The sequence below is a fragment of the Dactylosporangium maewongense genome (genome assembly GCF_039531485.1).
Taxonomy (GTDB): domain Bacteria; phylum Actinomycetota; class Actinomycetes; order Mycobacteriales; family Micromonosporaceae; genus Dactylosporangium; species Dactylosporangium maewongense.
In genome coordinates this window covers 351,867-407,874 of sequence record NZ_BAAAQD010000001.1, presented here as the reverse complement: position 1 = coordinate 407,874, position 56,008 = coordinate 351,867, and the positions used below count along the sequence as shown (strand labels likewise).

At 72.7% G+C, this 56,008-nt stretch carries 54 protein-coding genes (1 of these 54 running past the window's edge); 27 read left to right on the top strand and 27 right to left on the bottom strand.

Annotated elements, in window-relative coordinates; all coding sequences use genetic code 11:
• The first annotated feature begins 45 nt into the window (after nucleotides 1–45).
• Nucleotides 46–807: a TetR/AcrR family transcriptional regulator gene (locus ABD332_RS01840; RefSeq protein WP_344498779.1), complete on the top strand. Its 762-nt coding sequence runs from the start codon at nucleotides 46–48 to the stop codon at nucleotides 805–807.
• A gap of 20 nt (nucleotides 808–827) precedes the next feature.
• Here ABD332_RS01840 and ABD332_RS01835 read toward each other — a convergent pair whose 3' ends face one another.
• From ABD332_RS01835 to ABD332_RS01800, 8 genes are read right to left on the bottom strand one after another with little or no spacing between them, the layout of a single operon-like run.
• The gene (locus ABD332_RS01835; RefSeq protein ID WP_344498777.1) at nucleotides 828–2,489 is read right to left on the bottom strand and encodes a glucuronyl esterase domain-containing protein; all 1,662 of its coding nucleotides are present in this window, start codon (nucleotides 2,487–2,489) and stop codon (nucleotides 828–830) included.
• A 16-nt stretch (nucleotides 2,490–2,505) separates the two neighbouring features.
• Complete coding sequence (locus ABD332_RS01830; RefSeq protein WP_344498775.1) at nucleotides 2,506–4,428, bottom strand: alpha-glucuronidase; 1,923 nt, start codon at nucleotides 4,426–4,428, stop codon at nucleotides 2,506–2,508.
• Nucleotides 4,425–6,404: a beta-galactosidase gene (locus ABD332_RS01825; RefSeq protein ID WP_344498773.1), complete on the bottom strand. Its 1,980-nt coding sequence runs from the start codon at nucleotides 6,402–6,404 to the stop codon at nucleotides 4,425–4,427. Before ABD332_RS01825 ends, ABD332_RS01830 begins: the two co-directional genes overlap by 4 nt.
• Nucleotides 6,405–6,412: 8 nt before the next feature.
• Nucleotides 6,413–7,051: a hypothetical protein gene (locus ABD332_RS01820; protein WP_344498771.1), complete on the bottom strand. Its 639-nt coding sequence runs from the start codon at nucleotides 7,049–7,051 to the stop codon at nucleotides 6,413–6,415.
• Nucleotides 7,048–8,523, bottom strand: coding sequence for a GH39 family glycosyl hydrolase (locus tag ABD332_RS01815; RefSeq protein ID WP_344498769.1), 1,476 nt, complete (start codon nucleotides 8,521–8,523; stop codon nucleotides 7,048–7,050). Before ABD332_RS01815 ends, ABD332_RS01820 begins: the two co-directional genes overlap by 4 nt.
• The gene (locus ABD332_RS01810) at nucleotides 8,520–10,163 is read right to left on the bottom strand and encodes an ABC transporter substrate-binding protein (RefSeq protein WP_344498767.1); all 1,644 of its coding nucleotides are present in this window, start codon (nucleotides 10,161–10,163) and stop codon (nucleotides 8,520–8,522) included. Before ABD332_RS01810 ends, ABD332_RS01815 begins: the two co-directional genes overlap by 4 nt.
• 46 nt (nucleotides 10,164–10,209) lie before the next feature.
• Complete coding sequence (locus ABD332_RS01805; protein WP_344498765.1) at nucleotides 10,210–11,055, bottom strand: carbohydrate ABC transporter permease; 846 nt, start codon at nucleotides 11,053–11,055, stop codon at nucleotides 10,210–10,212.
• Nucleotides 11,052–11,960, bottom strand: coding sequence for an ABC transporter permease (locus ABD332_RS01800; RefSeq protein WP_344498763.1), 909 nt, complete (start codon nucleotides 11,958–11,960; stop codon nucleotides 11,052–11,054). Before ABD332_RS01800 ends, ABD332_RS01805 begins: the two co-directional genes overlap by 4 nt.
• A 166-nt stretch (nucleotides 11,961–12,126) precedes the next feature.
• Between ABD332_RS01800 and ABD332_RS01795 the strand changes: the two genes are divergently transcribed.
• From ABD332_RS01795 to ABD332_RS01775, 5 genes are read left to right on the top strand one after another with little or no spacing between them, the layout of a single operon-like run.
• Nucleotides 12,127–13,104, top strand: coding sequence for an acetylxylan esterase (locus ABD332_RS01795; protein WP_344498761.1), 978 nt, complete (start codon nucleotides 12,127–12,129; stop codon nucleotides 13,102–13,104).
• 11 nt (nucleotides 13,105–13,115) lie between these two features.
• Complete coding sequence (locus tag ABD332_RS01790) at nucleotides 13,116–14,177, top strand: LacI family DNA-binding transcriptional regulator (RefSeq protein ID WP_344498759.1); 1,062 nt, start codon at nucleotides 13,116–13,118, stop codon at nucleotides 14,175–14,177.
• A 9-nt stretch (nucleotides 14,178–14,186) separates the two neighbouring features.
• A complete protein-coding gene (locus ABD332_RS01785; RefSeq protein ID WP_344498757.1) occupies nucleotides 14,187–15,236 on the top strand; it encodes a LacI family DNA-binding transcriptional regulator in 1,050 nt (349 codons plus the stop codon).
• The gene (locus ABD332_RS01780; protein ID WP_344498755.1) at nucleotides 15,233–16,174 is read left to right on the top strand and encodes a DUF4304 domain-containing protein; all 942 of its coding nucleotides are present in this window, start codon (nucleotides 15,233–15,235) and stop codon (nucleotides 16,172–16,174) included. The genes ABD332_RS01785 and ABD332_RS01780 overlap by 4 nt, the downstream gene beginning before the upstream one ends.
• 31 nt (nucleotides 16,175–16,205) lie before the next feature.
• A complete protein-coding gene (locus tag ABD332_RS01775) occupies nucleotides 16,206–17,558 on the top strand; it encodes a condensation domain-containing protein (protein ID WP_344498753.1) in 1,353 nt (450 codons plus the stop codon).
• On the opposite strand, the gene ABD332_RS01770 is transcribed toward ABD332_RS01775, so the two are convergent.
• Nucleotides 17,512–18,612, bottom strand: coding sequence for a hypothetical protein (locus ABD332_RS01770; RefSeq protein ID WP_344498751.1), 1,101 nt, complete (start codon nucleotides 18,610–18,612; stop codon nucleotides 17,512–17,514). The genes ABD332_RS01775 and ABD332_RS01770 overlap by 47 nt on opposite strands.
• Nucleotides 18,609–19,334, bottom strand: a complete 726-nt coding sequence (locus ABD332_RS01765) for a PIG-L deacetylase family protein (RefSeq protein ID WP_344498749.1) — start codon at nucleotides 19,332–19,334, stop codon at nucleotides 18,609–18,611. The genes ABD332_RS01770 and ABD332_RS01765 overlap by 4 nt, the downstream gene beginning before the upstream one ends.
• Nucleotides 19,335–19,433: 99 nt before the next feature.
• On the opposite strand from ABD332_RS01765, the gene ABD332_RS01760 reads away from it, so the two are divergent.
• From ABD332_RS01760 to soxR, 3 genes are all read left to right on the top strand, one after another.
• Nucleotides 19,434–20,114 carry a response regulator gene (locus tag ABD332_RS01760; protein ID WP_344498747.1) on the top strand — a complete coding sequence of 227 codons (681 nt, stop codon included), beginning with the start codon at nucleotides 19,434–19,436 and terminating at the stop codon, nucleotides 20,112–20,114.
• A 206-nt stretch (nucleotides 20,115–20,320) separates the two neighbouring features.
• Nucleotides 20,321–22,999, top strand: coding sequence for a sensor histidine kinase (locus ABD332_RS01755; protein ID WP_344500674.1), 2,679 nt, complete (start codon nucleotides 20,321–20,323; stop codon nucleotides 22,997–22,999).
• 22 nt (nucleotides 23,000–23,021) lie between these two features.
• Nucleotides 23,022–23,480: a redox-sensitive transcriptional activator SoxR gene (gene soxR / locus ABD332_RS01750; protein ID WP_344498745.1), complete on the top strand. Its 459-nt coding sequence runs from the start codon at nucleotides 23,022–23,024 to the stop codon at nucleotides 23,478–23,480.
• Here soxR and fdxA read toward each other — a convergent pair whose 3' ends face one another.
• A complete protein-coding gene (gene fdxA / locus ABD332_RS01745; protein ID WP_344498743.1) occupies nucleotides 23,481–23,816 on the bottom strand; it encodes a ferredoxin in 336 nt (111 codons plus the stop codon).
• Between the two features lie 57 nt (nucleotides 23,817–23,873).
• Here fdxA and ABD332_RS01740 point away from each other — a divergent pair, with 57 nt between their 5' ends.
• Together ABD332_RS01740 and ABD332_RS01735 are read left to right on the top strand one after the other, a co-directional pair.
• Nucleotides 23,874–24,260 (top strand): VOC family protein, encoded by a 387-nt coding sequence (locus tag ABD332_RS01740; protein WP_344498741.1) that lies wholly within the window; start codon nucleotides 23,874–23,876, stop codon nucleotides 24,258–24,260.
• 13 nt (nucleotides 24,261–24,273) lie between these two features.
• On the top strand, nucleotides 24,274–25,008 hold the full coding sequence (locus ABD332_RS01735; protein WP_344500672.1) for an aminoglycoside adenylyltransferase domain-containing protein: 735 nt from the start codon (nucleotides 24,274–24,276) through the stop codon (nucleotides 25,006–25,008).
• Between the two features lie 4 nt (nucleotides 25,009–25,012).
• Here ABD332_RS01735 and ABD332_RS01730 read toward each other — a convergent pair whose 3' ends face one another.
• Together ABD332_RS01730 and ABD332_RS01725 are read right to left on the bottom strand one after the other, a co-directional pair.
• On the bottom strand, nucleotides 25,013–26,035 hold the full coding sequence (locus ABD332_RS01730) for a hypothetical protein (protein WP_344498740.1): 1,023 nt from the start codon (nucleotides 26,033–26,035) through the stop codon (nucleotides 25,013–25,015).
• Between the two features lie 41 nt (nucleotides 26,036–26,076).
• Complete coding sequence (locus ABD332_RS01725; protein ID WP_344498738.1) at nucleotides 26,077–26,625, bottom strand: hypothetical protein; 549 nt, start codon at nucleotides 26,623–26,625, stop codon at nucleotides 26,077–26,079.
• Nucleotides 26,626–26,781: 156 nt separating this feature from the next.
• Between ABD332_RS01725 and ABD332_RS01720 the strand changes: the two genes are divergently transcribed.
• The 3 genes from ABD332_RS01720 to lepB all read left to right on the top strand — a co-directional run bounded on the left by ABD332_RS01720 (nucleotide 26,782) and on the right by lepB (nucleotide 29,498).
• Nucleotides 26,782–28,107 (top strand): sensor histidine kinase, encoded by a 1,326-nt coding sequence (locus ABD332_RS01720; protein WP_344498736.1) that lies wholly within the window; start codon nucleotides 26,782–26,784, stop codon nucleotides 28,105–28,107.
• 86 nt (nucleotides 28,108–28,193) lie between these two features.
• Complete coding sequence (locus tag ABD332_RS01715; RefSeq protein WP_344498734.1) at nucleotides 28,194–28,853, top strand: response regulator; 660 nt, start codon at nucleotides 28,194–28,196, stop codon at nucleotides 28,851–28,853.
• 129 nt (nucleotides 28,854–28,982) lie between these two features.
• Nucleotides 28,983–29,498 (top strand): signal peptidase I, encoded by a 516-nt coding sequence (gene lepB, locus ABD332_RS01710; protein WP_344498732.1) that lies wholly within the window; start codon nucleotides 28,983–28,985, stop codon nucleotides 29,496–29,498.
• Here lepB and ABD332_RS01705 read toward each other — a convergent pair.
• The 3 genes from ABD332_RS01705 to ABD332_RS01695 all read right to left on the bottom strand — a co-directional run bounded on the left by ABD332_RS01705 (nucleotide 29,495) and on the right by ABD332_RS01695 (nucleotide 33,882).
• Nucleotides 29,495–29,797, bottom strand: a complete 303-nt coding sequence (locus ABD332_RS01705; RefSeq protein WP_344498730.1) for a Dabb family protein — start codon at nucleotides 29,795–29,797, stop codon at nucleotides 29,495–29,497. The two genes, lepB and ABD332_RS01705, sit on opposite strands and share 4 nt — an antisense overlap.
• 61 nt (nucleotides 29,798–29,858) lie before the next feature.
• Nucleotides 29,859–32,510, bottom strand: coding sequence for a fibronectin type III domain-containing protein (locus tag ABD332_RS01700; RefSeq protein WP_344498728.1), 2,652 nt, complete (start codon nucleotides 32,508–32,510; stop codon nucleotides 29,859–29,861).
• 22 nt (nucleotides 32,511–32,532) lie between these two features.
• Entirely contained in the window at nucleotides 32,533–33,882 is a 1,350-nt protein-coding gene (locus tag ABD332_RS01695) for a DUF4832 domain-containing protein (RefSeq protein WP_344498726.1), read from the bottom strand.
• 454 nt (nucleotides 33,883–34,336) lie between these two features.
• Between ABD332_RS01695 and ABD332_RS01690 the strand changes: the two genes are divergently transcribed.
• From ABD332_RS01690 to ABD332_RS01660, 7 genes are all read left to right on the top strand, one after another.
• Entirely contained in the window at nucleotides 34,337–35,065 is a 729-nt protein-coding gene (locus tag ABD332_RS01690; protein ID WP_344498724.1) for a hypothetical protein, read from the top strand.
• Between the two features lie 132 nt (nucleotides 35,066–35,197).
• On the top strand, nucleotides 35,198–35,965 hold the full coding sequence (locus ABD332_RS01685; protein ID WP_344498722.1) for a trypsin-like serine peptidase: 768 nt from the start codon (nucleotides 35,198–35,200) through the stop codon (nucleotides 35,963–35,965).
• A 10-nt stretch (nucleotides 35,966–35,975) separates the two neighbouring features.
• Nucleotides 35,976–36,416: a hypothetical protein gene (locus tag ABD332_RS01680; protein ID WP_344498720.1), complete on the top strand. Its 441-nt coding sequence runs from the start codon at nucleotides 35,976–35,978 to the stop codon at nucleotides 36,414–36,416.
• Nucleotides 36,417–36,492: 76 nt separating this feature from the next.
• Nucleotides 36,493–37,560 carry a hypothetical protein gene (locus ABD332_RS01675; RefSeq protein WP_344498718.1) on the top strand — a complete coding sequence of 356 codons (1,068 nt, stop codon included), beginning with the start codon at nucleotides 36,493–36,495 and terminating at the stop codon, nucleotides 37,558–37,560.
• A 489-nt stretch (nucleotides 37,561–38,049) separates the two neighbouring features.
• Nucleotides 38,050–39,279: a serine hydrolase domain-containing protein gene (locus tag ABD332_RS01670; RefSeq protein WP_344498716.1), complete on the top strand. Its 1,230-nt coding sequence runs from the start codon at nucleotides 38,050–38,052 to the stop codon at nucleotides 39,277–39,279.
• Between the two features lie 94 nt (nucleotides 39,280–39,373).
• A complete protein-coding gene (locus tag ABD332_RS01665) occupies nucleotides 39,374–40,453 on the top strand; it encodes a ricin-type beta-trefoil lectin domain protein (RefSeq protein WP_344498714.1) in 1,080 nt (359 codons plus the stop codon).
• A gap of 58 nt (nucleotides 40,454–40,511) precedes the next feature.
• Nucleotides 40,512–40,790, top strand: a complete 279-nt coding sequence (locus ABD332_RS01660) for a hypothetical protein (RefSeq protein ID WP_344498712.1) — start codon at nucleotides 40,512–40,514, stop codon at nucleotides 40,788–40,790.
• Between the two features lie 15 nt (nucleotides 40,791–40,805).
• On the opposite strand, the gene ABD332_RS01655 is transcribed toward ABD332_RS01660, so the two are convergent.
• The 6 genes from ABD332_RS01655 to ABD332_RS01630 are packed head-to-tail and all read right to left on the bottom strand — an operon-like array spanning nucleotide 40,806 to nucleotide 45,797.
• Nucleotides 40,806–41,615: an IclR family transcriptional regulator domain-containing protein gene (locus ABD332_RS01655; protein WP_344498710.1), complete on the bottom strand. Its 810-nt coding sequence runs from the start codon at nucleotides 41,613–41,615 to the stop codon at nucleotides 40,806–40,808.
• A 59-nt stretch (nucleotides 41,616–41,674) separates the two neighbouring features.
• Nucleotides 41,675–42,634 (bottom strand): quinone oxidoreductase family protein, encoded by a 960-nt coding sequence (locus ABD332_RS01650; protein WP_344498708.1) that lies wholly within the window; start codon nucleotides 42,632–42,634, stop codon nucleotides 41,675–41,677.
• A complete protein-coding gene (locus ABD332_RS01645) occupies nucleotides 42,634–42,996 on the bottom strand; it encodes a hypothetical protein (RefSeq protein ID WP_344498706.1) in 363 nt (120 codons plus the stop codon). Before ABD332_RS01645 ends, ABD332_RS01650 begins: the two co-directional genes overlap by 1 nt.
• Nucleotides 42,993–43,856, bottom strand: a complete 864-nt coding sequence (locus tag ABD332_RS01640) for a DODA-type extradiol aromatic ring-opening family dioxygenase (protein ID WP_344498704.1) — start codon at nucleotides 43,854–43,856, stop codon at nucleotides 42,993–42,995. Before ABD332_RS01640 ends, ABD332_RS01645 begins: the two co-directional genes overlap by 4 nt.
• Before the next feature lie 13 nt (nucleotides 43,857–43,869).
• Nucleotides 43,870–44,649 carry a citryl-CoA lyase gene (locus ABD332_RS01635; RefSeq protein ID WP_344498702.1) on the bottom strand — a complete coding sequence of 260 codons (780 nt, stop codon included), beginning with the start codon at nucleotides 44,647–44,649 and terminating at the stop codon, nucleotides 43,870–43,872.
• Complete coding sequence (locus tag ABD332_RS01630) at nucleotides 44,634–45,797, bottom strand: CaiB/BaiF CoA transferase family protein (protein WP_344498699.1); 1,164 nt, start codon at nucleotides 45,795–45,797, stop codon at nucleotides 44,634–44,636. The genes ABD332_RS01635 and ABD332_RS01630 overlap by 16 nt, the downstream gene beginning before the upstream one ends.
• Before the next feature lie 186 nt (nucleotides 45,798–45,983).
• On the opposite strand from ABD332_RS01630, the gene ABD332_RS01625 reads away from it, so the two are divergent.
• Nucleotides 45,984–47,384, top strand: a complete 1,401-nt coding sequence (locus ABD332_RS01625; protein WP_344498697.1) for an amidohydrolase family protein — start codon at nucleotides 45,984–45,986, stop codon at nucleotides 47,382–47,384.
• Between the two features lie 112 nt (nucleotides 47,385–47,496).
• Nucleotides 47,497–47,985 carry a hypothetical protein gene (locus ABD332_RS01620; RefSeq protein ID WP_344498695.1) on the top strand — a complete coding sequence of 163 codons (489 nt, stop codon included), beginning with the start codon at nucleotides 47,497–47,499 and terminating at the stop codon, nucleotides 47,983–47,985.
• Nucleotides 47,986–48,034: 49 nt separating this feature from the next.
• Here ABD332_RS01620 and ABD332_RS01615 read toward each other — a convergent pair whose 3' ends face one another.
• Complete coding sequence (locus ABD332_RS01615; protein WP_425552106.1) at nucleotides 48,035–49,666, bottom strand: cation:proton antiporter; 1,632 nt, start codon at nucleotides 49,664–49,666, stop codon at nucleotides 48,035–48,037.
• 127 nt (nucleotides 49,667–49,793) lie between these two features.
• Here ABD332_RS01615 and ABD332_RS01610 point away from each other — a divergent pair, with 127 nt between their 5' ends.
• Nucleotides 49,794–50,240 (top strand): pyridoxamine 5'-phosphate oxidase family protein, encoded by a 447-nt coding sequence (locus tag ABD332_RS01610; protein WP_344498691.1) that lies wholly within the window; start codon nucleotides 49,794–49,796, stop codon nucleotides 50,238–50,240.
• 94 nt (nucleotides 50,241–50,334) lie between these two features.
• Nucleotides 50,335–50,574: a hypothetical protein gene (locus ABD332_RS01605; protein WP_344498689.1), complete on the top strand. Its 240-nt coding sequence runs from the start codon at nucleotides 50,335–50,337 to the stop codon at nucleotides 50,572–50,574.
• Between the two features lie 55 nt (nucleotides 50,575–50,629).
• Here ABD332_RS01605 and ABD332_RS01600 read toward each other — a convergent pair whose 3' ends face one another.
• On the bottom strand, nucleotides 50,630–51,265 hold the full coding sequence (locus tag ABD332_RS01600) for an HNH endonuclease family protein (RefSeq protein WP_344498687.1): 636 nt from the start codon (nucleotides 51,263–51,265) through the stop codon (nucleotides 50,630–50,632).
• A 235-nt stretch (nucleotides 51,266–51,500) separates the two neighbouring features.
• Between ABD332_RS01600 and ABD332_RS01595 the strand changes: the two genes are divergently transcribed.
• Nucleotides 51,501–52,022 carry an RICIN domain-containing protein gene (locus ABD332_RS01595; protein ID WP_344498685.1) on the top strand — a complete coding sequence of 174 codons (522 nt, stop codon included), beginning with the start codon at nucleotides 51,501–51,503 and terminating at the stop codon, nucleotides 52,020–52,022.
• A gap of 137 nt (nucleotides 52,023–52,159) precedes the next feature.
• Here the strand turns inward: ABD332_RS01595 and ABD332_RS01590 are convergent, their stop codons facing one another.
• The 3 genes from ABD332_RS01590 to ABD332_RS01580 are packed head-to-tail and all read right to left on the bottom strand — an operon-like array spanning nucleotide 52,160 to nucleotide 55,362.
• The gene (locus tag ABD332_RS01590) at nucleotides 52,160–52,996 is read right to left on the bottom strand and encodes a DUF4437 domain-containing protein (protein ID WP_344498683.1); all 837 of its coding nucleotides are present in this window, start codon (nucleotides 52,994–52,996) and stop codon (nucleotides 52,160–52,162) included.
• Entirely contained in the window at nucleotides 52,993–54,474 is a 1,482-nt protein-coding gene (locus tag ABD332_RS01585; protein ID WP_344498680.1) for a class I adenylate-forming enzyme family protein, read from the bottom strand. The genes ABD332_RS01590 and ABD332_RS01585 overlap by 4 nt, the downstream gene beginning before the upstream one ends.
• 27 nt (nucleotides 54,475–54,501) lie before the next feature.
• A complete protein-coding gene (locus ABD332_RS01580) occupies nucleotides 54,502–55,362 on the bottom strand; it encodes a hydroxymethylglutaryl-CoA lyase (protein ID WP_344498678.1) in 861 nt (286 codons plus the stop codon).
• A gap of 61 nt (nucleotides 55,363–55,423) precedes the next feature.
• Here ABD332_RS01580 and ABD332_RS01575 point away from each other — a divergent pair, with 61 nt between their 5' ends.
• On the top strand, nucleotides 55,424–56,008 hold the beginning of the coding sequence (locus ABD332_RS01575) for a CaiB/BaiF CoA transferase family protein (protein ID WP_344498676.1). It continues 609 nt past the right edge of the window; 585 of the gene's 1,194 nt are visible here — the first part of the coding sequence; its start codon is at nucleotides 55,424–55,426; the stop codon falls past the right edge of the window.

The following is a 56,008-nucleotide window of genomic DNA, read 5'->3' as shown; positions in this document are numbered from 1 at the left end:
GACCGGAAAGCAACAGGTCAGAGCGATGCGGGAGGATGGGGAACTGTGACCGCGATTCCCGTACGTGACCGGCTCGTCGACGCCGCACTCGCGCTGTTCGACGAACGCGGCTACGAGCAGACCACCGCCGACGACATCGCCGACCGGGCGGGCGTCGGCCGCACCACCCTGTTCCGCCACTACCGGTCGAAGGAGGACGTGATCTTCCCCGATCACGACCGCCTGCTCGCGACCGTGAAGGAGCGCCTCGCGACGTCGACGGCGGACACGGCGATCGTGGCGGTCACCGAAGCGGTGCGCCTCGTCCTGCTGCGATACGTGGAGGAGGGGGACCGGGCCCGCCTGCGGTATGCGCTCACCAGCCGGATCTCGACCCTGCGGGACCGGGAGATCGCCAGCGTCGCGCGGTACCAGCGGCTCTTCCGCGAGTTCATCGCCGAGTCGTGGGGTCCCGCCCCCGGCGCGGCGCTGCGGGCCGAGCTGATGGCGGCCGCCGTCGTCTCCGCCCACAACCACGTGCTCCGGCGGTGGCTGCGGCGCGACACCGCCGAGCCCGCCGCGGAGCTCGACGCCGCCATGGCGCAGGTCGTGTCGCTGTTCGCAACCACTGAAGCGGGCCATGGAGCGGGGTCTGGAGCGGGGTCTGGAGCGGGGTCTGGAGCGGGCCCTGAGACGGGCGCGGGAGCCGCCGGCGCCACGAGCAAGGGCGACAGCAGGGGCAACGGGACCGCCGTCATCGTGGTGCATGACCAGCGCGACCCCGAGCACGTCGCCGCCGCCATCCGCCGGGCGCTCCAGCAGGTCTGAGCGCCCGGCGGCGGAGGACCTCAGGCGGCGGCGCAGCCGGTGGCGGCGAGACCCGACACCGGCCCGGTGCCCTGGAAGCCGAACTCGGTCGACGCCCCCGCGCCGAGCGATCCGTTCCAGGTCGCGTTGGCCACCGATGTACCGGTGAGCCTGCCGTTCCACACGTTGGTGATCGCGCTGCCGGCGGGCAGGGCGAGCCGGACCGTCCACCCCGAGAGCGGCGCGCCACCGGCGGTCACGCGCCCGGAGGCGACGAACCCGCCGTCCCAGACGTTCTGCACCGTCACCACCGCCGTGCACCCCTGCCCCGCGGACTGCGAGGACGGCGACGGGGACCGCGACACAGACGGCGACACAGACGGCGACACAGACGGCGACACAGACGGCGACACGGAGACCGACGCGGACGGCGACGGCGACGGCGACTGCGGGGGCCCGTCGCTCAGCACCGGGGTCTGCCAGTCGGTCCAGTCGGACAGCCGCCCCGCCGCCCGGCTGGAGATGCGGAACGTGCCCGCGCTGCTGCCGGTGCGCAGCAGGAACCGCTGGATGTGCTGCTGCAGCGGGGTCCGCCACTCGGGCCGGTTCGCGCAGTGCGTGCCGTCCTGCACGTCCGACCAGTACGTGATCGCGTCGCCCGCGCCGAGCGCCTTGTACACCTCGGCGCCGCCCAGCGCCGCGACGCTCGCCGAGCGCGGCCCGAGGTTCGCGATGTGCGGGTTGTCCATGATGAACAGCCCGCGCGGCGCGACCATCGCGACCATCTCGTGCGTGTCCACGGGCAGCCGCGCGGGGTTGCCCGTGAAGGTGCCGAAGGCGTCGCCGAGCCACGGCTGCTCGCCGTAGGCGCTGCTCAGGCTCTGCGCGCCCTCGCCGGGGATGCCGCGGAAGATGGGCACGCCGGCGCTGCCGGACTCGATCGGCATCGTCAGCGCGATCCGCTGGTCGAACGCGCCGACCACGAACGCGCCCTTGCCGAAGCGGGAGCATCCGGTGACGCCCATCGCGTCGGCCCGGAGGATCCGGCCGTCGGACTGGGCGACGACGTCGATGATCCGGCTGACGCCCCACGCCCACGCCATCAGCAGCCCGGTGCTGCTCTGCGCGCCGTAGACGCTGTAGAACGCGCCCTGCTTGTTGGTGCGGGGCGTGCCCTCCTTGCCGACGGCGTACGGGTCGTAGCTGATCACGGCGGCGCCGGCGGCCTTGATGGCGGCGGTGTCGGCGCCGAACCCGCCGAGCACCACCACGGCCGGGAACGGGCCGGTGCCGCCCGGCAGCTCCACCCGGGCGGAGAACGACGCGCTCCTGCCGTTGTGGGTGACGTTGACGGTGACGCCGGTGCTGGACACGGTGCCGGTGACGCTCTGCGGCCGCGCGGGCTTCTCGCCGTAGACGAACTTCTCCGCCAGCTTCTTCACCTCCTCGCGCCGGCACCGCCAGTCGGACTTCGCGGTGATCCTGGTGCCGTCGAGGCGCTTGAACGGGTCGGGCAGCTTCGCGTTGGTGGGCAGCGCGCCGGCGTCGGGCAGCGCCGGCACCGGGCAGTCGGCGCCCTCGTCCTCCACTGTGGATGCTGCCGCGGACACGGTGACGGCCGCGTCGGCGGACGCGATGGTGACGCCGGCAGCGACCGCCATCGCCACGGCCAGCGCGACGGCGATCAGGCGGGGTCTGGTCATCGGTGCTCCCTTCGGATCAGGGGATCCGGCGTCCGTGGGCGTCACGGACGCCGGACTTGCGGAAGAAGTACGCGTTGATCTGGTCGCGCCACTCGGCGGCGCTGCGCACCTGCTCGTCGAGCAGCGCCGACACCCGCGCGGCGAACGCCGGGCCGACCGATGACACGGGCAGCCGCGCCCAGCGGTCCCGCATCGCCACGACCGCGTCGGCGCCGGCGAAGTGGGTGTCGTAGATGTGCTGGATGACGGTGCCGCCGTCGTGCAGGATGTGCCCGTACGGCACGTGGTGGAAGAACAGCAGCAGCTCGTCGGGGCAGTCGTAGACCGACTCGTACACGCGGGCCAGCGCCGGCGGGTACTGCCCGGCGAAGCCGGTCCCGGTCGCGCACGTGCGGTCCACGCCGACGCCGTCGCGGTCGGCGAAGTGGTAGGTCCCCCACGGGGTGTACTCGTAGCCGTCGACGTCCGGGCCGTAATGGTGCCCGGGGCGGACCATGAACCCGACGCCGAGCGGCGCGGTGTAGGCCTCGTAGGTGCGCCACGAGTCGTCCATGACCGCGTGCAGCGTCTCCCGCAGCTCGTCGGGGGCGGCCGGGAACGTCAGGCCGATCCACTCGTCGAGGATCGCGACGGGGTCGAGGTCCGGCGCCCACGCGAGCCGGCCGAACGCGTACAGGTTGGCCTGCGCGAGCGGGTGCCCGGTCCAGAACGGGTCGTCGCCGGCGTTGGAGACGCCGACGAGGCCGTCCAGGACCGCCATCCCGCGGGCGCACCGGAGCACGTCGCTCCACATCGGAGCGAGGTAGCACACGTGGCGCTGCTGGCCGGTGTACTCCTGGGTCACCTGGAGCTCGACGGCGACGTCGGTGGCGGGCACGGCGGCGATCAGCGGCGACACCGGCTCGCGCGGCTGGAAGTCGACCGGGCCGTGCTTCACCTGGAGGACCACGTTGTCCAGGAACCGGCCGTCGAGCGCCACGAAGTGGTCGTGCGCGGCGCGGGCCCGGTCGGTGCGCCGGTCGCGCCAGTCCTGCCGGTGGTCGTAGACGAACGCCCGCCAGTGCACGACGCCGCCGTGCGGGGCGAGCGCCGCGGCGAGGACGTTCGCGCCGTCGGCGTGGGTCCGTCCGTACGCGAACGGTCCCGGCTGCCCCTCGGAGTCGGCCTTCACGACGTACCCGCCGAAGTCGGGGATCGCCGCGTAGACGGCGTCGGTCGCCAGGGCCCACCAGGCCCGCACCCGCGGGTCGAGGGGGTCGGCGGTGCCGAGGTCGTCGCGCGGCGCGGCGAAGTTCACCGACAGGTGGACGCGGATGCCGTACGGGCGGAAGACGTCGGCGAGGGTGGCGACGTCGCCGAGCCGGTCGGTGAGCAGCCGCGCCTCCGTCGCGTGGACGTTGACGTTGTTGACGGTCACGGCGTTGATGCCGCACGCCGCGAGCAGCCGCGCGTAGCCGGTGACCCGGCCGAGGTCCTCGCGCAGGGCGCCGTCGTGCCAGAGCAGCGAGCCGCCCGAGTAGCCGCGCTCGACCTGGCCCATGACGGGATGCACGGCGACGTTGTCCCAGTGGTCCAGCATGCGGCGGGCGTGCCCGGGCCGGTGCACCCGCGGCGGGTGCGGCGCGCCGAACGCGGCCTCGCCGAGCCGCGCGAGGTGGAACAGCCCGTACAGCAGCCCGGCGGGGTCGGCGGCGGCGACGGTGGTGACCCCTCCGTCGCGGGACACCGCGAACCCCTCAGGGCCGCAATCCACTGTGGATACCGCGAGCACCAGGTCGGCGCCGCCGGACACGACCGCGCCGCCGTAACGCCCGCATGCCTGCGCGACCTCGGCGATCACGGTGCGCACGAGCAGGCCGTCGCCGCGCACGGACACGCGGCGGGAGCCGATCGCCCGCAGCGCCGCCGGGGGCAGCCAGGCCGGGTGGACGTCCGTCATGGGACCTCGATGACGGCCACGCCGAGCGGCTCCAGGGTCACCGCGCCCTCCAGGATCCGGCCGGTGAGCAGGTCGGTGCCGTCCGCCGGCACCGTGACCGCCTCGGCCGGCGAGTGGTTGAGCAGGAACAGAAACCGGCCCCGCCGGGTCGCCTCCACATGCGACGGTGCGCCCGCGACGACCGGCTGGACGCCCGCGGCGGCGACCGCGCCGAGGATCACGTCCCGCAGCGCCTCGGGTTCGAGCCGCGTGCCGATGTAGGTGACCCGGCCGTCGGCGATGACGGCGGGCCACCCGGCGAGGTCACCGTCCACGTAGGAGGCGACGACGGACGCGGTCGTGGGGTGGATGCGCTCCTGCCACCAGTCGGCCCGGACGGTGCGCCCGCCGGCGAACCGCACGCCGAACGACGACCCGGCCGGGAGGTACTCGTCGATCCAGGCGCCGATGAGCCGCCCGAACGCGCCCGGATAGGCGGGCTGCCGCACCTGGTTGGCCTCGTCGACGACACCGGAGAAGAACGAGCACAGCACGGTCCCGCCGGCGGCGGCGAAGTCCTCGAGGGCCGCCGCGCAGCGGTCGTCGACAAGGTACGCGTTCGGCACGACCACCACCCGGTACCGGCCCAGTTCGGAGCCGAACGACACCAGGTCGACCGCATGGTGCGCCTCCAGCAGCGGCCGGTAGTGCGCGGTCACGGTCGCCGGGTAGTCGAAGTCGTTGCGCGGCAGCCCGTGCGTGACCTCCAGCCCCCACCAGGCGTTCCAGTCGAACAGGACGGCAACCTCGGCGCGCGGGCCGGTGCCGGCGACGGCCGCGATCCGCGGCAGCTCGGCGCCGAGCGCCGCGACCTCCCGCCAGGTGCGGGCCCGGGTGCCGGAGTGCGGCAGCATCGCGGAGTGGAAGCGTTCGTGGCCGCCGCGGCCCGCCCGCCACTGGAAGAACAGGACGCTGTCGGCGCCGTGCGCGACCGCCTGGTAGGAGCCGAGCCGCATCAGCCCGGGGCGCTTCGCGTGGTTGACCCGCCACTGCGAGACGGCGCCGGCGGCCTGCTCCATGAGCAGCCACGGCTCGCCGCGCAGCGACCGCATGAGGTCGAAGTTGAGCGCGGCGGCGACGTGCGCGTCGGGCTGCCCCGGGTCCGGGTAGATGTCGAGGGCCGCGGCGTCGACGTGCGGCGCCCACCGCCACAGGTCGGCGCCGCGGTGGAAGCGCATGAAGTTGGTGACGACCGGCAGGTCGTCGCGGTGCGCGCGGACGATGTCGCGCTCCATGACGAAGCACTCCAGCAGCGCGTCGGAGGCGAACCGGTGGAAGTCGAGGCGGCGGGCCGGGTTGGACCACGACCGCGGCTCCTCCGGCGGGTTCACCTGCTCCCAGGCGGTGTAGCGCTGGCTCCAGAACGTCGTGTACCAGGCGGCGTTGAGCGCGTCGAGGTCGCCGTACCGGCGGCGCAGCCATGCCCGGAACGCGGCCGCCGCGGACGGCGTGTACGCGACCGGGCCGTACTCGTTGCCGATGTGCCACATCGCGAGGGCCGGGTGGTGGGAGTACCGCTCGGCGAGCGCGGTCGTGATCCGGGCCGCGTGCTCGCGGTACCGCGGCGAGGTCGGGTCGTAGTGCATCCGGTTGCCGAACCCGAACACCTCGCCGTCCTCCATGACGGGCAGCACCTCGGGGTGCCCGTGGGACAGCCACACCGGCGGCGCCGCGGTCGGGGTGGCGAGGTCGACGCTGATCCCGTTGGCGTGCAGCAGGTCCATGACCTCGTCGAGCCACTCGAAGGTGAAGCGGCCCGGCGACGGCTCCAGCGACGCCCACGCGAACACGCCGACGGTGACGAGGTTGACGCCGGCCTCGCGCATGAGGGCGACGTCCTCGTCCCACACGGCGCGGTCCCACTGCTCGGGGTTGTAGTCGCCGCCGAACGCGATCCCGCCGAGCCGCTCCCGCAGCGCGTCCAGTCTCGAGCTCATGCCCGTGTTCATGTCACGAACCGTTCGGTGATGCCGGCGATCACCGGCCGGCAGACGACCAGCAGCGCGGCGGCGAACCCGGCGGCGAGGAGCAGCAGCACCGCCTCCGACAGCAGCACCGTGACGCCGAGCGCCGCCAGCAGCAGGCCCGCGGTGCCGAGGGTCACGGCCGGCCGGGCGGCGAGGAAGTGGGCGGCGAGCCGCAGGACGTCGGCGGGCCGGAAGACGAACAGCGACGCGATGACGAGCGCGGTGACGGCGACGAGCGTGGCCGCCGCGGCGAGGAGCACGAGCAGGCCCGACCACCACACCGGTACACCCGCCGCATCCCGGTGCAGGAGACTGACGGCCACCACGGTCAGCACCGCCACCAGCGGCGCCCAGATCCGCAGCGCGGCGGCGGCGTTGAGCCGGTAGCCGCGCCAGAACGCGGCGGCGGGGTGCAGGTCGGCGAGGTCGGCCGGCTGCCGGTGCAGCGCGTAGAGCGCGGCGGACAGCGCCGGCCCGACCGGCAGGACACCCACGGCCACGAGCACGCTCCGGTCGAGCAGGACCAGCAGCGCCAGGCCGGGCGCGACGGTGGCGACCAGCAGCAGCTCCACCACCAGCAGCGTGTAGACCCGCGCCGCGAGCCGCCCGAGCTTCATGCCGGGCCGCCCAGCAGCCGCGTGTCGTCCCACCAGGGCGGCGTCTCGTCACGCACCGCGGTCACCTCGACCAGGGTCACCTCGTGCACGGCGAGGGACAGGTCGAGCTCTGCTCGGCCGTCGACGACCGGCGCGCTCCAGTGGCGGCGGGCCGGCTCGGACGCCTCCCGCAGCGCGTCGAGCTGCCGGGCGCCGGGCGATCGCGGGCTGCCCATCTCCCGCCACGCCGCCCAGGCGTTGCCCGCCTCCTCCGACACCGACGAGCGGGCCACGTACGCGGTGACGGCCGGGGATCCGACGGGCACCGACAGTCGGACGCGGTGCCCGTCGGATCCCTGCCCGGCGGCCCACGCCAGGACGGTGACCCGGCCGGTGCCGTCGCGGGTGACGAGGTGGTCGTCGGCGCGCGCGAGGACCTCGCCGCCCATCCGGGCGAGGAACGCGTACAGGTGGAAGGTGGGCTTGCGGATCTGCCGGTGGGTGAGCAGCCCGAACCCGCCGTGGAACAGCGCCGCCGGGACCCCGGCCTCCTCGAACACGTCGCAGAACGTCCAGTAGGAGAACGAGTCCACGAGGTCGCCCGCCGCCGCGACGACCGGCGCCAGGTATGCGGCGTGGAACGCGGTGTCGTGGACGGGGTTGTCGGGGCGGTAGGAGGAGTTGAACTCGGTGATGTGCACCGGCAGCCCTTCCAGGGCCGTGCCGGCGAGCTGCCGGCCCGGCGCGGCGAACTGCTCCAGGAGCGTCGCCGCCGGCGCGAGCGTCTGGTGCACGCCGAAGGGCACGTGCTGGGCGGGGCCGGAGGTGTACGCGTGGCGGCTCACGAAGTCGATCGGGACGCCGCGCGCGGCCACGAACTCGGCGAACCGCGGCAGCCAGCCGTCGTCCGCGCCCGGCGACAGGGCCGGCCCGCCCACCTGGAGCCCGGCGTCGACGTCCTTCACGGCGTGCGCGGTGACCTCGTACAGGTCGTGGTAGGCGTCCTGGTCGGCGTGCTGCCAGAAGTCCTTCAGGTCCGGCTCGTTCCACACCTCGATCGGCCAGCCGCGCACCTCGTCGAGGCCGTACCGGTCGACGAGGTGCGCGACGGTGCCGCGGACCAGCGCCGCCCACTCGGCCCGGTCGCTCGGCGGCGTCACGTTGCCCCGCCACCAGAACACCGTCTGGTCCCCGGACGCGAGGCCCGGCGGCATGAAGCCCAGCTCGACGAACGGCCGGATCCCGAGCTCCAGGTACATGTCGACGACCTGGTCGACGTAGGTGAAGGAGTGCAGGACCCGCCGCTCGCCGCCGTACTCGTACGGCCGGTGCACGCCCGCGCCGGCGCTGAACAGCCCGTGCTGGCGGATGTGCCGGAACCCGATCTCCCGCTGGAGCAGCGCCAGGGAGTCCTGGTAGTCGCGACGCAACGCGAGCTCGAACCGCCCGGCCCCGATGCAGTGCCGCCACGCGTCGCCGAGCTGCCCTGTCATCCGTGCGCTTTCTTGTACCGGTTGTAGGCGGCGTTGACGACCTCGATGTAGCGGGTCATGTTCTTGCCCTTGAGCTCGCCCACGTAGGCGTCCCACTCGCTGAGCGGGCGCTGCCCGAGGATGAACTTCAGCGTCTGCTGGTTGACGTGGTCCTTGAGCGTCGTCTCCCACAACGTCGCCTGCTCACGCTCGTCGGCGTTGAGCGGGTGCGGCGGCGCGAGGGGCTGGTTCTTGCGGCCGTTCATCACGTCCTGGAACGCCTGCTCCTCCTTGGGGAACTGGGAGTTGAGCAGCTTCGTGGTGCCGCCGTAGACGAAGACGCCGTTGAGGAAGCCGTACTCGACCTGGAGGTTCTTCGTGCCGGCGGGGTTGAGCCCGCCCCAGTTGACGTCGGGCGCGAGCTTCATCGTGCCGTCGTCGACGCTGCCGGTGTACGTCGTGCCTTCAACGCCCCACTTGGCGAAGACCTTGCCCTGCGGCGAGTAGTACAGCCAGTCCATGAACTGCATGAGCGCGACGAAGTTCTTGCTGTCGCGGGCCTTCGCCGAGATCATGACGCCGCCCTCGAGGCGGCTGCCGGCCTTCGTGTCGCCCATCGGGCCGGTCGGCGTGGGGATCTTCAGGACGGTCGCGCCGGGGATCTTCGCGATGCTGGGGCGCAGCTCGTTGACGAGGGTCTGCGCGTTGCAGCTCATCACGAACGACCTGCCGTTGGCGAACTTCTGCTTGGCGATGTCGTCGGACTGGGTGAAGCTCTCCGGGTCGACGAGCTTCTCGGCGACGAGCGAGTTGAGGTACTCGACCACCTGCTTGTACTGCGGGGTCGTGCCGGTGTAGACGAACGCCTTCGCCGCGTCGTCCCAGCTGGCGTGCTGGTAGCTCCAGCCGGCCAGGGTGCCGTACGCGGTGCCGGCGATCGACAGCAGGTTGTTGCCGCCGGGGTTCGGCGGGCTGCTCCAGCGGTCCGACAGCGGGTACACGTCGGGGTGCGCGGCCTTCATCGCCCGCAGCACCGTGCGCAGGTCCTCCCAGGTCTTCGGGATCTGCAGGCCGAGCTGCTGCAGCACGTCGGTGCGCACCGCGAGGGAGTAGTCGGCCCAGACGTCCTCGTGCAGGCCGGGCAGCAGGTAGAACTTGCCGTCCTCCTGCCGGAACTGGTCGAGGTCGGCCTGCAGGTTCCACTTGGCGACCTGGTCGCGGAAGTTCGGCATGAGGTCGAGGTGGTCGCTGACCGGCAGGATCGCCCCGCTGGCGATGTACGCCTCCTCGTCGGGGTGGTACGTCTTCGGGATGATCATCGGTGCGTCGCCGGCCGCGACGACGACGCTGCGCTTCTGGTTGTAGTCGCTGCCGGGCACGACCGTGGCCTGCAGCGTCACGTTGGTGCGCTTCGCGAGCTCCTTGAAGAACAGCCAGTCGGCCTTGTACGGGTAGGCCGCGTTGCTGAGCATCATGATGGAGAACGTCAGCGGCTGGGCGGCGGTGAACTGCTGGCCCATGCCGTAGCCGTCCATGGCGCCGTCGCGGTGACCGGTGTAGTCCTGACCTTTCGCCTGGTCGTCGTCACCGCAGCCGGCGAGCGAGACGAGCGCGGCGGCGCCGGCCGCGCCGAGCAGGGTGCGCCGTTTCAAGTGCGACATGGGGGAGCTCCTTGAAGGGTGCTGCGACTGATAAAAGGGCGGCGCGTCATCCCTTGACCGCGCCGAGGGTGATCCCGGAGACGAAGTACCGCTGGACGAAGGGGTAGACGAGCATGATCGGCAGCGCGGTGAGCACGATCGTCACCGCCTGGATGTTGGCGGCGATCTGCAGCGCCGTGTCCGACGGCGTGGAGATGTCGGACCCGCCGGTCGAGCCGGCGATGAGGTTGCGCAGGTAGATGGTGACGGGGAACAGGTCGGCGTCGTCGAGGTACAGGAACGCCGGGAACCACGAGTTCCAGAAGGCCACCGCGTAGAAGAGGACCATCGTGGCGATGACGGCCTTCGACAGCGGCAGCACGATCCGCCAGAGGATGCCGTAGGTGCCGAGGCCGTCGACGGCGGCGGCCTCCTCCAGCTCGACCGGCAGCCCTTCGAAGAACGACTTCATGACGAGGAGGTTGAAGACGCTGATGGCGTTGGGCAGCACGACCGCCCACATGGTGTTGCGCAGCCCGAGCCCGCTGACGAGCACGTAGTTGGGGATCAGGCCGCCGTTGAAGAACATGGTGAACACGGCGACGCCGACGAGCAGCGCCCGGCCCTTCAGGTGCCGCTTCGACAGCACGTACGCGTAGCAGGTGGTCAGCAGCATCGAGATGGCGGTCGCGACGACCGTGTAGACGACGGTGTTGCGGTAGTTGGTCCAGAACACGGGGTCGGACATGACGACCTCGTAGGTGGTCGTGTTGAAGCCGCGCGGCAGCAGGTTGACCTCGCCGGCCTGGATCGCCTGCTCCTCGCTGAACGAGCGGGCGATGACGTTGCAGAACGGGTACAGCGTCAGCACCACGACGGCGGTGAGGACCAGCCCGATGACGGCGCGCCTCACCACAGCCCCGCTCCGACCGTCCGCTTCGACACGAAGTTCGCCGTGAGGACGAGGGTCAGGCCGATCACCGACTCGAAGAGGCCGATCGCGGCGGCGTAGCTGAAGCTGCCGGAGACCACGCCGACCCGGTACAGGTAGGTGGAGATGACGTCGGCGGTCGGGAACGTGAGCGGGTTGTACAGCAGCAGGACCTTCTCGAACCCGACCGACAGGAACGTGCCGACGTTGAGGATCAGCAGGGTCACCATCGTCGGGCGGATGCCGGGCAGCGTCACGTGCCACGTCTGCCGCCACCGGCTGGCGCCGTCGATCCGGGCCGCCTCGTAGAGCTCGTGGTCGATGGTGGTGAGCGCGGCGAGGTACAGGATCGTGCCCCAGCCGACGGTCTGCCACACCTCGGAGGAGATGTAGATGGTGCGGAACCAGCCGGGCCGCTGCAGGAACGGCACGGCGTCGGCGCCGACGGCCCGCAGGCCCGCGTTGACCACGCCGTCCAGGGCGAGCAGCTGGAAGACGATGCCGGCCACGACGACGATCGACAGGAAGTGCGGCAGGTAGGAGACCGTCTGCACGAAGCGTTTGAGCCAGCGGGTGCGCACCTCGTTGAGCAGCAGCGCGAGCACGATGGGCAGCGGGAAGACGAACAGCAGGGTCAGGCCGCCGAGGACCAGCGTGTTGGTGAAGACGTGCCAGAACGTCGGGTCCTGCCAGAACATCCTGAAGTAGCGCAGGCCGACCCAGGTGTCGCCGAAGAGGTCACCGCCGGGGCGGAACCGCCGGAACGCGATGACGTTGCCGGCCATCGGCAGGTACCGGAAGACGACGAAGAACAGCAGCGGCAGCACGGCGAGGGAGTACAGCTGCCAGTCGCGGCGCAGCGCGGAGCGCCAGGTGCGACGTCTCATGCCCCTCCCTCCACGGTCGAAAGTTTCGGCAAACATTCGGAAGGCATCGGGTAATGTAGATTCATCACTACGCCCTGTCAAGGACTCGATCTAGGCGGCATGACCTGCGCACACTGTTCCTGGTCAATGTGTGGACCGTCCTGGAAACTTTCGGTCGAGGAGACCCATGCCGCAGTTCGACCTTCCACTGCCCGAGTTGCTGCGGTACGCCCCCGCGGTGGCCGAACCCGCGGACTTCGACGCGTTCTGGGCCGCGACGCTCGGCGACGCACGGGCCGTGCCGCCGGTCCTCGCCGCCGACCGGGTGACCACCGGGCTGCGGCTCGTCGACACCTGGGACGTCACCTTCGCCGGCTTCGGCGGCGACCCGGTCCGCGCCTGGTTCAGCCGGCCGGCAGTGTTGCCCGCAGTGTTGCCCGCAGGGCTGCCCGCCGTGGTGGAGTTCGCCGGCTACGGGCGCGGCCGCGGCCTGCCGCACGAGCGCCTCACCTGGGTCACGGCCGGCTACGCGCACCTGCTGATGGACAACCGCGGGCAGGGCGACCTGTACGGCAACGGCGGCGCCACCCCCGACCCGCACGCCGGTGGGTACCGGCTGGTCACCGAGGGGATCCTGGCGCCGCACGACTACTACTACCGGCGGCTGGTCACCGACGCCGTCCGGGCCGTCGACACGGTCCGGGCGCTGCCGGGCGTCGACCCGGCGCGGGTCGCGGTCGCCGGCAACAGCCAGGGCGGCGGGCTCGCCCTCGCCGTCGCGGGACTCGTGCCCGACGTCGCGGCGCTGCTGGCGACCGCGCCGTTCCTGTGCCACTTCCAGCGGGCGGTCGCGCTGACCGACGCCTCGCCCTACGGGGAGATCGCCCAGCACCTGGCGGTGCACCGCGGCATCGAGGACCGGATCTGGCGCACGCTGTCCTACGTGGACGGTGTCAGCTTCGCCCGGCGCGCGAAGGCGCCCGGCCACTTCGGCGCCGGCCTGCGCGACACCGTGTGCCCGCCGAGCACCGTGTTCGCCGCGTACAACGCGTACGGGTGCGCCGACCGCGTGATGCACGCCTACCCGTACAACGGCCACGAGGGCGGCGACGCGGTCCACGTGCGGCGCCAGCTGGACTGGCTGCCCTCGAAACTTTCGGCGTAGACTCGCGGGCTATGCCGACCCCCAGGCCGCCGCACAGCAGGGCCACCATGTCGGAGATCGCGGCCGAGGCCGGGGTGTCCGTCCCCACCGTGTCGAAGGTGCTCAACGGCCGGCGCGACGTCGCCCCGGCGACCCGGGAGCGGGTCGAGGCGCTGCTGCGTGCCCGCAGCTACCTGCCCCGCCGCACGCCGCCGGCCCGCACCGCCGGCCTCATCGACGTCGTCTTCGTCGACCTCGGCAGCCCGTGGGCGATGCAGATCCTCGCCGGCGTCGAGGAGGTCGCGCACCGCGCCGGCACCGGCGTCGTGGTCTCCGCCGTGCACGGGCGCACCCGCACCGCGCCCGACCGCCGCTGGCTGGAGCACCTCGCCGCGCGCCGCTCCGACGGCGTCCTGCTCGTGCTGTCCGAGCTCGCCGCCGACCAGCGCGAGCGCCTCGCCGACCTCGGCATCCCCGTCGTCGTCGTCGACCCGGCGGGGCAGCCCGACCCGAGCGTCCCGTCGGTCGGCGCCACCAACTGGACCGGCGCGCTCACCGCCACCGAGCACCTGATCGGCCTCGGCCACCGGCGGATCGCCGTCATCGGCGGCCCCGGCGACGTGCTGTGCGCCCGCGCCCGCGTCGACGGCTACCGGGCGGCGATGCACGCCGCCGGCCTCGACGTCCCCGCCGGATACGAGCGCACCGGCGACTTCACCAGCCCGACCGGCCACCGGGAGACCCTGGCGCTGCTGGACCTGCCGGAGCCGCCGACCGCGATCTTCGCGTGTGCCGACGAGATGGCCCGCGGCGCCTACGAGGCCCTGCACGAGCGCGGCCTGCGCGTCCCGGACGACCTGAGCGTCGTCGGGTTCGACGACCTGGAGCAGGCCCGCTGGTCGATCCCGCCGCTGACCACCGTGCGGCAGCCGCTGACCGAGATGGCCGGCCTGGCGACCCGGATGCTGCTGTCCCTCGCCGCCGGCGAGACCCTGGACTCGACCCGCCTGGAGCTGGCCACCCCGCTCGTCGTGCGGTCCAGCACCGCGCCGCCTGGAAATGTTTCCATGTCCTTCGAACGAAGGCGGCCATAGACTGGCGCCGTGGACTCCGCGAGCGCGCCAGCCCCCGGCGGCCGCCGGCGCCGCGGCGAGGTCACCGTGGCGACCATCGCCCGGCTCGCCGGGGTGTCGCCGCCGACGGTTTCGAAAGTTCTGAACGGTCGGTCCGGCATCGCCGTGGAGACCCGCGACCGGGTCGAGGCGCTGCTGCGCGAGCACGGCTACCGGCGCGGCGAGCAGCACGGCGGCGCGGCCGCGACGCCGAGCGTCGAGGTCGCCTTCTACGGCCTGGAGAGCCACCTGGCGATGGAGATCCTGCGCGGCGTCGAGCAGGTCGTCCGCGACCGGGGCCTCGCCGTCGGGTTCACCGACCTGCAGGGCCCCGCGCCCGGCGGGCGCCGCACCGCCGACCGGCTCCTCGCCCGCCGCCCCACCGGCGTCATCGCGGTCAACTCGGCGTTCCGGGCCCGCCAGTACGAGCAGCTCGCCGCCGGTGGCGTGCCGATGGTGGTGCTCGACCCGACCGGCGAGCCGATGCACCCGATCCCGTCGGTCGGCGCGACGAACTGGAGCGGCGGCATCGCCGCGACCCGGCACCTGCTCGACCTCGGCCACCGGCGGGTCGGCGTGATCACCGGCCCGATGGAGTACCTGTGCGCCCGGGCCCGCCTCGAGGCCTGCCGCGGCGCCCTCGACGCCGCCGGCGCCCCGCTCGACCCGGCCCTGGTGCGGCACGGCCGGTTCGACTTCGACGACGGCGTCCTGCTCGGCCGGCAGCTGCTGTCGCTGAAGCACCCGCCGACCGCGATCCTGTGCGGCGACGACCTGCAGGCCCTCGGCGTCTACGAGGCCGCCCGCCTGCTCGGCGCCCGCATCCCCGACGACGTCAGCGTCGTCGGCTTCGACGACATCGAGGTGACCCGCTGGTGCGGGCCGCCGATGACGACGGTGCGGCAGCCGTTCGCGGAGATGGGCGCGACCGCCGCCCGCATGGTGCTGCAACTGGCGGTCGGCGAGCCGGTCGAGCCCGCCCGCGTGGAGCTCGCCACCAGGCTCGTCGTGCGCGCCAGCACCGCACCCCCGTCGTCGTGAGCCGCCCCGTCGTGGACCGGACGGCGAAGGCCGTCATCTCCGAGCTGCTCGCCCGCGACGTCGTCCCCGTGCTCAAGCGGCACGGGTTCGCCGGGCGGGGGCGCAACTTCCGCCGTACGCGGGAAGGCCGGCAGGAGCTCGTCACCGTCGAGCCGCACCGGTGGAACGACCGGCACGGTGGCGCGTTCGCGATCGACCTCGGCGTCTTCATCGACGCCCTCGATGCCGCCGAGTCCCTGGTGCCGCCGGCCGAGCCGCCGGCGCGGCACGAGTGCCACCTCCATGTCGGCAGCGGCTTCCGGTGGACGTTCGACGCGGTCACCGACCTGCGCGCCCTGGGCGCTTCGGCCGGCGAGTGGGTGCTGCGGGAGGCGCTGCCGCGCTTCGACCGGCTCGCCACCGGCGCCGGCGTCCTGGACTGGCTGCGCGACCGGACCGACCCGCCGGGGCTGCGGCAGGTGTACCTGGCGGCCACCGCGGGCGCGCCGGAGCTGGCCCAGGCGTGGCTGGACCGGGTCGTCGCCGAGGCCGCGCCGTGGCCGCTGCCGGTGCGCCGCGAGGCGGCCAGGTTCGCGGCGCTGCTCGGGCTGCGCTGCCCGCCGCCGGTGGACTCCCCCACGCTGACGGTGACGCTGCGGCTGCCCCACGACGTCCCGCCGGCGCGGCAGGAGGAGGCGCTGCGGCAGCTGTCGTACAAGCTGCACCAGCACCTCACCGAGCTGCGTGCGGGCCGGCCGGCGGCGCAGGCCGCGACGCTCTACCACGCGCTGCGCCGCGACGGCCTCGTGTGCACCGCCGACTTCTACGGCGCGCCCGCCGAGGACCTCCTGCGTCCGCTGCGGCGCGCGTTCGCGAAGCTGGCCCCGCAGTTCGCCGACATCCGTGAAAGTTCCACACCGGGTGGCGGGTCACCGGCCCCGCCGCCGCCACCTGATTGACACACCGCACCGGGGTGCACACGCTCTGCGCGTGGAGACAGTGACGAGCCATGTCGTCGCGTTCCAGGGCGACGGAGCGGGCGCCGAGGAGCTGACCTGGGGCCAGCGCGACGTGTGGGACCTCATGCGGCGCACCGGCCGGACGATGAACATCGGCGGCGCGGTCCGCGCCGGCGACGGCGAGACCGTCGAGGGGGTCGCGGCCGTGCTGCGCTTCCTCGCCGGGCGGCACCAGGCCCTCCGCACCCGGCTGTCCCCGGTGGACGGTGGCCCGCCGCGGCAGGTGGTGTCGGCCTCCGGTGAGATCGCCCTCGAGGTCGTGGACGTCGTGGACGACGAGCCGGACCTGGTCGCCGAGCGGCTGCGGGTGCGGTACCAGACGACGCCGTTCGACCCGTTCGCGGAGTGGCCGGTGCGGATGGCCGTGGTGCGCTCCGGCGGGACGCTCACGCACGTGGTCGTCATGTACTACCACGTGGTCGTCGACGGGTTCGGCATCAACGCGATCGTCCGCGACCTCGCCCGCCTCGACCCGGCGACCGGTCTCGCGACCGCGCCCGCCGAGGGCACGCAGCCGCTCGACCTCGCGCGCCGGCAACGGGCGCCGGAGGCGCTGCGGCAGAGCGGGAAGTCGCTGCGGTACTGGCAGCGCCAACTCCTGCGGGTCCCGCCCGCACCGGTGCCGTCCACGCCCCCGGACGGCCCACGCTTCCGGGAGATCGTGTGCGTGTCGCCGGCCCTCGCCCTCGCGGTCCGGCGGCTCTCCGCACGGACCAGGGTGGCGTCCGGGCCGATCCTCCTCGCCGCGTACGCCGTCGCCACCGCCCGCCTCACCGGCGCCGACACCGCCGTCGTGCAGGTCATCGTCAGCAACCGGTTCCGGCCCGGGTTCGCCGACGCGGTCGGCAGCCTGCGGCAGTTCGGGCTGTGCGTCATCGACGTCGGCGGCCCGTTCGAGGAGGTGGTCGCGCGGGCGTGGAGCGCGGCGATCGGCGCCTACAAGCACGGCTACTACGACACCGCGGCGCACCAGTCGCTCGTCGCCGGCCGCGAGTCCGACCTGTCGTGCTACCTCAACGACCGCCGCATGGAGACCCGCGACGACGACGCGGCCGCGGACCCGCCGGACGGCGACGTCGAGGCCGCGCTGCCGCTCACGAAGCTGGACTGGGGCCTGCACGAGGAGACCTACGACGGCTCGCTCTACCTGCACGTCGAGGACACCGCGGACGCCTCAGACGCCGTCATGTTCACGCTGTGGGGCGACACCCACCGGTACCCGCCGGAGGCGCTGCTGCGGTGCGCCCGCGACATCGAGGCGGTCGTCGTCGACCCGTTCAGAAGTCGCGGGCCCCGTCGAACCAGCGGGCCGCCGCCTCGGTGAGGTCCCCGCACGGGGTGGCGGCGGTCAACCGGTGGACGGCCTCGCCGGCGTCCTCGCGCTCCGTCGTCTCGATGCCGGGCAGCGCGTTCACCGCGCCGACGAACCCGCGCACCGCCGCCTCCACGTCCTGTCGCGTCGTGGCCGCCCGGATCGCATCCTCCGCCGCGCGGTACGCCGCCGTCGCCGCCCTCGCGGTGCGCGACGGCCAGCCCGCGAACGGCAGGCCGTGCCCGGCGGCGAACCATTCGGGCCTGCGCAGCCTGGTGACGGTGCCGTGCCCGCGCAGCCGCTTCCCCACCACGGCGTCCACATCGGACGCGAACAGGCGGGTCAGGTCCGGCCAGGTGTCCACCGCGGGCAGGCCGGTGAGGTCGGGGCACAGGTGCAGGTGCAGCGCGGTCAGCCGGCGCAGCCCGCCGAGCGCGTCCACATTGGCCAGTCCCCCGCTGAGCGTCAGGGCGCGCAACTCCGGGAACTGCAGCAGGCTCGCGCAGTCGAACGGCTGCCGTAGCGGCGGCACGGTGACCCTGACCGAGTGCGCGCCGGCGAGCGCGGGCAGGCCCGGCAGCCGCAGCGGCGGTCCGTCCGGCGCGGGCCGGGTGTCCGGGGCGAAGGACAGGCCGGGACAGGCGGCACCCGGAGCGAGGTCAGGGACCAGCAGGCGCGGGTCGCCGGTGACCATGACGTGCCCACCCCCCGCCGGCAGCGTCAGGCGCAGCGGCGCGTCGCGCAGGGTGATGCCGAGCGTGCCGATGTCCGCCGCGGCGGCGTCGACGGTGTGCGCCGCGCGCGGCCGCCAGTCGAAGGTCTCGATCGGCCGGCGCCCGGCCCAGCGGAAGAAGCCGGTGTCGTCGCCGTCGTAGACGATCCGGCGCGGCCACGGGTACCCGGCCGGGACGGTGAACGGGTCGAACACCGACCAGTCGATCGCGTCGCCGGGCGCGACGACCAGGTCCGGGCGCGGCGTGCCGCCCTCGGGCCCGATGACGACGACGCCGACGCCGGGCCGGCGCTCCAGCCGGTGACTGTCCGGCCCGGTCAGGGAGAGCTTCACCGGGCCTCGACGAACGCCTCTTCGTCGTTCAGCGCGCGGTACTCCTCCATGCCCAGCAGCGCGACGGCCGGCGCCACCTGGGTGTGCATGGCGAGCAGCGCCGCGATCTTGCGATCGAGGTCCGCTCCCGTCAGGTGTACGCGCAGCGCCAGCTCCTCCTCCACGACGCCGACCGGCCGCTCGTCGGTCATGAAGACCTGCCACTGCTCGTACCGCTCGCTCCAGGCGGCCAGGTGCTCCTGGGTCATGGCGGCGTGCAGGAGCCGCCCGGACCGGCCCGCCCGCTCCCAGGCGGCGCCGACCCACGCGGAGATCGTCTGATGGTCGGGGTGGAACGTGCCGCCGTCCGGCCCGAACGTCAGCACCGTGTCGGGGGCGACGTCGGCCAGCAGCGCCGCGATCCGCTCGACCGGCTCGGCCGGGTCCATGGCCGCCAGCCCGCCGTCGGGGTAGCCGAGGAACCGGTGGTCGGTGACGCCGAGCACGGCCATCGCGGCGGCGGCCTCCCAGCGGCGGGTGCGGCCGAGCCGCTCCGGCGGCCACGCGACCGGGTCGTCGGTGCCGAGCTCGCCGGCGGTGGCGCTGACGCACACGACCCGCTGCCCGTTGGCGACAGCGGCCGCCATGATGCCCCCGGCACCGTACGTCTCGTCGTCGGGGTGCGCCCAGATGGACACGATCGTGCCGAGCTTCTCCGCCTGCTCCGTGACCCGCTGCTCCACGCGTCCATCTTGCCGGTTCCGCTCGGCCGCCGGGCGCCCGCCGCGGTGTGACGGAGCTCCCGCAACGCTCCGTCACGCGCGGTGAGCGACAATACTGCGGTGAGCCGGATCCTCATCGTCGACGACGACGAGCCGCTGCTGCGCGCGCTGCGGATCAACCTCACCGCCCGCGGCTACCAGGTCGACACCGCCGGGACCGCGACCGCCGGCCTCATCTCGGCCGGCAACCACCGCCCCGATCTCGTCATCGTCGACCTCGGCCTGCCCGACCTCGACGGCATCGAGGTGGTGAAGGGCCTGCGGGCCTGGAGCGACGTCCCCATCGTCGTCCTGTCGGCCCGCCACTCCGAGCCCGCCAAGGTGGCCGCCCTCGACGCCGGCGCCGACGACTACGTCACCAAACCCTTCGGCGTCGACGAGTTCCTCGCCCGCATCCGGGCCGCCCTCCGCCGCGGCGCACCCCCGGCGACGGCGACGGCGACGGTCGTGCGGACCGATGCCTTCGTCCTCGACCTGACCGCCAAGCGCGCCACCCTCCCCACCGGCGACGTCCACCTCACCCCGACCGAGTGGCACCTCCTGGAGGTCCTCGCCCGCACGCCCGGCACCCTCGTCGAGCACCGCCGCCTCCTCCGCGAGGTCTGGGGCCCCCGGTACGAGACGGAGACGAACTACCTGCGGGTCCACTTCGCCAACCTCCGCCGCAAGCTTGAGCCCGACCCCGCCAACCCCCGCCACCTCCTCACCCATCCGGGCCTCGGCTACCGGCTGGAGCTCTGACCGCCGCGGCGTCACGGCGACGAGAACCTGTCCGCCGGCGCCGGGTCGTCGAAGAGCGTGATCGCGGTGATGCCCGCCTCGGTGACCGTGAGGACGGCCAGGCCGAACAGCTCGCCGCGCCGGCACCCCCGGAAGGGATCGGTCCGGCGCGACCGGAAGGCTGGTAGACAGGAGAACCGGGGCTTCGCTTCGTGAAGGCGGTGACCGTGACGCGTGGGCTGCTGCGGGTGTACCTCGGCGCCGCACCCGGCGTCGGGAAGACGTTCCGGATGCTGGAGGAGGCGCACCGCCGCCGGGACCGCGGCACCGACGTCGTCGTCGGCGTCGCCGAAACCCACGGCCGGCCGCGCACCGCCGGCCTGCTCGACGGCCTCGAGGTGCTGCCACGCCGGGAGGTGCGGCACCGCGGCGCCGGGTTCACCGAGCTGGACCTCGACGCGGTCCTGGCCCGCCGGCCCGAGGTGGTCGTCGTCGACGAGCTCGCCCACACCAACGTCCCCGGCTCCCGCAACGCCAAGCGGTGGCAGGACGTGCAGGAGCTCCTCGACGCCGGCATCACCGTGCTCACCACCGTCAACGTGCAGCACCTCGAGTCGCTCAACGACGTCGTCCAGCAGATCACGGGCGTGCCGCAGCGCGAGACCGTCCCCGACGCCGTCGTGCGCCGCGCCGGGCAGATCGAGCTCGTCGACATGGACCCGGAGGCGCTGCGCCGCCGCATGGCACACGGCAACGTGTACGGCGCCGAGCAGGTCGACGCGGCGCTCGGCGACTACTTCCGGGTCGGCAACCTCACCGCGCTGCGGGAGCTGGCCCTGCTGTGGCTCGCCGGGAAGGTCGACGAGGAGCTCGACCGGCACCGGGCGGGGCACGACGTCGAGGCGGCCCGGGAGGCCTGGGAGGCCTGGGAGGCCCGGGAGGCCCGGGAACGCGTCGTCGTCGCCCTCGCCGGCGGACCCGAGGGCGAGGCGCTGCTGCGCCGGGCGGCCCGGATCGCGGCCCGCACCAAGGGCGCCGACCTCCTCGCCGTCCACGTCGTGCGCGGCGACGGTCTCGCCGGCGCCGACCCGGCCCGGCTGGCCCGCCAGCAGGTGCTCACGGAGCGGCTCGGCGGCACGTACCACCAGGTCGTCGGCACCTCCGTGCCCACCGCGCTGCTCGACTTCGCCCGCGGCGTCAACGCCACCCAACTGGTCCTCGGCACCAGCCGCCGGCACCGGCTCGCGCAGCTGCTGTCCCCGGGTGTCGGCGTCACCACCGCCGCGGCGGCCGGCCCGATCGACGTGCACCTCGTCACGCACCTCGTCACGCACCTCGTCACACACAAAGAGACCCGCCGCGGCCGCCCGCGCCCCGTGCCGCCGCTGGTCGCCGGCGGGCTCACCCCGCGCCGCCGGCTCGCCGGGTTCCTGCTCGCCGGGCTGGGCCTGCCGCTGCTCACCGCGGGCCTGTCCGCCACGCGCGGCGAGGTGTCGCTGTCCCTGGACATCCTGGCGTACCTGCTGCTGACGGTCGCCGTCGCGCTCACCGGCGGGCTGTACCCGGCGCTGCTGGCCGCGGTCGGCGGATTCCTGCTGCTCAACTACGTGTTCACGCCGCCGGTGCACCGATTCGCCGTCGCCGACCCGGAGAACCTCCTGGCGCTGCTCGGGTTCGTCGTCGTCGCCGTGGCCGTGTCCACGGTGGTCGACCTGGCGGCCCGCCGTACCAGAGAAGCCACCGCCGCCCGGGCGGAGGCACAGACCATGTCCACGCTCGCGGCCGCCGTCCTGCACGGTGACCGGCCGCTGCCGGCGCTGCTGGCGCAGGTCCGGGAGGCGTTCGCCCTCACCGCCGTCACCCTCCTCGCCCGGTCGGAGACCACGGGCTGGGAGGTCGCCGCCGCCGTGGGCGACCTCCCCGCGACGACGCCCGCCGAGGGCGACCCGCCCACGATGACCGCCGAGGGCGACCCGCCTTCGACGATGCCCTTCTTGGGCGACCTTCCCGCGACGACGCCCACCGGGGGCGACCTTCCCGCGACGACGCCCACCGGGGGCGACCTTCCCTCGACGGCGCCCGCCGACGGTGAGATCGAGGTGCCGATCGACGACGACCTCCGCCTGGTCCTGCGCGGCCGTACGCTCGCCGCCGCCGACCGCCGGCTCGTCGAGGCGTTCGCCGTGCACGCCGCGATCGCCCTGCGCCAACAGGACCTCGCCGCCCAGGCCGCGGCCGCGGAGACCCTCGCCGAGGTCGACCGCCTGCGCACCGCCCTGCTCGCCGCCGTCAGCCACGACCTGCGCACCCCGCTCGCCGCGGCCAAGGCCGCCGTCGGCACCCTGCGCAGCGGCGACGTGCCGCTGTCCGGGTCCGACCGCGCGGAGCTGCTGGCCGTGGCCGAGGAGTCCCTGGACCGCCTCAACCGCCTCGTCGAGAACCTCCTGGACATGAGCCGCCTGCAGGCCGGCGCCCTGGGCCTGCAGATGCGCCCGGTGTCCGTCGCCGCGGCGGTCCGTGACACCGGGGTGCCCATCCGCGTTCCCGACGACCTTCCCCCGGTGCTCGCCGACCCGGCACTGCTGGAGCGGATCCTCGACAACCTGCTGTCCAACGCCCTGCGGTACAGCCCTCCGTCGCGCCGGCCGACGATCACCGCCAGCACCCACGCCGGGCGCGTCGAGATCCGCGTCGTCGACCACGGCCCCGGCATCCCCGCCGAGGACCACGACCGCGTCTTCCAGCCCTTCCAGCGCCTCGGCGACCGCGACAACACCGCCGGCGTCGGCCTGGGCCTGGCGCTGTCCCGCGGCCTGGCCTCGGCGATGGGCGGCACCCTGACCCCGGAGCCCACCCCAGGGGGTGGCCTCACCATGGTCCTGAGCTTCCCCTTGATCTCAACCTAGGTTGAGGTCCTACGGTCCACTGGTGTCATCGAGCGCGCAACCGAAGGACCTGCTGACCGTCGGTGAGGTCACCGCCCGGACGGGGGTGGCCGCGTCCGCCCTGCGGTTCTACGAGGCCGAGGGCCTCATCACGGCCGAGCGCAACCGTGGCAACCAGCGGCTGTACCGCCGGCACATGCTGCGCCGGATCTCGCTCATCCTCGCGGCCCGGCGGCTCGGTATCCCGCTCGCCGACGTCGCGCAGATCTTCACCACCCTGCCCGCCGACGAGGCGCCGAGCCACCGGGACTGGGTGCGGGTGTCCCGGGTGTGGAAGCGCGAGCTCGAGGACCGCCGCCGGTACATCGTCAACCTCGAACGCCAGCTCACCGCCTGCATCGGCTGCGGCTGCCTCTCCATGCGGTCGTGCGACCTGCTCAACCCGGACGACCGGCTCGGCACGCGCGGCCAGGGCCCGGTCCGCCTCGACGAGCCGGCCTGACTACGCCAGGGCCTCGTCGTGGACCTGCGGCGGAAGGGCCGCCACGAACGCGTGGTCACCCGGGATGCGGTCCACCCGCGAGGCCCCGCCCGGCGAGCCGACCCCGGCGAAGAACCCGGCGTTGACGGCGGTGAACTGGCTCCACTCGGCGGGCAGGTCGTCCTCGTAGAAGATGGCCTCGACCGGGCAGACCGGCTCGCACGCGCCGCAGTCGATGCACTCGTCCGGCTGGACGTACAGCATCCGGTCGCCCTCGTAGATGCACTCGACCGGGCACTCGTCGAGGCACGCCTTGTCCATCAGGTCCACGCACGGCAACGCGATCACGTAGGTCATGCCGCGGAGACTATGAGCTCAACCGCACTTGAGCTCAAGTACCTATAGGGTGGTGCGATGGCGTCGGTCAAACAGTTCCAGGTCACCTTCGACTGCGCGGACCCGCAGCGCGTCGCCCGCTTCTGGTCGGAGGTGCTGGGCTACGTCCTGCCACCCGACCAGACGGATCCGGCGTCCGCGTCGTGCTCCGACCCTACCGGCGTCGGCCCCCGCCTGTACTTCCAGCGCGTCCCCGAGGGCAAGGTCGTCAAGAACCGCGTCCACCTGGACGTGCGCGTCGGCACCGGCCTCGTCGGCGAGGCACGCCTGGCCGCCCTCGAAGCCGAATGCGCCCGCCTCCTCCCCCTCGGCGCGGTCCGCGGCAACCTCCTGCTCGCCGACGGCGTGAACGAGTCCTGCCTCGTCATGCAAGACATCGAAGGCAACGAGTTCTGCCTTGATTGACCATCGTCAGGTGATGGTCGGGGATGCGCAGGACGCGGCTGGGCTGTTTGCCCGGGCCGTCTGTGATGCGGTCGGGGAATCCGTGAAGTCGGTGATCCTGCACGGGTCGCTCGCGGACGGAGGGTTCCGGCCGGGGCGGAGCGACATCGACCTGCTCGTGGTCGTCGACAGGAGCCTTACCGATGCGGAGGCGGGCGGCGTCGAGCGGCTGGTCCGGGATGCCGGTGTGGGCAGTGCGTCGGGGATCGACCTGCACGTGGTGACGGCCGCGGTGGCCGCGGCGCCGGGGCGGGAGCCTGCGCTGGAGCTGCACGTCGGGCGGTACGGGCAGGGGGAGGTCGAGGTCGAGCGGGCGGTCGGCGGGTACCCGGACCTGCTCGCGGAGCTGTCCATGGCGCGGGACGGTGGGCGGGCGCTCGCCGGGGCCGCGCCGCTGGACGTGCTCGCGCCTGTGCCGGCCGAGTGGGTGGTCGATCGTGGACGGCACTGGTTGGAGGTGTGGCGGTCGCTCACGGACGACACCGAGCACGCCGCGTTCATGGTGCTCACCGCGTGCCGGATCTGGCAGTTCGCGGTGGAGCGCGTGCACGGGTCCAAGGCGCAGGCGGCGCGGTGGGCGCTCGAACGTCGGCCCGCGCTCACCGCTGTACACCAGGCGCTCCTGCAACACGAGCAGGGGACGGCGACCGTGATCGACGAGGCCGGCATCGCGGAGCTGCTCGACCTGGTGCTGCGGGAGACGGGGTGAGGGTTCAGTTCCAGTTCGAGGCGGCGGACGTCGTCAGGTGGCAGGTTTCGCAGATGTACAGGCTGCGGAAGCCGTCGCCGTCGCCGCGGAGGTGGTTGGTCACCGTGGCGACGTGGAACATGAGCCGGTGGCAGGAGCGGCACGACGGGTTGGAGTAGACGCCGATGGGTGGGCCGCCGACGGTGCCGAACACGTCCGGTGTCGACATGATGTGGCCGTTGCAGTAGGTCAGGGTGTCGTCGTACGGGCGGAGCACGACCATGGCGCGGCCGTCCGGCCCGTCATTGTCGCGTTCGTCGTCGTCGTCCGGCGTGCCGGCCTCCACAGACTCGTCGTGCCAGCGGCCGTCCTCGCCGACGGCGCCGGTGACGCCCCAGCTGAGGTGCGTATCGAGCAGGTGCAGGTGCTCGGCCGGCCACGCCGGCACGCCGGGGAGGGCGGCGGCGCGCAGGGACAGGTAGTGCCAGTTGACCGGGGTGGTCTCCGGGTCCCGGACGACCCGGTCCAGCGGCAGGCCGACCGGGTGCTCCGCGGCCAGCAGCTCGGCCAGGTCGGCCACCGGCCGACGCTCCACGGCCAGCTGGTGCGACGAGAACCGCTGCTGGAGCGGGCCAGCTGGCGGGGTCCAGAAGCCGACGTACTCCAGGTCGCTCGCGCCGCGCTGGCCTCGGGCGAGGTCGGCCGCCACGGTGAGTGCCGCTTCGGTACCGATGGCCGCGAGCACTTCGAGCACATACCGTGCGGGACGGGCGGCCAGGTGCTCCACGCAGTGGTCCGGGGCGCCGCGGAGCAACACGCACATCGCGCCGAACGGGACCGAGAAGCCGCTGAGCAGTTCCAGGATGACCCGCTCCTGATGCGGGCGGAACCACTCAGGATGAGCACCCGCCACATAGTCGAAGTGGTCGTAGAGGGTCTCGCTGAGCTCGCGGTCGGTGGCGGCCTGGCCGAGCAGCTCGACCAACGCTGTGACGTCGGCCGGGCTGTCGACCGGAAACACCGGGCGTCGGTGGGTCTCGAACGGCATGCGCCGGACCGTACCGCGCCCTCCTTGCAATTCACGTGCAACTAAGGCCGAGGGCCGCGGGCCACGAGGATCCCGACGACGGCGAAGATCGCGCCGGCCACGAGGCCGCCGCCGGCCTGGGACAGGATGATCGAGGTGAGCCACACCACGGCGAGGCCGGCGGCGAGGGTGCGGGGCAGGGTCCCGGCGCGCCAGGTGGCGACCGCGAGCAGCACCGAGCCCGCCAGCCAGGCCAGGTTCGCGGGGGCGGCCACGACCGGGAACCAGGAGTAGTCCTCGCCGTGCAGGTTCGTCGACGTCATGCCGGCGGCCAGGATCGCGGCGCCGGCGACGGCGAGGTAGCCGCCGACGAGGCCGAGCCGGCTCGACGTCCGGCCGAGGCGCACGTACGCCGGCAGCCACAGCAGCAGCGACAGCGCGACGAGCGTGAGGACGACGTGCTCGGACAGGCCGACCTTCGGGTTGCCGTCGTCGACGCGGACGACCTGGATGGCGCCGGCGACGGCGGAGGTGATCGCCCCGAGGACGGCGGCGTAGCCGGCGACGCGGGCGGATGAGGTATCGGTGGTGACTGTGGTTGTCGTGGTCATGGCGCCGACGGTACGGACGGCGCGGGCCCCGACACGTCGGCCGCGAGGTGCCGACCCGACCGGTCCGGCGTCGCGACCCCGGTACGTCTGAAGGCTGACGCGCGTGCGACCGCGGGATGACGCGGGCACACCGTGGCGGGGCCTAGGCTCGCCGGTGTGGACGCGCTCACCACACTCGCGCGGGTGCCCCGCCGGCCGACGCGCGCCGACGTCACCCTCACCGCCGTGCTGTTCGCATGGGCGTTGCTGGAGGCGGCGACCGCGGCCGGGCCGGGCGCGTGGTGGCAGCGGGCGCTGTTCGCCGCCGGGGTGACGCTGCCGCTGCTCGTGCGCCGCCGCGCGCCGACGGCGGCCGTGGTGGCGCTCGTCGCGGTGCTCATGGTGCGGGTGTTCGCGGTGCCGGGGGTGGAGGAGAGCACGTTCCCGTTCCCGAGCATGCTCGTCGCGGTGTTCTCGGCGGCCCTGCATGCGCGCCGGCCGGCCGTCGCCGTCGCGGGTGGCGTCGTCACGCTGGCGGCGATGCTGTCGCTGTACCCGCTCGGCTACTACGAGACCGACACCCCGGGCCAGCTGTTCATCCTCGCGTTCTTCATCGCCGGCGCGTGGACCGGTGGCTGGCTCGTCCGTCTCCGCGCCGCCCAGGCCGCCACCGCGCACCGGGAGGCCAGGGCCCGGGCGGAGGACGCCGACACCGCCCGCCGCGAGGCCAAGGCCCGGGCGGAGGACGCCGACACCGCCCGCCGCGAAGCCAGGGCCCGGGCCGAGGATGCCGAGACCGCCCGCCGCGAGGCGGAGGCGCGGGCCGCGGAGGCGGAGGCCGCCCGGAGCGAGGTCAGGAGCCGGGCCGCCGAGGCCGTCGCCGCCGAGCGGGAGCGGATCGCCCGCGAGCTGCACGACGTCGTCGCCCACTCCCTGTCGATCGTGGCGGTGCAGGCGGGCGCCGCCGAGGAGCTCATGGCCATCGACCCCGACCTGGCGCGCCGCCACGTGGCCGCCGCCCGCAGGACCGCCCGGGAGGCGCTGACGGAGATGCGGCACGTCCTCGACGTCCAACGCGACGACGCCGCCGACGCCGCGTCGGCGCTGGCCCCGCAGCCGACCCTCGAGCGGGTCGCCGACCTGGTGGACGAGGTCCGCGCCGCCGGCCTGCCGGTCACGCTGGCGGTCGGCGGCGAGCGCGGCGACGTCGCGCCGGGCCTCGACCTGGCCGGGTTCCGGATCGTGCAGGAGGCGCTCACCAACGTCCGGCGGCATGCCGGGCCCGCCGCCACCACCGTCCACATCGGCTACACCGCCCGCTGGATCGACGTCGCGGTCCGCAACGCCGCCCCGGCGCCGGACCACGCGCAGGGTCCGCCGGGCAGCGGAAGGGGGCTGATCGGCATGCGGGAGCGCGCCCGGCTGTACGGAGGGACGGTCACCGCGGGCCCCGACGGCGAAGGGTTCGCGGTCGAGGCACGCCTGCCGAGGGGGTCGGCGTGAACACGGTGCTCGTCACGGACGGGGGGGACGGTCACCGCCGGCCCGGACGGCGGAGGGGTCGAGGCGCGGCTGCCGAGGGGGTCGGCGTGATCACGGTGCTCGTCGCGGACGACCATGCCCTGATCCGGTCCGGGCTGTCGGCGATGCTCGGCGCGCAGCCGGACCTGACGGTCGTCGGTGAGGCGACCGACGGCGCGGAGGCGGTCCGGCTCGCCGGTGCCCTCGCCCCCGACGTGGTCATGATGGACATCCGCATGCCGGTGATGGACGGTATCGAGGCGACCCGCCGCATCCGCCAGCGGCAGGACGGGCCGCGGGTGCTGGTGCTCACCACGTTCGACCTCGACGGCTACGTGTACGAGGCGCTGCGCGCCGGCGCGGCCGGCTTCCTGCTCAAGGACGCGCCGCCGGGCCAGCTGGCGGAGGCGGTCCGGACCGTCGCGGCCGGCGACGCGCTGCTCGCCCCGGCCGTCACCCGGCGGCTCATCGACCGGTTCCTGCGCGTCCCGCCGGCCGGCACGGCCGCCGCCCTCGCCGCCGACCGGCTCACCGAGCGGGAGCTGGAGGTGTTGCAGCTGGTCGCGCGTGGCCTGAGCAACGCCGAGATCGCCGCCGCGCTGCACCTGTCGGAGGCGACCGTCAAGACGCACGTGAGCCGGGTGCTGACGAAGCTCGACCTGCGCGACCGCGTGCAGGCGGTCGTCCACGCCTACGAGCACGGCCTCGTCACCCCGGGCGGCCCCTGACCGCCGCGACCGTCAGGGACCCGGCAGGGACCCGGCAGGGACCCGGCAGGGACCCGGCAGGGACCCGGCAGCCGATGGACAGGTCCGGTGGGCCGCACGGGCGCCCACGGATCTGGCAGGATCGGCCTGATGAGAAGGGTGTGGCCGGTGGTGGTCGTCCTCGCGCTCGCCGGTTGCGGCGGGGCGCCCTCGGACGAGACCGAGCAGTTCACGCAGGGCGGGGTCAGCATGGAGCCGGCGGTCAAGGCCGGCCAGGTCATCACCGTGCGGAAGGTCGCGAAGGGGTACACGCCGAAGCGCGGCGACGTCGTGCTGTTCCGCGGCGACCGGGCCGGCTGGGTCAACACCACGACGCCGCTGCTGAAGCGGGTCGTGGCCGTCGGCGGCGAGACGGTCGCCTGCTGCGACGTGGCCGGCAAGGTGACGGTCGACGGGCAGCCGCTGGACGAGCCGTACGTGGTCGAGAACGCGCCGCTCGACGTGCCGCCGGAGCCGCAGTCGTGCGAGCCGCGCCGGTTCGGGCCGGTGAAGGTGCCCGCGGACGCCCTGTTCCTCATGGGTGACAACCGCACGCGGTCCAACGACTCCCGCTGCGCCGGCCCGGTCCCCGTCACCGCGGTCCACGGGGTGATGACGACGAGCTAGGCGGCATCGACGTCGAAGATGCGCACCGCCGACCACAGCGCGCCGCACCCGGTGCGGAACGCGTCGTGCACCGGGTCGGCCTGGTAGGCGTCGTGCGCCGCCTCGTCGGCGAAGGTGAGCACGAGGCCGTAGGAGTAGGCGCGGTCGATGACCGGGCGGTCGGTGCCGGCGGGCCGGCCGAGGTGGCCGCCGAGGACCGAGCCGATGGTCAGGAGGCTGCGGGCGCCGGCGAGGAACGTGTCGTGCTCGGCCTGCGTGAGGTCGGGCCGCAGCGTGAAGTACACGGAGTGGATGAACACGCGCGCACGGTACCGCAGCGGCGCCCGGCCGGGGCGCAGGGCCCCGGCCGGGCGGACCGCGTCAGACGAAGCTGATGCTGTCGATGGTGATGGTGGAGCTGCCGCCGTACCAGAAGCCCATCGTCAGCTGCGACGGCGAGTTCCGGCTGATCCCGTTGGCCACCAGCGGGATCCGGATGTCCTGGTAGGACGTGGTGAGGGCGGGGTGGGCGCCGCCGTCGAGGGTGTAGTCGGCGAACACCTTCGTGGTGCCGCCGAGGCCCAGGTTGAAGTGGGTCTGCTCGCCGCCGGCCGCACCCTTGACCCGGATCACCAGGTAGGTGCGGTTGCTGAGGTCGACGCCGACGTCGGAGCCGAACCAGCCGCAGTTGTTGTACCGCAGGCTCAGCGCCCCGCCGGTGACGACGCCGGATCCGCCGCCGTCGAGGAAGCAGTTGCCGCCGGTCCACCTACCCAGGTCGTTCTGCGCCGCCGACGGGTACGCCGGGCTGCCGTCGAAGTCGTCCAGCAGCAGGCCGGCCGGGGCGGCCGGGGTCGTCACCGTCACCGCGCCGGAGGCCGGCGAGCGGTTGCCGGCCGCGTCGCGGGCCTTCACGGTGTACGTGTACACAGTGGACGGAGAGAGGCCGGTGTCGGTGAACGAGGTGCCGGTCGGCGTCCCGACCAATGTGGACCCCCGGAACACCTCGTAGCCGGTGACGCCGACGTTGTCGGTCGACGGGGACCACGTCAGCGAGACGCTGGTGCCCCCGGCGGACGCGGTCAGGCCCGTCGGAGCGGTCGGCGCCGTGCAGTCCCCCGCGCAGCCGGTCGTCGTCGCGCTGACGGCGGCGGACGGGCCGGACACGTTGCCGGCGGCGTCGACGGCGCGCACCGTGTACTGCGACGTCTGCCCGGACGGGCGGCCGGTGTCGGTGAACGTCGTCCCGGTCACGGTGCCGACCTGGGTGCCGTCGCGGAGCACCTGGTAGCCGGTGACGCCCACGTTGTCCGTCGACGGCGACCAGGACAGTCCCACGCTCGACGAGGTCACGCCCGTGACCGCCAGCCCCGCCGGTACCGACGGCGCGACACAGTCACCGGTGCAGGTGCCGGACGTGGAGACGGCGCCGAGGTTCACCCAACCGTCGGTGCCCTGGTTGGCGTTGGCGAAGGACAGCGGCAGCGCGGGCCGCCACTGGTCGATGACCCAGTCGGTGAGGCGGCTGGCCGCGGGGCGGGCCCGCAGCACGGCCGGCGTGACCGTCTCCAGTGGGTTGCGGACCTTCAGCACCAGGCTGTACGACCCGGCGGGTACCCCGGCGGTGCTGAGCGTGGTGGAGAAGTTCACCGGCCGGCCGTAGTCGAGGTAGCCGGCGCCGGCGTTCCAGTCCGGGAACGCCCGGATCTTCAGCGGCTGCACCTGCCGCAGGTCCCAGCTCGTGTCCCAGGTCTTCACGATGGTCCCGGCGGCGTCGCGCAGCCCGATGACGGTCGTCCACGGGTAGTAGAACGGTGCGACGCCGGTGTTCTGCATCGTGACGCCGACCTTGAACGTGCCGGCCGCGGTGGCGTTGAAGTTGGCCTGCGGGATGTGCAGGTTGTAGCCCATCTTGCGGACACCCGCGGCGACCTTCGGGTCGCTGGTGCTGTACCCGCCGGCGCCGGTCTGGTTGATCATCCAGGTGATGTGGGTGAGCTCGGTCGCGGCGAGGACGTCGTCGACCTGGTTCGACCCGTTGGGCCAGTCGGTGTAGAGGCTGCCCTGGATCTCGGGCCGGGCCTCGCCGCCGATCGACTGGGTGGTCCACCGGTTCTCGGTGCCGGTGTTGAGCTGCAGCTGCAGGAACGCGTCGTCCCAGCCGTTCATCGACATCGGCAGGGTCATGCCCTTGAGCTGCCCGCCGCGCCATTCCTTGTACGGCCACGAGTCGTCGTGGAAGCCGATGTTCGCGGTCTCCGTGCCGGCGAGGGGGTAGCGGACCTCCAGCTGGATGTTGCTGAACGCCGCGTCGTACGCGCCGATGATGGTGCGGATCGTCGCGTCGGTCGGCATCAGGTCCGGGTAGCCGTCGGCGGCGTCCCGGTCGTAGGGCCAGGTGTGCCACTCGCCCCACAGCCCGACGAGGCCGAGCGACATGAACCCGATGCGCGGGTCGGCGGTGCCGCCCGGCCCGGCCCGGTCGTAGCGCTGGGCGAACGCGTTGATGAAGCTGGTGAGCGCGGCGATGACGTCGGGGTCGTCGTAGTCGGGGCTGACGGTGCCCCAGAAGCCGTTGGTGCGCAGGGCCATCTTGCCGTTCAGGCACGGCGGGATGCCGTTGCCCGGGTGGGTGCCGCTGCCGCCGGGGTATTCGACGTAGAAGCGGAACGCGACCTGGCGGCCCCAGACGGCGGCCTCGTCGAGGGCCTTCTCGAACACGCTCCAGTCGAACACGGCGCAGCTGGCCGGGTCCTTCATGACCTCGTTGAGGGCGAAGTAGCTCCAGACGAGGCCGCCGGGGTACTTCGTGGACAGGTTGTCGCCGGGGAACAGGTAGGGGGCGAAGCCTTTCAGCGGCTGCCCGAGCGGGGCGTCGGCGTAGGTGTACGTGTGGGTGGTGAGGCTGGTGTCGGCCCCGGGCCCGGCGGCGGGCCGGGGTGGTGGCCCGGCCGGGGCCGCGGTCGCGGCGGAGGCGGGCAGCAGGGACAGGACCAGGGTCGCCGCAGTGGCCAGGATACGCAGGGATCGCATGGGCGGTGCTCCCTTTCAGCGGTCAGAGGGTGCCGAGCGTGAGCCAGCCGGTGCTGGTGTTCTGGGCGGTGTTGGCGAACCGCAGCGGGATCCCGTTGCGGAGCGGGTTGTCCACCCGCATGACGACGGTGTGGCGGCCGGGGCGCAGGCCGCGGGTGTCGATGCGCGCGGACAGCGTCGTCGCGTCCTGACCCGGTTGGATGCCGGCCATGCTCCATCCGGTGTGCCAGCGCCGCTCGACGCGGCCGCGACTGTCCACAATGGCCAGCTCGGCCCGCCAGTCGGCGTAGAACGGTGCGACACCGCGGTTCTCGACGCGGACGGTGACGCGGTCGCGGGCCAGCGCCGCCCCGGTGACGGTCAGCTCGTAACCGAGGGACCGCGCGCCGGCGAGGGCCCGCTGGTACTTGTCGCCGGTGAACCCGCCGCCGGTGAACGCCGCGTGGTTGATCAGCCACGAGGCATGGGTCTGCGCGACGGACTCGGCGTAGTTCTCGTACTGCGGGCAGGAGACGGGCTCGTCCCACAGGCAGGACTGGATCTCCGGGCGCAGCTCGCCGCCGACGGGCTGGGTGCGCCACTTGTCGGTGACACCGTTGTCGATGAGGCGCTGCACGAAGTGCCACGACGTGGGCGGCAGCGTCTCGAACGCGAACGAGTCGTCGTGGTAGCCGACGTTCAGCGGCTTGTTCTCCGGGCTGGGGTAGCGGGCCAGCAGGAACGTCTTGTCGAACGCCGCCTCGTACCGGCCGAGGATGCGGGTCAGCACGTCGGTGCCCGGCATCCAGTTCTCGGGCTGGGTCCAGCCGTCGTAGGGCCAGGTGTGCCACTCGCCCCAGAAGCCGATGAGGCCCAGGGTGATGTACCCGATGCGGGGGTCGCCGTCGTACCGGCGGCCGAGCGCGGTGATGAAGTTCTCCAGCGCCGTGACGAGCCGCGGGTCGCTGTAGTCGGGCGCGACGCTGACGCCGTTGTTGCCGAAGTCCTGGTACGGGCGGGTGACGAGCCCGGCGTCGAGCAGGTACTGCGGGATGCCGGTCGGCTTGCCCGGGTAGTCGAGGTAGAACCGGAACACGGCCTGGTGGCCCCGGCCGGCGACGGCGTCGAGCTGCCGCTCGAAGGCGCCCCAGCGGAACTGCTCCGGTCCGGTCATGACGTCGCGCAACGGCAGGTAGAACCACTCCATGCTGTGCGGGAACGTCTCGTAGTCGCCGGCGAACGGCATGAACCCCTTGAGCGGGTTGTCGGCCGGCGCGGCCGTGTAGGCGAGGGGCTTCCACTGCGGTGTGGCGGGATGGGCGGCGGCGGGCGTGCCGGCACCAAGGGTGAGTGCTGTCAGCAGGGCGGCGGTGAGGCGGAGGGTTCGTCTCATCTGGGTCCTCGGCTCGGAAGAAGTCGGCTGACGAGGGCATGGTTCAGTGACACCTCGTCGGCCTGGGCGGAAGGCTTTACGCAGAGGTGTTGACTAACTTTCGAAGGACTACATCATTATTCGAGAAGCGGGCGGCTGGCAAGAGCCAACCTGGACGGGGATCGGGACCGGCCGATGGACCCGCCCCGGCACGGGGTCCGGGGGCGACGGCCCACCCGGGTCGAAGCCGCCGCACGGGGTGGGTGGAACGGCGGCTGTCCCAGGCACGTTTGCCGAGGTGGGGAGCAGTTTCACCAATCGCGCGACGGTTCAAACGCGCGGTGGTGAAGAATCAGACCCGCAACAGCCGCACTGGTCGCGACCCAGGTGCACGTTCGCCGACAGGCATGCCGCACGAAATCCATGACACTTCATCCGTGGCACACGCGTGCCCGGATCGATGACGGGGGACGACGTGGACACCTACAAGTTGACGATCGACATGGACCAGGAAACGGTCAAGGCGCTGACGGACGGCAAGTACTTCCTGTACGGGCTGCGGGCCGTCGCGACCTCCGCGCCGGGTGGCGAGCCGACCATCTGGATCAAGACCGACACCATCGGCAAGCAGACGGTCGTGTCCTGGCGCGAGCAGTACTCGATGTACACCTCGAAGCAGAGCACCTACGGGCAGGGCACGGTCATCACCGCCACCAACAACTACCCGGCCGATCTCGGCTCGGTGCTCACTGTGGACAGTCCGTCCGGGACCGGCGAGGTCCATCAGGGCGGCCAGTCCGGCAGCCTCGAGATCGACAACGGGGTCCAGCAGCGGTTCACCGCCGGCATCTGCACCCTCGACACGACCGGCAACTACCAGCCGTCCGGCGCGTTCACGCTCTACGGCAACAGCACCGACCTGTTCCAGCCCATCCTCAAGGCCGCGTTCTTCTTCGCGACCCGCCCGTACAGCAACGGCACCGTCATCCAGCAGGCGGTCACGCAGGGCATCTTCGTGGACTTCACCAACGCCCCGAACGGCAGCCGCGAGGTCACCTACAACATCGACGGCGGGTGGGAGTACTCCGGCAAACCGTGGGGACAGCTGATCGCCTCCCGGGAGATGCTCACCAGCCTCCTGATCATCCAGGACCCGGCTCTCGTCGCCCAGAACGCGGAGCGGGAGAAGGCCTTCGCCTCCTGACCCGTCGGACCCCATGAGGCGTGCCGTGCCGCACCGCGACGGCGCGGCACGCCCTGCCCCTCCGGTCGACGCCCCGGCCGATCACCGCGCTCCGCCGGCCGTCGGCCGCCAGCCCCGAAGGAGCCAGCGCCGATGTCTGTCCAGACCGTGTTCCCAGACGACAACCGGGTCCGCTACGACCCGACCGACGTCAGCCCAGCCTGCTGGGTCGCCTACATCAGCAGCACGTTCCCCAGCGGAGCGGTGCTGCTGAGCACCGGCACGCTGGTCGCCCCCGACCAGGTCCTGACCTGCGCGCACGCCCTGCACTGCGACGACTACGGCGGAAGGGCCAGGTCGGTCGAGGTGACCCTCGCGCTCAACGGCGGCGTCACACCGTTCGGCCCGCCCGTGCGCGCCACCGGCTGGCAGGTGCCCGAGGAGTACCGGATCGCCGGTGCGCCGTACCCGCCGGGGCAGGTGCTCGACGCCACCCGGTACATCTACGACTTCGGGCTGATCGCCCTGTCGGTGCCGCTGAACCCGGCCAGGGGCCTGTACCCCGAGATCACGGTCGCCGCCAACGAGCAGCTGCGCGGCGCCGAGGTGAACATCGCCGGATACCCCGGGGACAAGATACCCGGCACCATGTGGAACGGATCCGGCAAGCTGCCCACCGAGGTCGACCAGCACCTGCTCTTCTACCGGATCAGCACCTTCCCCGGTCAGAGCGGCGCCGCCATCCGCATGGCGAGCCCCCCGCCGAAGCCCACCTTCGGTGTCGTCGGCATCCACGTCGCCGGCTACGGCGACGAGGCCAACTTCGCGGTCCGGATCAATGCCGAGGTGTACGCGCAGATCATGGCGTGGATGCCCGCCGACGACACCGCCCGGCTCACGCCCGCGGGCACGGCAAGGTAGGGGGACGCTCATGCGGATCTCCCCTGTCTTCTTCAACGCCGGCCGCTGGGGCCTCGCCTACAGCACCGTCCCGGGCCGGTGGTCGGAGCAGCGCGTCACGCCACTGATCGAGCGGATCGGCACCGTCCTGCCCGGCGGCGAGAAGCCGCACCCGGTGATGTTCATCAACGAGGCCAGCGACGATCCCACCAACCTGCCGGCGCACATCCGGGAACACTGCCTGAAGAACCGGCGCCCGATGTTCGACAAGGCCATCGGTTCGGAGCATGCCGACAACCAGTACAACGGGGCGATCAACGCCGACGAGTTCTTCTGCGTGTTCAGGAACTGGCTGGCGGAGCTGCCGCAGCCCGATCCGCACCGATCGGTGGCCTGCCGGAGGACTCGTCGCGCGGGTCCGCGCACCGGCTGGTGCCCAGCAGGTAGCCGGCGGGCGTCAGGTGTCTCCTGACCCGTCGAACCTTCCGGGGCGTGCCGCACCGCGCCGGCACGCCCCACCATCCCTCAGCCCTGAAGAGGGGACCACCATGCAGATCGACCCTGTCTTCTTCAACGCCGGCCGCTGGGGCCTCGGCTACGACCCCGCCGTCGGCGAATGGTCGGAAGAGCACGTCCAGCCGATGCTGGACATGATCGGCGGCGTGCTGCCGGACCGCGGACCGCTGCGGCCGGTGATGTACACCAACGCAAGCAGCGACGACCCCGCCAACCTGCCGTCCCACATCCGGGCGGAGTGCCCGGAGCTCCCCCGCCCGCTGTTCAGCACGCCCGTCGGCGCGCACAACGGCGACAGCCGCAACAACGGGGCGACGAAGGCGAAGGCGTTCTGCTGTGCGTTCGACAAGTGGCTGTCGGCGCTGCCGCAATGGCATCCCTACTTCGCCGTCATCGACTCCAACGAGTGTCATCACCTGTCGGTGCCGCTGTCGGCGTGGGCGTTGCGCCCGACGCCACCGGACCGGGCGAGGATCGTCGTGAACTTCGACGCCCACGCCGACATCCAGACCGGCGTCCCGGTCACCAGGCCGCTGCGCTGCGACAACTGGGGTCTCTACGTGCTGCGGCCGATCGGCGACGTGTACCCGCAGGCGGCGGCGGACACGTACGTCGGCATCGGCAACAACACCGGGTCGCCGACGCCGTGGGGGGACAGCTTCGCCTTCGCACGATGGGGCACACTGACCAAGACGCCCCTCGGCCCGGGTGACATGGCCACACAGCTCGACGCGGTCATCACGCTGCTCGACCGGCAGCAGCAGTGGTCCGGGTACGACCTGTACATCTCCGTGGACCGCGACATCGAGTCGTCCAGCTTCACCGACTACGGCGACGGCAGGTACACCCCCAACGACGTGTGGGCCAGGGTCGCGGACTTCATCCGGGCCGCGCAGGCACGGGGGGTGCGCTGCGTCGGCTTCGACATCTGCGGGCTCCCCACCGTCAACGGGCGCAGCAGGATCTCCGACGACTGGTCGGAGGAGCAGCGCATCGACCGCGCCCTGGAAGACATCGTGGCGTTCACCGAGGCGATCGACAGGCTGCCGGAGGCGGCACCCCCGCCGTTTCCTCAGGACCGGCTGGTGTCCAGCGGGTAGGCCCGCCGCACCCGCGGCCGGCCCTCGCACGGCCGGCCGCGGGTCAGGCCCCGGTGCTCGGCGACCCCGCCCGGGCCAGGTGGAGTGCGCCCTCGGCCACGACGGTCTCCGGAGATCGTCAAGAACAGCCAGGACGATCGTGACGGCCTGGCCGGCGGCGACGACGGAGAGCTCCTCGTGCCAGCTGGAGACTTTGGGGCCGCGTGGGACGGGGCACCCGACGGCGTGTGGAACGGGTTGATGGCCGCTTCGGCGTACGCGGGGACGCTGTGCGGGCCCGTCAGGCCGTGTCAGTGCGCTGTTGGTGCGCTGTCAGCGGCGGCGGCCATGGTTCTGGCGTCACAGCAGGAAGCGCACAAGGAGAGCACGATGCAGCAGTTCGCCACCCCCTCCCCGATCTCCACGCTCCTCGGCATCCCCGCCACCACGTCCCGCGGCGACATCACCGCCCGCAGCCTCTGAGCACGCCGATCCCGAAGGAGCACGATCATGGAACACGGCACGAGCGGATTCACCAAGGCGGGGCTGGGCAGGCTGCGCGACGTGCTGGCGCGGCACGTCGACTCCGGGAAGATCCCCGGCCTCGTCGCCCTGGTCGCGCGGGGCGACGAGACGCACGTCGAGGCGTTGGGCACGATGCGCCACGACGGCGGGCCGCCGATGCGCCGGGACACGATCTTCCGGATGGCCTCGACGTCGAAGCCGGTCTCGGTGGCGGCGGCGATGGTGCTGCTCGACGAGTGCCGGCTGCGGCTGGACGACCCGGTGGAGCCGTGGCTGCCCGAGCTCGCCGACCGGCAGGTGCTCAAGCGGCTCGACGGCCCGCTGGACGACACCGTGCCGGCGCGCCGGCCGATCACCGTGCGGGACGTGCTGACCTCGACGTTCGGGCTCGGCATGGACCTGACCGCGCTGGGCACCCCGATCATGGGCGCGGTGTTCGAGCAGGGGCTCACGCCCGACCTGCCGACGCCGATGCCCGAGCCGGACGAGTGGATGCGCCGCCTCGGCACGCTGCCGCTGATGCACCAGCCCGGCGAGCGGTGGCAGTACCACATCAGCAGCGACCTGCTCGGCGTGCTCGTGGCCAGGGTGACCGGCCAGCCGTTCGAGACCTTCCTGCGGGAGCGCGTCTTCGAGCCGCTGGGCATGAAGGACACCGGTTTCCACGTCCCCGCCGGCGATCTCGACCGGCTGCCTCCGCTGTACGCCCCGGACCCGCAGACCGGCGAGTTCCACGTCTGGGACCCGGCCGACGGCGGGCGCCACAGCCGGCCGCCGGCGTTCCCGGGCGGCGGCGGGGGCCTCAACTCCACCGTCGACGACTACCACGCGTACTTCCGGATGCTGCTCGACCAGGGCATGCACCGCGGCGAGCGGATCCTGTCCCGGCCCGCCGTCGACCTGATGACCACGAACCGGCTCACCCCCACGCAGCAGGCCGCCCGGCACGCCATGGCCACCGACAACGTCCACCTGTCGTTCGGCCAGGGGCAGCACGGCGGCTGGGGCTTCGGGATGGCGGTGCGCACCCACCGCGGCGACTACGCGCCCGTCGGCCAGTTCGGCTGGGACGGCGGCAGCGGCACCTCGACCTACGCCGACCCGCAGCATCAGGTCGTCGGCATCCTGCTCACCCAGGTCGGCATGTCCGTGCCGGACGCGGCCCGCCTCATCCACGACTTCTGGACCACGACCTACCAGGCGATCGACGAATAGGCACCGAGGGCCGGGGGCAACGTATTGACAGCAATCTGTTAGTCAGGTTACCTGTCTGTTGTCCCCGCCCGCCTGACGTCGTCTGGAGCCCGCCATGCGCAGACCGATCCTGGCGCTCGCGTCCGTCGCGCTGTCCCTGGTCGCGACCGCCGCCTACGCCTTCACCACCCAGTCCGCGGCGCTCGCCGCCGGACCCACCGCCGCCCAGCTGCTCGCCAAGACCTCCACCTGCAGCCAGGTCTCCAACGGCCGTTACGCGACCGACGACGGCGGCGCGGAGACCGTCGCGATCTGCAAGAACGGCTCGGCGTACTTCTGGACCGCCGACATGGACATCGACTGCGACGGCATCTCCACCGCCCGCTGCAACGCCTCGACCGACCCCTGGTACCAGGCGCAGACCTCGTTCACCACGTCGACCGGCGCGTACTTCACCTCGGACGTGACCCGCTACTTCGTCGTGCCGCTGCCCAGCAGCCGCTTCACGTACTCCGCCAACGGCATCCGCGCCGGCAGCGTCGCCGCGGTCGTCTACAACGGCAAGGTCGCCTACGCCGTCTTCGCCGACGAGGGCCCCAGCAACATCATCGGCGAGGGCTCCTACGCCCTGGCGGTCGCGCTCGGCATCGACCCGAACCCCGCCAGCGGCGGCACCGCCGGCCCGGTCACGTTCATCGTCTTCCCCAGCAGCGTGCCGAGCCCCGTGGAGAGCAACACCGCCATCGACGCCACCGGCGCCGCGGCCGCCACCGCCTGGGTCGGGAGCACCACCCCGCCGCCCACCACCACGCCGCCTGGCTCCGTCGGCCCGATCCACGGCTACGGCGGCAAGTGCGTCGACGTCGCCGGCGCGAGCAGCGCCAACGGCACCGCGGTCCAGTTGTACGACTGCAACGGCACCGCCGCCCAGAGCTGGGCCCGACTGGCGGACGGCACCGTGCGCGCCCTCGGCAAGTGCATGGACGTGACCGCCGCCGGCACCGCCAACGGCACCAAGGTCCAGCTGTACGACTGCAACGGCACCGCGGCGCAGCGCTGGACCCGCACCGGGTCGACCCTGGTCAACGCAGGCTCCGGCAAGTGCCTCGACGCGGCCGGTCCCAGCTCCGCCAACGGCACCCGCCTGCAGATCTGGACCTGCACCGGCGCGGCCAACCAGGTCTGGACCTACTGAACCCGCACCGTCACACGGCCGGAGGGCGCCGCACCGCCGGCCGTGTGATGATGCGGCGGTGCAGCCACCGCCACCGCCACGACCGTCCAGGGTCTTCCGGGCCAACGACATCGCCACCGGCCGCGCCGTCCTGGACGGCTACCCCTTCCGGTACATCGTCATCGGCCCCTCCATGTCGTTCTCGACCGCGATCGGCGCCGCCGTCAACCCCAGCGCCGGCCAGAACGCCCTGCTCGACGAGGTCCTGACCGCCGTGGAGTACCTGGAGACCCGTGGCTGGGAGCTCGTCAGCATGGACCAGGGCTTCGTCGCCTGCCTCCGCCGCGTCGCCCGCTGAGCCCCGGCCCGCGGCTCAGGTGCGGGCGGGCAGGTCGAGCTGGGGCCGGGACTGCCACAGCGCCCAGTCGGAGCTGATCGCGCCGGCCGCCCGCTGCAGGTGCGGCAGGTGCCGGTCCAACAGCGTCTTGGTGGTGGTCTCCGCGGAGTTGACCGTCACGTTCATCGCCGCGCGGACCTCGCCGCGGCCGTCGCGGATCGGCACGGCGACGGAACGGATGCCGGGGGCGAGCTCGTTGTCGGCCACGGCGAAGCCGCGCGCGTTGACCTCGCGCAGCATGGTGTCGAGGGTGGCGCGGCTGTGCCGCACCCACGGCTCGATGCCCGACCGGCTGGGCGTGGCGAGGACCTCGTCGAGCCGCGCCGGGGGCAGCGCGGCGAGCAGGACCTTGCCCTGTGAGGTGACGGCCGCGGGGAAGCGGGTGCCGATCTGCACCCGCAGGGCGATGATCTTCGGTACGGCGACCCGGGCCAGATAGACGATGTCGGAGCCGTCCAGCTGGGTGATCGAGGAGGACTCGCCGGTGGCGGCCACGAGCCGCTCCATGTGCGGGCGGGCCATGTCCCACAGCGAGAGCGCACCCACATACGCCATGCCGAGCTCCAGGACCCGCGGGGTCAGCTCGTGGCCGCCGGCCGTGGCCCGCACGTAGCCGAGCTCCTCCAGGGTCAGCAGGATGCGGCGGGCGGTGGGGCGGGCCAGACCGGTGGCGGCGGCGACCTCGGCGAGCGTCATCCTGGGGTGGTCGGCGTGAAACGCGCGGATCACGTCCAGCCCGCGGGCCAGGGCCTCGATGAAGTCCGGTCCTTCTCCGCGCTGTGCCATCGCCGCCTCAAGGTGTTGTGATTGATACGCAGAGCGAGACTAACCCGAGCCCGCACCGGTCACGGGACGACCACCAGGCGCCGGGGCGCCTGCCCGGCCGCCTGGGCGGCCCACGCGGGGCCGATCTCGGCGAGGGGAACCGCGTCGTGCTCGACGACGAGCCGGCCGGCGGCCGCGTGGTCCGCAAGGTACCGCATCGTGGCGGCCTTCTCCGCTGCGCTCAGCTCCGTGTTGGTGTAGCCGAGGATCCGCAGCGACCCGCTGCGCAGCGTCGCGGAGTCCAGCGGCGCCACCTCGCCCGCGGCGCTGCCGAGGTTGACCAGGCGACCGCCGCGGCGCAGGGTGCGCAGCGCGGCCGCGGCCGGGGTCCCGAACAGCGGGTCGAGCACGAGGTCGACCGGGCCGTCGGTCACGTCCTGGAGGCGGCGGGCGAGGGTCGCCACGTCGTCGGCGTCGCGGATGGCGACCACTGCGTCGGCGCCGAGGCGGTGCGCGCGGTCCCGGGCGGCCGCGGACCGGCAGGCGGCGATGACCCGCCGCGCGCCCGCGAGCCGGGCGAGCTGGATCGCGGCCTGCCCGACGACCCCGCCGCCGCCCAGGACGAGGACCTGCTCGCCGGGGTGCAGCGCGCCCCGCCACGTGAGGGCCTGCCAGGCGGCGACCGCCGACAGCCCGAGCGCGGCGATGAGCCGGTGGTCGGCGCCCGCGGGCAGCGGCACCACGTCGGCCGACGGCACCGCGACGACCGAGGCCATGCTGCCGTCGCCGGGGCGCATGCCCGCGTCGGTCGGGAACCACACGGCGGTGCCGTCGTCGAGGGTGCCGACGCCCTGCACCCCCGGCACGTACGGCACGGCGGGCGCGCCGAAGTACGAGGTGCCGGAGGCGCACAGCACGTCGAGCGGCGTGATGGGCGCCGCGGTCACCGTGACGGTCACGAGGCCGGCCGAAGGCACCGGAAGCGGTCTCTCGACGACGAGCGGCGGCGAACCGCAGCGGACGATGGTGGCGGCGCGCATCAGGTGGCGATGTCCGGGTAGGGCAGGTCGAAGTGGGCGAGCCGGGCCGCGTACTGCTTCTGGAAGGCGAGCGGCTCGTCGTGGTCACGTTCGAACATCGCGATGAACAGCGTCAGCGTCAGGAACGGGTGGGCGCCGAGGGAGAACAGTGCCACGTAGTCGTGCCCGGTCAGCGCGGCCCGCTCCTCGTCGGTGAGCCGCTGCCAGGTGCTCGCCTCGCCGGTGTGGCCGTTGAGCAGCGCGTTGGCGACGTTCGCCTCCCACCAGGCAACCGTCCCCTGTGCATCGTCGCGGTAGCGCTCGACCAGGGAAGGATCTCTGTCCACTGTGTACAGGAACTTGTTCAGGAGGTATTTCGTCATGACAAAGCTCCTTCCGGGTACCAGGTGAAGTAGGCCTCCATCGTGTGGAAGAGGTCGTAGGTGTCGACGTAGTCGGCCTTCGCGCCGTCGCCGGCGACGCCCATCATGAGCATGAAGTCCATGAACCCGTGGGTGGCATTGCCCGGCGCATGCAGGCTGTCGAGGGTCACCTCCGACAGGCAGCCGTCGAGGTCGCCGTTGGCGATCCATTCCACGGCCCGCCGGTCGAACTCGGGGTCGGGGCCGTGCGGGCCGAACTGCCTGGGCCCGCCGAGCTCGAGAGAGAGGTGCCCGGTGCCGATGACGGCGACCCGCAGGTCGCTGGGCCACGACTCGACGAGCTCCCGGATGGTCCGGCCGAGCTGCACGAACCGCTGGGGGCGCGGCAGCGGCGGGGCGAAGATGTTGGTGTAGATCGGCACGATGGGCAGGTCCGCCTCGGGCCGCAGGGTGATGATCGGGCACGTGATGCTGTGGTCGATCCGCAGCTCGTTGCTGAAGGCCAGGTCGAAGCCGGCGTCGAGGCCCTCGCGCAGCACGTGCGCCGAGAGGTCCTCCTGGCCGCGCAGCGTCATCCGCGGCAGGCCGAACTCGCGCTCCTCGTTGTACCAGTTGGCGTCGTAGAACGGTGCCTTGCCGACGAGGAACTGCGGCATGTTGTCCAGCCACAGCTGGTGGAAGTGGTCGGAGCCGACCATGACGAGGACGTCGGGCCGGGCACGGGTCAGGGTCTCGCGGAACGCGGTGACCTTGCGGACCCACTCGTCGGCGAACGGCGGGCGGTCCTCGCCGGTGGAGGTGCTGGCCTTGTAGTAGAACGGATGATGGGTCGAGGCGATGACCGCGACTACCTGGGCCATGGCGCCGGTCCTTTCATTCGGGGGTGACGTAGCGGGCGTTGCGGTCGACGGTGCGGTAGATCGACAGGCCCAGGCCCGTGCGCTGCTCCTCGGCGAGGTGCCCGAGCAGCCCGGCGGCCCGCGCGAGGAGCGCGAAGCCGCGTAGCATCGTCACCGGCAGGCCGAGGTCGGCGAGGGCCGCGCCGCAGACCCCGGCGCCGTTGAGCGGCAGGGTCCTGCCCAGGACCGCGGGGTGGACCCGGCCGATGGCCTCGAACAGGCGCAGGTGCGGCCCTCGTACCCCTTCCTCCTCGGCGATCCGGATCAGCACCGGGGTGCGCGGGTCTTGGACCTTGTGCACGGGGTGGCCGAGGCCGGGCACGAGCAGCCCGGCGGCGCGGCGGGCGGTGATCGCGGCCACGGCCACGGCGTCCCAGTCGGCGGTGGCCGCGTCGACGTTCGCCAGGGTCTGCTGCAGGAACACGCCGCAGTCCTCGGTGACGCCGAGGAAGCGGGAGCCGCCGCCGAGCAACCCCGCGGCGAGGGCGCCCTGCAGCGCCTCGGGTGCGCTGGCGTAGGTGACCCGCGCGGCGATGGCGGTGGGCGTGAACCCGTGGTCGGCGAGCGCGACGAGCACCGCCTCGAACACCCTGGTCTCGCCGGGTGCGGGCCGGCGCCCGGCGACGAGCCAGAACGCGAGCTCCCCGAAGCCGACCTTGCCCATCAGGTCCGCGGCCAGGTCCTGGCCGAGCAGCGTGATGCGGTCGGCGGAAGAGGTGCCGATACCGGTCGGGAAGCTCAGTTCTTCAGCCATTGCCGGATCTCCTCGCCGTGTTCGTCCAGGCCGGGCGGCGGCAGCTCGTAGCGCGGCGGGGTCGCCGACAGCGTGATCGGGTTGCGGATGCCGGGCACGGCGCCGGCCTCGACGACGGGGTCCAGGCCGAGCGACGCGGCGAGGGCGACACCGCCGTCGACGGTGTTGATCGGTGCGCACGGCACACCGGCGGCCATCAGCTCGTCGAACCACTCCTGTTTGCCCTTGGCGCGCAGCCGCTCCACGAGCAGCGGGCGCAGCGCCTCGCGGTGCGCGGTGCGGTCCTGGTTGCGCTGGAAGCGGGGGTCGTGCAGGAGTTCTTCGCAGCCGAGCACCGCGCACAGCTTGCGGAACTGCCCGTCGTTGCCGGCGATGACGATGAGGTCACCGTCGGCGGTGGGCAGCGGCTCGTAGGGGAACAGGCTCGGATGCGCGTTGCCCATCCGGAACGGCACGGTGCCGCCGGCGACGTAGCCGCTGCTGTGGTTGACGAGACCGGACAACGCCGACGACAGCAGATTGACCTCGACGTGCTGGCCGGTGCCGGACGCGGTGCGGTGGTGCAGCGCGGCGAGGATGCCGATGCCCGCGTGCATGCCGGCCATCACGTCGAAGACGGAGATCCCGGCGCGGAACGGCGGGCCGTCCGGGTCGCCGGTGAGGCTCATCAACCCGGAGACGGCCTGCACCATCAGGTCGTACCCCGGCATGGCCGCACCGGAGCCGGAGCCGAAGCCGCTGATCGAGGCGTAGACGACGGCGGGGTTGACGGCCGCGACCGAGGTGTAGTCGAGGCCGAAGCGGCGCAGCCCGCCGGGCTTGAAGTTCTCGATCAGGACGTCGGCGCGGGCGGCGAGGGCCCGCGCGGTGGCGAGGTCGTCGTCGTCGCGCAGGTCCAGGGCGATGGAGCGCTTGTTGCGGTTGATGCCCAGGTAGTAGGTGGCGACGCCGTCGCGGGTCGGCGGCATCCACGTGCGGGTGTCATCGCCGCCCGGCCCCTCCACCTTGATCACGTCCGCGCCGAGGTCGGCGAGAAGCATCGTGGCGTAGGGCCCGGCGAGGATCCGGGAGAAGTCGGCGACCAGCAGCCCGGCGAGTGGTCCGCGATTCCGTTCCGGTGCCGCCATCAGCTCCCTCTCGTCCGTCAAGCGGACAATCGTCCGCCAAATCAGTCTCGTCCCGGCTTCTTCTGGTGTCAACCAGGCTCCTGTCGGCGTTTGCGGCGTCGGTACGACTGCCGCTGCGGCAATCCGGACGCCTTGACAGCACCCGTGACGCGGCACACACTTTCGCCGACCGCTATACGGACTCTTGTCCGGAGGGAGTTGACAGCGATGGACGCAGTGCTGTTCCGCAACGGTCTGGTGCTGACGATGGACGACGCACACACGGTCCTGCCCGGCGCCGACGTCCTGGCCGTCGGCGGACGCATCGCCCAGGTCGGCGTCGGCCTCACCGCACCGCCGGGCGCCACCGAGATCGACGCCACCGGCGGCATCGTCATGCCCGGCATGATCGACACCCACCGGCACCTGTGGCAGACCGCGATGCGCGGCTACGGCGCCGACTGGACCCTCACCCAGTACTTCGTCTGGTACTACCTGGAGTCAGGCCGCCACTTCCGCCCCGAGGACATCTACGCCGGCAACGTCCTGGGCGCGCTGGAGGCGCTCGACGCCGGCGTCACCACCACCGTCGACTGGTCGCACGGCCTGCAGACCCCGCAGCACGCCGACGCCGCCGCCGACGCCCTCGAGTCGGTCCCGGGACGGTTCGTGCTCGCCTACGGCAACATCCAGCAGGGCCCGTGGGAGTGGGCGACCAGCCCCGGCTTCCGCGACTTCGTGGAGCGGCGCATGCGCGGCAGGCTCGGCTTCCAGATGGCGTTCGACGTGACCGGCGACCCGGCGTTTCCGGAGCGGGCCGCGTTCGAGGTCGCCCGCGAGCTCGACGTGCCGGTCACCACGCACGCCGGCGTGTGGGGCGCCACCAACGACGACGGCATCCGGCTCATGCACGAGCACGGGTTCATGACCCCGTCGACGATCTACGTGCACGCCGCGACGCTGTCCGGCGACTCCTACCAGCGCATCGCCGCGACCGGCGGCTCGGTGTCGGTGTCGACCGAGAGCGAGCAGAGCGCCGGGCAGGGCTACCCGCCCACCTGGCAGCTGCGCGACCACGGCATCCCGGTGTCGCTGTCGATGGACACCAGCGTCTGGTGGAGCGGTGACCTCTTCTCCGCCATGCGCGCCACCCTCGGCGCCGACCGCTCCCGGGAGCACCTGCAGGCGCACGGCCGCGCCGAGACCGTCACCCACGTGCACCTGCGCGCCGAGCAGGTCGTCGACTGGGCGACCCGCGGCGGCAGCAGGGCCCTCGGCCTCGACGGCGTCGTCGGCAGCCTCCAGCCCGGCCGGGCCGCGGACGTGGTGCTGCTGCGCAACGACGACTCCCCCGTGATGTTCCCGATCCTCAACCCGTACGGCCATGTCGCCTTCCAGGCGCAGCGCGGGGACGTGCACACCGTGCTGGTCGACGGCCGGATCGTCAAGCGCGACCACAAGCTCGTCGGCGTCGACCTCGGCAAGGCCCGCGCCGACGTCGAGCGGACCGTCGAGCACCTCATCGCCACCATGGGCCCCGACGCCTGGCGAAAAGGCATGAACCCGGACATCCCGGCGACGAAGATCCTCGACAACCCCTACACGTACACCGAATGGACGAACACCTGACGTGCCACCCGTCCGGTCGGCCGCGGTGGCACGTTCCGGGGATTCGAGCGATCTACGGCGTGCCTAACGTTCTTTCCGGCAGCACACCACGACTTCCCTGAGGCGGGCGACAATGAGCGAGTACGACGACGGCACCCAGCTCGACCCCGGCTACACCGGCGACGAGCAGCCCGACACGTACGGCGGCGACGGCGGCACCGACTACGGCCAGTACCAGACCGGCCAGGACCACCAGTCGCTGGACCAGCTGCACCAGGTCGACGCCAGCGAGAGCAGCTACGACAACCAGTTCAACGTGTACGAGCAGGACCACGCGGCCGCCGAGTCGACCTCCTTCGACCAGGGCCACCAGGTGTCCTACACCGACCCGAGCGGCGCGCGGTACGAGGAGTCGGACTTCACCTCGTACGACCACACCTCCGCCGAACAGGACCACGTCTTCGCCGCAGAGGGCAGCGAGTCCTCGCACCAGGCCGAGCTCTCCACGCTGGACTCCCTGCGCGAGCAGCTCGACTCCGCGTTCACCTCGCTCACCGAGGGCCACATCGGCGGCGGCAACCCCGAGACCGGCAGTGCCGGCCTGGGCGTCGCGTCCAACTGACCGTTCCACGGCAGGCCGCCCCGCGCTTCCGGGGCGGCCTGCCGTCGTTTCAGTGCACCTCGGCGGGGTCCAGGTTGGAGACCGCGGTGTCGAGCATGTGCTGGACGTGCTGGAGCGCGCGGGAGGTGTACGTGCCGGACTCGCGCGCGTCCAGCAGCGCGGCGTGCGCCGACTCGAGCAGCAGCCGGTGCAGCTCACGGCGCTGGTGCGCGAGGTCGCTCTCCTCGGGATCCTGCGGCCGGGTGAGGGCCTGCCCGATCGCGGCGTTCTCCCGGCGGGCCGCCTCGAGCGCCTCCTCGTCGAACAGCGCCCCGCTGGCCTGCCGCAGGTCGGGGTTGTCCAGCACGTCCTCGCCCTCGGCGGTGATCTCGCCGATCAGCCGGGCCAGCTCGCGCCGGTCGGCCTCGGCGTCCGTGCCGGCGATGCGCAGCCGCTTGATGAGCACCGGCAGCGTCGCGCCCTGCCCGAGCAGTGTCACGATCGCGACGGTGAACGCGATGAGGATCAGCTGCGAGCGGTGCGGGACGCTCTGCGGCAGCGACTGGGCCGCGGCGAGCGTGACGACGCCCCGCATCCCGGCCCAGGCGAGCGCCGCGCCGCCCCGCCAGCCGAGGCCCTCCGTGGTCAGGTAGGCGTCGTCGGCCTGCCGGCGGCGCACCAGCGACGCGACCCACCCGGCCCGCCGCGCCGACTTCGGCGACTCGTGCTGCCGCTCCGTCAGCTTCGTCAGGATGCCCTGCAGGCGGTCCTTGCGGGCGCGGGCGCGGCGCTGGTCGTGGCGCAGCATCGCGGTCAGCGGCGCGACGAACATGACCCGCAGCAGCACCAGCAGGGCGGTCACGGCCAGGCCGATGCCGACGGTCACGGCGACGTCGTCCTCGCCGTGGTGCACGTCACCGACGACGGTGACGATCTGGTACCCCATGAGCAGGAACACGCCGTTGTCGAGCAGCAGCTGGATGGTGCGCCAGTTGGTGCGCTCGCTGATGCGGTCCTGCGCGGTGAAGTGCCGCGCGCTCTGATGCCCGGTCACCAGCCCGGCGACGACGACGGCGAGGACGCCTGACGCGTGGATCTCCTCCGCGGGCACGAACGCGAGGAACGGCACGATGAACGAGATGGCCGTGGTCAGCACCGGCTCGGCGAGCTTCGCCCGGATCCACACGGTGAGCAGGCCCGCGACGAGCCCGATGACGAGCCCGCCGGCGACGGCGAACGCGAAGTCGCCGAGCACGTCCCACGCCGACACGACGCCGGCCGTCGCGGCGACCGCGGACCGCAGCAGGACCAGGGCGGTCGCGTCGTTGATGAGCCCCTCGCCCTCCAGCACGATGACGAGCCGCGGCGGCAGGCCCAGCCGCTTGCCGATCGAGATCGCCGCGACCGCGTCGGGCGGGCTCACGACCGCGCCGAGCGCGATCGCGGCGGCCAGGCTGAGGTCCGGGATGAGCGCGTGCAGCAGGAGCCCGACGGCGAGCGCGGAGATGACGACGAGCAGCACCGACAGCCCGCCGATCGCCTTCACGTTGCGCCGGAAGTCGGTGGTGTGCACGGTGACCGCCGCCGAGTACAGGATCGGCGGCAGGACCACGGTCAGGATCAGGTGCGGGTCGACGTTGACGTTCGGGACGAACGGGATGTAACTGACCCCGATACCGACGACGACGAGCGCGATGGGCACGGCCACACCGACGCGTGGCGCCACTTTCGCGACCGAGACGATGGCGAGAACCGCCGCTATGGCGAGAAGCCCGTGCTGGAGGTGCATGCCACAGTCTGTCATGGGCCCAGCTGGCATCATGAGTGCCATGACCACCTGGCAGGACGTCGAGCGGGCCGAGCCGGAGTTCGCCGGCCGCGTGCGGGGCCTCTTCGACGCGCACAAGCACAAGACGATCGCCACGCTCCGCGCCGACGGCTCCCCCAGGATCTCCGGCATCGAGGCGCAGTTCGCCGATGGCGACCTGGTCTTCGGCTCCATGCCCGGCGCGCGCAAGGGCGCCGACCTCCGCCGCGACCCGCGCTTCGCCCTGCACAGCGCCACCGTCGACCCCGTCGACGGCGCCGAGGCCGACTGGCCCGGCGAGGCGAAGATCACCGGCCGCGCCACCGCCACCGAGGGCGAGAAGGGCAGCGACCGCTTCGTCGCCGACATCACCGAGGTCGTCCACACCCACCTCGACCCGAAGGCCACCCTGCTCGTCGTCGAGTGGTGGACCCCGGCCCACGGCCTGCGCCGGGTCGAGCGCGAGTAGCCGGTCGGGGCGGCACCCGAGGTTCACGACCCGGGGCTACCATGGCGGTCCTTCGGGGGCGTGGTCCGGACACACCTGCAGAGAGGGAACTGCCATGAGCGAATCTGTCGAGACCCGGGGCGACCAGCGCGACGAGCTGCTCGCCGTCGACACGAACCAGGACGGGGTGGCGGACGTGCTCGCCATCGACACCGACGGCAACGGCAAGGCCGACCTGTTCCAGCTCGACAGCGACGGGGACGGGCAGGTCAACGTCACCATGGTCGACCTCGACGAGGACGGCGTGATGGACGTGAAGGTCGACGGCGACGGCGGGCACCCCCTCGCCGGCTGACCGCGGACCGTGCGAGCCGTGTGCCGGGGCGCGCGAACGCCCCGGCACCCGTGGGTCAGGACGAGCAGGTGTTGAGCATCGTCTGCAGCGCCGACTTCTCCGACGACTGGAGCTTCAGCGCCCAGTAGTACTTCACGGCGATCCACATCTTCGCGTACGTGCAGCGGTACGACGACAGCGACGGCTGCCACGTCGACGGGTCCTTGTCGCCCTTGGACTGGTTCACGTTGTCGGTGACGGCGATCAGCTGCGGGCGGGTGAGGTCGTTGGCGAAGCTCTGCCGCTTCGCGGTCGTCCAGGAGCTCGCGCCGGAGCGCCACGCCTCGGCCAGGGGCACCACGTGGTCGATGTCGACGTCGGATGCGGCGGTCCAGGTCGCGCCGTCGTACGGCGAGTACCAGCGGCCCGAGGTCGCCGCGCACGAGCTGCTGGTGACGACGGACGTGCCGTCGCGCTTGAGGACGGTCTCGCGGGTGTCGCACGCACCGCTGATGGTGATCCAGTGCGGGAACAGGTCGCGGGAGTAGCCGCTGCTGGAGCCCTCGGTGGCGACGGTCAGCGCGGTGAGCCAGCTCTGTGCGGTCGCCTTGGACGGGATCCCTGACGGGGCCGCGTGCGACGGGGCGCCCAGGACGAGGGCGGCGAGCACCCCGGCCAGCAGCGCGGCGATCAAACGGGACGGTCGGGTCATTCCAGCTCCGATCAGACGGTAAGGCGGCGTGGCTTCGCCGCCGCCAATATCGACGATCACCAGTGTCTGGTGCGACCGCCGCCGCGTGAACATCCCGTGGCCGTCCTACGACGGGACAGATGGTCGTTTGCCCCTGAACGACCGCGGCGGTTTCAGCGCCGTTTCAGCGCTGGGCGGCACGGTTCTCGGTGCGCGCCGCCAACCCGGGCGGCGCCACGACCGACAGGAACCGATCATGTTCACGTTTGCCCGCCGCATGCTGCTCGCTCTGGTCCTCGGCGCCGGCCTGGCCGCCGCGCCGGTCGCCGCCGCCCACGCCGACACCGCTCCCGTCTGGAGCTCCTGGGACGTGGCACACAGCGGCCAGTGCATGGATGTGCCCGACTGGGGGACAGCCAACAAACTGCAGCTGCAGCAGTCGCCGTGCAACGGCTCCACCGCCCAGCTGTTCGACCTGGAGCCGGTCGGCACCGAGGGCTTCTACCTGATCCGCAACTACAACAGCGGCAAGTGCCTCGACGTCCGCGACCGCAGCAGGTCCAACAACGCGGCGGTCCAGCAGTACACCTGCCACGGCGACCTGAACCAGCAGTGGTTCAAGATCGACATCCTGACCGTGCCCGGCTACTTCCACTTCGTCAACCACAACAGCTGGAAGTGCCTGACGGTCAAGGACGGCAGCATCCTCGCCCTGGCCAAGCTCGTCCAGTACGACTGCAACCCCGGCAACGTCACCACCCACCAGGCCTGGCGCTGACCTCCGAACCGCACCGACGGCACGCCGGCCCTCCCCCGAGGGCCGGCGCGCCCGCGCATCCGCGCCCGGGAGCGACCAAGGACACGGCAAGGCCGCCGGCCCGGGTGGGACGGCGGCCGCGCCGAGGTGGGAGGGGGTCACATGCCGTCGCCGGACCAGGCACCTCTGGAGCGGGAGCGGACGGGGAGCGTGGAGATGACCGGGGCCTCGTGGGTGTGGTAGTTCTCGGCGTTGCCGCCCCACTTGATCCATTCGTCCGTGGTGTACCAGTTGATCAGCTCGCCGTCGGAGCGGATGATCCAGTCGATCTCGGTCTCGGCGATGAAATGGCCGTGCTTCACGCCTGCGGGGCGGAAGCAGTAGGTGCCTTCGTCGATGTCGCCGAAGTTGTAGGCCATCTTGCCGCTGAGCGTGTAGAACTCCTCGTAGCACGGGTGGTGGGCGAGGCGGTGGTCGCTCCAGCCCTTCGGCGCGCGGATCAGCCGGGTGTAGAAGCCGGTCACCGGGTCGCGGTGCAGCAGCTTGATGTAGAGCGGCGTGAGCGGGCCGACGGTCGGCGCCGCCACCCAGTCCATCGCGTTGGAGTCGATGATCGACGGCGCGCCGTCGGCCCGGCGCGGGCCGTCGGGGTCGAAGCCGGCGTCGCCGTACTCGCGCCAGTGCAGCACGTGGCTGCCCTCGCGGATCTTGATCCAGTCCATCGGCACGCCCTTGGGCACCTGGAGGTAGCCGCCCGGTCCGACCTCGGTCCCGCCGTACACCAGCGAACCCGACACGACGTAGAACTCGGTGTCGGCGTGCGGCACGCCGGGGCCCCGTCCCCAGTCGGCCGGGAACTGCAGGGACAGCGACGACGAGCCGTCCTCCTCGTCGGTGGACAGCCGGCGCTCGACGGCCTTGCCCTCCCCGAACGGCAGCTCGGCCGCGTGCCAGATGTAGTCGTCCTCGTGGATCAGCTCGACATGTGCCCTCAACCCGCGCTCCTCAGCTCTCGTTTCAGCACTTTGCCAGCCGCGTTGCGGGGCAGCGCCGCGATCGGCCGGATCTCCTTCGGCACCTTGTGTCCGGCGAGCCGGCCCCGCAGGTGCTCGCGCAGCGCGTCGGGCCGCAGCTCGGTCCCGGGCCGCACCACGACGTATGCGACGACCCGCTCGCCCCACCGGTCGTCGGGCTCGCCGACGACGGCGGCCTCCACGACCGACGGGTGCGCGGCCAGGGCCTCCTCGACGTCGCGCGGGTAGACGTTCACCCCACCGGTGATGATCAGGTCCTTCTTGCGGTCGACGATGGTGACGTACCCCTCGTCGTCGACGACCACGACGTCCCCGCTGGTCAGGAAGCCGTCCGCGGTGGTGCACTCCGCGGTCGCCGCCGGGTTGTCGAGGTAGCCGTTCATGAGGAACGGCGACCGGCTGAACAGCTCCCCCGCAGTGCCGCGGGGCACCGGCACGCCGTCGTCGTCGACGACCCGGATCTCGGTCATGAACCACGGGTGCCCGACGGAGCCGGCCTTGCGCCGCGCGTCGGCGGGGCGCAGGTTGGTGATGACGCCGGCCTCGGTGGAGCCGTAGAGCTCGTGCACGCCGACGCCGGGGAACGCGGACAGGACCCACTCCTTGAGCGCGACGGGCAGCGCGGCGGCGTTGAAGTACAGCGTGTCGAGGCTGCGCAGGTCGTGCCCGGCCAGGCCCAGCTCGCGCAGCCCGACGGCGTGCGTCGGCACCAGGAACACCGACTGCAGCCGGTCGCGCTCCACCATCGCCAGCAGCGCGCCGGGGTCCCACGCGCGCAGCATCGACACCGTCCCGCCGGTGAAGACCGACGCGTAGGCGAACGCGAACCCGGCGCCGTGATACATCGGCGCGACCGCGACGGTGCGCCGGCCCGGCCCGAGACCCCATTCGAGGGCGGTGCAGTAGAAGGTCAGGCAGCGCGAGCGGTGACTGATGAGCACGCCCTTCGGCGCGCCGGTGGTCCCGGAGGTGTACGCGATGCAGAACGGGTCCTGTTCGCCCACCGGGACCCACGGGTCGGTCCCTGCGGCGCCGGCGAGCACGGCCTCGTAGTACGGGCCGAGCGGCAGCGTGAAGCCGACGTCCACCGCGCGGTCCTCGAGCGCGGGGTCCAGGATCAGCGCCCGCGCGCCGGAGTGCCCGGCGATGTAGGCGGTGTCGGCGGCGGTCTGCCGCGGGTTCAGCGGCACCATCGGCAGGCCGGCCTTCGCCAGCCCGGCGGCGATCTCGCAGTATTCGAGGCGGTTGCCGGACAGCAACGCGACGGGGTCACCCGGTCGCAGGCCGACGGCCAGCAGCGCGTTGGCGAGGCGGCTCGCGCGGTCGTCGAGGGCGGCGTAGGTGAGCGTGCGGTCGCCGTCGATCACCGCGACGGTGCCCGGGGTCGCGCGGGCGAACTCCCGCACGCCGTTGGCGATGTTCAGCTGAGCGCCAGTCACGGCGTAATGGAAACACCGTTTCCATTCTCAATCAAGGGTCCGGCCGAGCATGGCAGGCACCTGGATGCCGAGCCGCGACCCGATCCAGGTCCCGGTGGCGGCGAGCGCGGGCAGGTCCAGCCCGGTCCCGACGCCCATGCCGTGCAGCAGGTACGTGAGGTCCTCGGTGGCGATGTTGCCGGTCGCCCGCGGCGCGAACGGGCAGCCGCCGATCCCGCCGATGCTGGCGTCCAGCGTCGTGATGCCGGCCTCCAGGGCGGCGACGGCGTTGGCGTAGCCGGTGTTGCGGGTGTTGTGGAAGTGCGCCCGCAACGGCACGCCGAGCGCCCCCAGCTCCGCCGCGAGGGTCCGCACCTGGGTGGGCACGCCGACGCCGATCGTGTCGGCGATCGCGATCTCGCGCGGGCCGCTCTGGAGCGCCGAGGCCGCGATCCCGAGCACGCGGTCCACCGGCACGGCACCGGTGAAGGGGCAGCCGAACGCGGCCGCGATGGTCAGCGAGGCGGGGATCCCCGCGGCGGCGACCTCGTGCCACACGTCGAGGGCCTCCGCCGTGGTGGTGCCCTGGTTGCGGCGGGAGAACTCGTCGGAGGCGACCACCACCATGTTGACCTCGTCCACCCCGGCGGCCAGGGCCCGGTCCAACCCGCGCCGGTTGAGCACGAGGCCGATGTACGTGACGCCGGGCCGCCGCGGCACCGCCGCCATCACCGCCTCGGCGTCGGCCATCTGCGGCACGCGGCCGGGGTGCACGAACGCGACCGCCTCCAGACGGCGGATGCCGGCGTCGAGGGCGCGCGTGATGTAGTCGACCTTCACCTCGGTGGGCAGCAGGACCTTCTCGTTCTGCAGGCCGTCGCGCGGGCCGACCTCGACGATCTCCACCATTGCCGACGCACTCCCGGTTCCTCTAGCGAAACAACGTTTCCCAACCGTACACTGCCGAACCATGGGTGGTCCGCTGTCTGATATCCGTGTCCTGGAGACCGGGACGCTGCTCGCAGGCCCGTTCGCCGGGCAGCTCCTCGGCGACTTCGGTGCCGAGGTCATCAAGCTCGAAGACCCCGGCAAGGGCGACCCGATGCGCGAGTGGGGCCGGGAGAAGCCGCACGGGCAGTCGCTGTGGTGGCCGGTCGTGGCCCGCAACAAGAAGTCCGTGACCTGCAACCTGCGCACCGCCGGCGGGCAGGACCTGGTCCGGCGGCTGGTCGCGTCGTCGGACGTGCTGGTCGAGAACTTCCGGCCCGGCACCCTGGAGCGCTGGGGCCTCGGCTACGCCGAGCTGTCGGCCATCAACCCGCGGCTCGTCCTCGTCCGCGTCACCGGCTACGGCCAGACCGGCCCCTACGCGCCGCGCGCCGGCTTCGGCTCGATCGGCGAGGCGATGGGCGGCATCCGGCACGTCACCGGCGAGCCCGACCGCCCGTCCAGCCGGGTCGGGGTCTCCCTCGGCGACGCGCTCGCCGGCACGATGGCCGCCTACGGCGCGGTCATGGCCGTCCACGCGCGGGCCCGGACCGGTCGCGGGCAGGTC

Bases quoted from the DNA above. Each gene is read 5' to 3' on its own strand.
- ABD332_RS01835 (WP_344498777.1), bottom strand. From the start codon at position 2,489: ATGACCAGACCCCGCCTGATCGCCGTCGCGCTGGCCGTGGCGATGGCG.
- ABD332_RS01830 (WP_344498775.1), bottom strand. From the start codon at position 4,428: ATGACGGACGTCCACCCGGCCTGGCTGCCCCCGGCGGCGCTGCGGGCG.
- ABD332_RS01825 (WP_344498773.1), bottom strand. From the start codon at position 6,404: ATGAGCTCGAGACTGGACGCGCTGCGGGAGCGGCTCGGCGGGATCGCG.
- ABD332_RS01820 (WP_344498771.1), bottom strand. From the start codon at position 7,051: ATGAAGCTCGGGCGGCTCGCGGCGCGGGTCTACACGCTGCTGGTGGTG.
- ABD332_RS01815 (WP_344498769.1), bottom strand. From the start codon at position 8,523: ATGACAGGGCAGCTCGGCGACGCGTGGCGGCACTGCATCGGGGCCGGG.
- ABD332_RS01810 (WP_344498767.1), bottom strand. From the start codon at position 10,163: ATGTCGCACTTGAAACGGCGCACCCTGCTCGGCGCGGCCGGCGCCGCC.
- ABD332_RS01800 (WP_344498763.1), bottom strand. From the start codon at position 11,960: ATGAGACGTCGCACCTGGCGCTCCGCGCTGCGCCGCGACTGGCAGCTG.
- ABD332_RS01795 (WP_344498761.1), top strand. From the start codon at position 12,127: ATGCCGCAGTTCGACCTTCCACTGCCCGAGTTGCTGCGGTACGCCCCC.
- ABD332_RS01790 (WP_344498759.1), top strand. From the start codon at position 13,116: ATGCCGACCCCCAGGCCGCCGCACAGCAGGGCCACCATGTCGGAGATC.
- fdxA (WP_344498743.1), bottom strand. From the start codon at position 23,816: ATGACCTACGTGATCGCGTTGCCGTGCGTGGACCTGATGGACAAGGCG.
- ABD332_RS01740 (WP_344498741.1), top strand. From the start codon at position 23,874: ATGGCGTCGGTCAAACAGTTCCAGGTCACCTTCGACTGCGCGGACCCG.
- ABD332_RS01735 (WP_344500672.1), top strand. From the start codon at position 24,274: ATGGTCGGGGATGCGCAGGACGCGGCTGGGCTGTTTGCCCGGGCCGTC.
- ABD332_RS01730 (WP_344498740.1), bottom strand. From the start codon at position 26,035: ATGCCGTTCGAGACCCACCGACGCCCGGTGTTTCCGGTCGACAGCCCG.
- ABD332_RS01725 (WP_344498738.1), bottom strand. From the start codon at position 26,625: ATGACCACGACAACCACAGTCACCACCGATACCTCATCCGCCCGCGTC.
- lepB (WP_344498732.1), top strand. From the start codon at position 28,983: ATGAGAAGGGTGTGGCCGGTGGTGGTCGTCCTCGCGCTCGCCGGTTGC.
- ABD332_RS01700 (WP_344498728.1), bottom strand. From the start codon at position 32,510: ATGCGATCCCTGCGTATCCTGGCCACTGCGGCGACCCTGGTCCTGTCC.
- ABD332_RS01695 (WP_344498726.1), bottom strand. From the start codon at position 33,882: ATGAGACGAACCCTCCGCCTCACCGCCGCCCTGCTGACAGCACTCACC.
- ABD332_RS01685 (WP_344498722.1), top strand. From the start codon at position 35,198: ATGTCTGTCCAGACCGTGTTCCCAGACGACAACCGGGTCCGCTACGAC.
- ABD332_RS01680 (WP_344498720.1), top strand. From the start codon at position 35,976: ATGCGGATCTCCCCTGTCTTCTTCAACGCCGGCCGCTGGGGCCTCGCC.
- ABD332_RS01675 (WP_344498718.1), top strand. From the start codon at position 36,493: ATGCAGATCGACCCTGTCTTCTTCAACGCCGGCCGCTGGGGCCTCGGC.
- ABD332_RS01670 (WP_344498716.1), top strand. From the start codon at position 38,050: ATGGAACACGGCACGAGCGGATTCACCAAGGCGGGGCTGGGCAGGCTG.
- ABD332_RS01665 (WP_344498714.1), top strand. From the start codon at position 39,374: ATGCGCAGACCGATCCTGGCGCTCGCGTCCGTCGCGCTGTCCCTGGTC.
- ABD332_RS01655 (WP_344498710.1), bottom strand. From the start codon at position 41,615: ATGGCACAGCGCGGAGAAGGACCGGACTTCATCGAGGCCCTGGCCCGC.
- ABD332_RS01650 (WP_344498708.1), bottom strand. From the start codon at position 42,634: ATGCGCGCCGCCACCATCGTCCGCTGCGGTTCGCCGCCGCTCGTCGTC.
- ABD332_RS01645 (WP_344498706.1), bottom strand. From the start codon at position 42,996: ATGACGAAATACCTCCTGAACAAGTTCCTGTACACAGTGGACAGAGAT.
- ABD332_RS01640 (WP_344498704.1), bottom strand. From the start codon at position 43,856: ATGGCCCAGGTAGTCGCGGTCATCGCCTCGACCCATCATCCGTTCTAC.
- ABD332_RS01635 (WP_344498702.1), bottom strand. From the start codon at position 44,649: ATGGCTGAAGAACTGAGCTTCCCGACCGGTATCGGCACCTCTTCCGCC.
- ABD332_RS01625 (WP_344498697.1), top strand. From the start codon at position 45,984: ATGGACGCAGTGCTGTTCCGCAACGGTCTGGTGCTGACGATGGACGAC.
- ABD332_RS01620 (WP_344498695.1), top strand. From the start codon at position 47,497: ATGAGCGAGTACGACGACGGCACCCAGCTCGACCCCGGCTACACCGGC.
- ABD332_RS01610 (WP_344498691.1), top strand. From the start codon at position 49,794: ATGACCACCTGGCAGGACGTCGAGCGGGCCGAGCCGGAGTTCGCCGGC.
- ABD332_RS01605 (WP_344498689.1), top strand. From the start codon at position 50,335: ATGAGCGAATCTGTCGAGACCCGGGGCGACCAGCGCGACGAGCTGCTC.
- ABD332_RS01600 (WP_344498687.1), bottom strand. From the start codon at position 51,265: ATGACCCGACCGTCCCGTTTGATCGCCGCGCTGCTGGCCGGGGTGCTC.
- ABD332_RS01595 (WP_344498685.1), top strand. From the start codon at position 51,501: ATGTTCACGTTTGCCCGCCGCATGCTGCTCGCTCTGGTCCTCGGCGCC.
- ABD332_RS01580 (WP_344498678.1), bottom strand. From the start codon at position 55,362: ATGGTGGAGATCGTCGAGGTCGGCCCGCGCGACGGCCTGCAGAACGAG.